A 41,005-nucleotide genomic window follows, 5' to 3' on the forward strand; every position below is an offset into this window, starting at 1 on the left:
TCGCTTCCAGTCGATCTGTTTCTGCGTGATAAATCACCAACTCATCTTTGGCGACATCAACACCCACGATCGGCTTTGCGACAGAAACCGGCATTGCCATTGAAAATCCTCCGGGCTAAGGTTTGAACACTTGAAGGGTTCACCCAGAGGCGCAGGCTTGTTCCTATCGTCGGTCTAGGCCAGATGCATTCTTTATCGGCGCTTGGGTGAAAGGAGGAGGGGTGAAATCTCCCACGGTCTGTACTGCGGCTAACAGTCAGAATCGAGCTTTGTCCCTCCTCCTCCCTTCAAGTCCTACCATACAAGCGAGCTTGCTCGCGATAACGCCGGATCAGTCGGCATTGATGTTGACTGTTCGACCGCTATCGCGAGCGAGCTCGCTCCCACAGTTGATTTGAGGGGTTTGAGAATTCTGTTTGATCCGTGCGGTGGTTCTGGGGTTTGATTGAGCCTTTCCCATGGATGAAAGGATCTTGTCATGAGCTACCGCACGCTAGGCCATTCCGGGTTGCAAGTCTCGACGTTGACCCTGGGCACGATGATGTTCGGCGAACAGACCAGCACCGAGGATTCGCTGCGGATCATCGACAAGGCCTGGGACCAGGGCATCAATTTCATCGACACCGCGGACGTCTACACCAACGGTCGCTCCGAGGAAATCGTCGGCGAGGCGATCGCCCGTCACCGCCATGAATGGGTGCTGGCCACCAAGGTCGGCTTCGGCCCGCCGGACGGCGTGCCCAACCGCAGCGGCCTGAGCCGCAAGCACCTGTTCAATGGCATCGAAGCCAGCCTGACGCGCCTGGGCACCGATTACCTGGACATCTACTACCTGCACCGCGAAGACCACAACACCCCGCTGCACGTCACCGTGTCGGCCATCGGCGACTTGATTCGCCAGGGCAAGATCCGCTATTGGGGCCTGTCGAACTACCGTGGCTGGCGCATCGCCGAGGTAATCCGGATCGCCGACAGCCTGGGCATCGACCGCCCAGTGATCAGCCAACCGCTGTACAACATCGTCAACCGCCAGGCGGAAACCGAGCAGATCACCGCCGCGCAGAATTACGGCCTCGGCGTGGTGCCGTTCAGCCCGCTGGCCCGCGGCGTGCTCAGCGGCAAGTACGCGCCGGATGTGGCACCAGACGCCAACAGCCGTGCCGGACGCCAGGACAAACGCATCCTGGAAACCGAATGGCGGGTCGAGTCCCTGCGCATTGCCCAGCAGATCCTGCAATACACCCAGGGCCGGGGCGTGGGCATCGTCGAGTTCGCCATCGCCTGGGTGCTGAACAACAGCGCCGTGACCTCGGCCATCGTCGGGCCGCGCACCGAGGAACAGTGGGATTCCTACATAAAGGCGCAGGCAGTGAAGATCAGCGCGGAAGATGAAGCCTTCATCGATTCACTGGTGACGCCGGGGCATGCGTCGACACCGGGGTTCAATGATGTGAGTCATTTCGTGCCGGGGCGAGTGCCGCGTACGTCATAAGATCGTTGAAGTGCACCCTCTGCGGCGAGGGGATTTATCCCCGCTGGGCTGCGAAGCAGCCCCCTGGGCCTGGCACCACGAAATCTCAGGTTTCACGAACGGGGGCTTCGCCCCCAGCGGGGATAAATCCCCTCGCCACAAAGGGTGCTAGTTGCTCCCCTCAAGAGAATAAAAGTGTCCAAAGGCATCGCTCTATCGGTCTCGGCCTCTGCGCTGTTCGCCGTCATGTACTACTACACCTCATTGCTCTCACCCCTGAGCGGCGTGGAGATCTTCGGTTGGCGCATGCTGCTGACGATGCCATGCATGACCGCCTTCCTGCTGGTGACGCGGGACTGGCACCTGGTCACGGCGCTGATCCAACGCCTGGTCGCCACACCAAGGCTATTGATCGCGGCAATCGTCTCTTCGGCCCTGATGGGCGCGCAGCTGTGGCTGTTCATGTGGGCGCCGCTCAATGGCTACAGCCTGGACGTGTCACTGGGGTACTTCCTGCTGCCGCTGTCGATGGTCCTGACCGGGCGCATCGTCTATGGCGAGCGCCTGTCCTACCTGCAGAAAGTCGCCGTGTTCTTCGCCACCCTTGGCGTGTTCAACGAGTTGTACCGGGTGGGTGGTTTTTCCTGGGCAACCTTGCTGGTGGTGATCGGCTACCCGATCTATTTCATCCTGCGCAAACGCATCAAGACCGACAACCTCGGCGGACTCTGGCTGGACATGACCCTGATGCTGCCCGTGGCGCTGTGGTTCGTGCAAAGCGGTGAACAGGGTTTCCACGTATTCGATCAATACCCGCGGCTGTCGCTGCTGATCCCGTTGCTCGGGGTGATCAGTGTCAGCGCGCTGGTGTCTTATATCGTCGCCAGCCGGCTGCTGCCGTTCAGCCTGTTCGGCTTGTTGAGTTACGTCGAGCCGGTCTTGCTGCTGGGCGTTGCGCTGCTGTTGGGCGAAAGCATCAAGGCCGGTGAATGGCTGACCTACATCCCCATCTGGATGGCCGTGGCGGTGTTGGTGTTCGAAGGCTTCAAGCACCTGGTGCGGCAGCGGCGCAGGGCTTGAGGCCAACATCAACCCCTGTGGGAGCGAGCTTGCTCGCGATGGCGTCGGATCAGCCAATATTGATGCAAGCCGACCCACCGCTATCGCGAGCAAGCTCGCTCCCACAGGGGGTTGCGTCGTTCAATAAAAAGCCCGCCTGGCAACACTGCCAGGCGGACTTTTTTGCACTCAGGTGTCACTCGGTCGCCAGCACACCACGACGCACCTGGTCGCGCTCGATGGACTCGAACAGCGCCTTGAAGTTGCCTTCGCCAAAGCCGTCGTCGCCCTTGCGCTGGATGAATTCGAAGAACACCGGCCCCATCAGGGTTTCCGAGAAGATCTGCAGCAGCAGGCGCTTATCACCCTGCTCGGAAGCACCATCGAGCAAAATGCCCCGCGATTGCAGTTCATCCACCGGTTCGCCGTGGTTCGGCAGGCGGCCTTCGAGCATTTCGTAGTAGGTGTCCGGCGGCGCGGTCATGAAGCGCATGCCGATGCTCTTCAAGTGGTCCCAGGTCTTGATCAGGTCATCTGTGAGGAAGGCCACGTGCTGGATGCCTTCGCCGTTGAACTGCATCAGGAACTCTTCGATTTGCCCTGCGCCTTTGGACGACTCTTCGTTCAACGGGATGCGGATCATGCCATCCGGGGCGGTCATGGCCTTGGAGGTCAGGCCGGTGTATTCGCCCTTGATGTCGAAGTAACGGATCTCGCGGAAGTTGAACAACTTCTCGTAGAAGCCGGCCCAGTAGGCCATGCGCCCGCGGTACACGTTGTGGGTCAGGTGATCGATGATTTTCAGGCCCGCGCCCATCGGGTTGCGGTCCACACCTTCGAGGAACACGAAATCGATGTCATAGATCGAGCTGCCTTCGCCAAAACGGTCGATCAGGTACAGCGGCGCACCGCCGATGCCCTTGATGGCCGGCAGGTTCAGCTCCATCGGGCCGGTCTCGATGTGGATCGGCTGGGCGCCGAGTTCCAGGGCGCGCTTGTAGGCCAGTTGCGAATCCTTGACCCGGAACGCCATGCCGCACACCGACGGGCCGTGCTCGGCGGCAAAGTACGAGGCCACGCTGTGGGGTTCGTTGTTGAGGATCAGGTTGATCGCGCCCTGGCGATACAGGTGCACATCCTTGGAACGGTGGGTGGCCACTTTGGTGAAGCCCATGATCTCGAAGATCGGCTCCAGGGTGTTGGGGGTCGGGGATGCGAATTCAATGAATTCGAAGCCCATCAGGCCCATGGGGTTTTCGTATAGATCTGCCATGTCGGCACCTCATCATTCTGGTCAATTAACAAAAAACGTTAGTTGCAGGCCATGCTGAGGACACGGGGCGGCGCGCAGGAAATGCCACGAACGCTGCGGGCGAGGAAATCGCCGTAGATCAGTTGAAACCCAAGTATCTTCATTGTCGACCCAAGGCTCTTGCGGGCGAGGCTTCTGCTGCCAGAAGACGTTATTCTTATATGCGTAAATCGATTCTACACAGCGTAACCGGATTTGTCCGCCTTCTGAATCAAATCGCCTTTTCCTCCGACCGCGCAAGGGGTTTGTTGCACAGGAAAATACCCACCAGGATCACGCCCCCGCCGACGCACATCAAGGCCGTAAGCCGTTCGTCCAGCAGCAGCGCCCCCAGCAGCACCGCCGTCAGCGGGTTGAGCGCGATGAATACGCCAGAGCGGGTCGCGCCGATCCGGCGAATGCCGTCATACCAGGCGATATAGGCCAGGGCCGAGCCCAGCACGCCGAGGTACAACAGGCTCAGCCATTGCTCCATATCCAGTGCACGCAGGGCGTCGAGCCGAACCTCGCCCGCCACCGCGCAGGTCAGCCACAACATCAGCGTGCCCAGCAGAATCGACCAGGTCACGGTCTGCAAGGGGCCGAGGCTGTCATTGAGTTTTTTCGAAAACAGCGAATAGATGCCCCAGCCCAGCACGCAGCCAAAAATCAACAGGTCGCCGATCCAGCCCTGCGTCGCGCCTTGTAGCAAGGACGGATCACGACTGACAATCACCAACCCCGCCCCGCCGATGCACAGCACGATGCCCGCCACTTTCAGGCGGCTGAGCCGCTCCTTGAACAACCACCAGGATGCCAGCCCGATCACCGCCGGGTTCAAGGCCACGATCAGCGAAGCCCGCGATGCATTGATGTACTGCAAACCATAGAAGAAGCACAGGTTGTAGAAAAAGATGCCGAAGAACCCCAGCGCCGCCAATTGCAGCCCCTGCTTCACAGTGGGCCTGGCCAGCGGGATCCCGGCCAGGGCGAGAAACGCCAGCAGCGCGAGACTCGCCAGCAGGAACCGCAGGCTGGCGGCAAACATCGGCGCCAGGGCATCGGCAAGGATCCGGCCGGCCACGAAGGTCCCGCCCCAGATCATGGTGACCATGGCGAGCTTCAGGTAGACCGGCAGGTCCGACGGGATCGGGACGGTTTGTTCGAGGGTTTTCATGGTGCACCGAAACCTGTAAGTGAAGTCACTCACAAAACCTGTGGCGAGGGGATTTATCCCCGCTGGGCTGCGCAGCGGCCCCAAACCTGACGACTCGGTGTGTCTGGAGTTCGAGGGGGCCGCTTCGCGCCCCAACGGGGATAAATCCCCTCGCCACAAAGTTCTGTATTGCTTTCTGATTCGAATCAGATGCCTCATCATCAGGCTCATGCTTTGTCATCGTAAAATGAGCGATCACTCATGACCCTCACTCAACTCGAAATCTTCTCCCTGGTCGCCGAGCTGCGGGGTTTCACCGCCGCGGCCACGCGCCTGGGCATTGGCCAGTCCGCGGTGTCCCACGCCATCAAATCCCTGGAACAAGAGTTGGGCGTGGAATTGCTCAGGCGCCATCAGTCGGTGGTGGAGCTCAGCGACATTGGCCAGCAGCTACTGCTGCGGGCCCGGGCCATGCTCGGGCTGGCCAACACCTTGCGTCAGGAAGCCGCCGATGCCCGGGGCATGCGCCGAGGCACCTTGCGTATCGGCTCGTTCGGGCCGACGTCATCGATGAAACTGCTACCCGGGATCCTGCGGCGCTATCGAGCCTTGCATCCCGGGATCGAAGTGCACATCGACGAAGGGCCCGACAGGCAGGTCATCCAATGGCTGGACGAACGGCGGATCGACGTCGGTTTCGTGGTGCTGCCCGAGGAGCGTTTCGATACGTTCGCGTTGCTGGAAGATCAGATGGTCGCCCTGCTGCCCGCCTCACATCCCCTCGCCGCCCAGGCCAGCCTGAGCCTCAAGGACCTGTGCAACGACCCCTTCGTGCACACCGAGGCCGGATCGTCGGAGCTGGTCACGCGCCTGTTCAATGCCGCCCGGCTGACACCGAACGTGCGTTTTCGTTGTACGCAGTTGCTCAGCACCCTGGATGTCGTCGGGCGTGGCGAGGCAGTGAGCGTGGTGTCCGAAGGGTCGTTGCCGGACGATGGAAATCCCGGTTACGTCGCCCGGCCCCTGTCGCCGCGGGTGCCGCGCCAGATCGGCCTGGCGGTATTGGACAGCCGCCAGGCCTCGCCCGCCACCCTGGCGTTCATCGAACTGGCCCGACAGTCATGAGCCTGTGCTAGGGGCAGAGCTTGCTCGCGATGGCGGTGGGTCAGCTTGCAACAATTACGGGCATGTTCACAGACAGGCAAGTCACCGACAGGCCATCTATCATGGTCGGCATCCAACGCTCCCCTCCTCCCCCTTTTCCTCAGGTTGTGCCGATGCCCTTGACCGCCACCCGCTCGCACACCCGTTCCCGTCGCTATCTGGTCACCCTGCTTTGCGGCCTGGTGCCGATCCTGTCGGGGCTGGCCATTTTGTACATGCAGGCCGAACGGACGCTGGCGCAACACACCCGGCAGACCGCCGAGGAGTCGGTCAGGCAGATCGAACTGATGCTCGACAACACCGTGTTGGCGGCCCGTGAACTATTGCCCCTGGCCGGCCAACCCTGCGAAGCGGTGGAGCTGGCCTTGCGCGAACAGGTGACGCGCCGGCCCTTTGTCCGCTCGACCAACCTGATCTGGGACAACAACCTCTATTGCAGCTCGCTGTTCGGGGCCTTCGAGGAACGCGTCAACCCGAACGACTATCACCAAGGCACGCTGTGGCTCCTGGACGGCAACCCGGTCACGCCGGACACCGCGTTGCTGATCTACCGGCTCAATGAGGGCCGGCAAGGCGCCTTGGCCACCCTTGACGGGTATCACCTGGCCAACGTCCTGCGCCTGATCGGTCGCCAGACCCGGCTGCGGCTGCAAGTCGGGCCGAATTGGCTGGCGGCGGACGGCAAGGTCCGGTCAGCGCCCTTGCCCGGGTCGCCTGTGGCCCAGACCGAACTGGGTTCAGCGCGCTACGCCTTCAATATAGAAGCCGGCTTCGACGAGGGTGAAACCTGGCGCTACATGGCCAGGGAATATCCGCCGCTGTTCAGCTTGCTGATCTTCTTCGGCGTTGTGGCCGGGACGCTCGGACACTGGCTGCAAAAGCGCGCCTCGTCTCCCAGCCGTGAATTGCAACGGGCGCTGGAAGCCGGCGAGTTCGAGCCCTACCTGCAACCGGTGGTGCACAGCGACAGCAAACGCTGGGCCGGCGTCGAGGTGCTGATGCGCTGGAACCATCCCAAGGAAGGCTTGGTCCGCCCGGATCTGTTCATTCCCTTCGCCGAACACAGTGGCGTGATCGTGCCAATGACCCGCGCGCTGATGCAGCAAACCATGCACCTGCTGGTGCCGCTTGCGCCTCGACTCGAAGCGCCGTTTCATGTCGGCATCAACATCACTGCCCGCCACTGCCGGGATCTGGCGCTGGTGGACGATTGTCGCGAGTTTCTCAATGCCTTCGCGCCGGGCGCGATGACCCTGGTGCTGGAGTTGACCGAGCGCGAGCTGATCGAACCGACACCCGTGACCCGCCAACTGTTCGACCAACTGAGGGATTTGGGTGTCAAGATCGCCCTCGACGATTTCGGCACCGGGCATTCCAGCCTGGCGTACTTGCGCCAGTTCAATGTGGACTTCCTGAAGATCGACCAGAGTTTCGTCGCGATGATCGGTGCCGACGCCCTGTCGCGCCACCTCCTCGATAGCATCATCGAACTGTCGGGCAAGTTGGACCTGGATATGGTTGCCGAGGGCGTCGAAACCGTCGAACAAAGCGACTACCTGAGCGCCCATGGGGTGAACTTTCTACAAGGCTATCTATTTGGCCGACCGATGAGCGGGCAGGCGTTCGTTGAGACCTTGACCGGCACTAATGGCAGTTAACTGCCGTCGATCTATTGACGATGTCCTGCCAATTGATAAAAGCGTTTGCTGTTGTTACATAACGAAAAAGTTACGATTTACACTTTCTGGATTAACTACTACAATTTTTCTACCTGTGCCACATAACAGGAGAGAGTCATTAACACCGAGTCGCTTCAAGGCGCTTGGCTTATAGCTTTGTTTGCGGTTGGTATCAGCCAAATATTTTGATTGGAGTAATCATTTTGTCCAGACTCGCTGAATTTCGTGCAGCCGAAAAGGCCCTTCAAGAACAGCTCAAGCAGCTGGAATCGCTGAAGAACGATGCCGGGCTCAAGAAGGAAATCGAATTCGAGGAAAAGCTCCAGGGACTGATGAAAACCTACGGCAAGAGCCTGCGCGACATCGTCGCGATCCTCGATCCGAACCCGTCCAAGGCGAGCCTGCAATCGACCAAGCCCACCAAGACACGCCGTGCGCGAGTGGTGAAGGTTTACCAGAACCCGCACACCGGCGAGTTGATCGAAACCAAGGGCGGCAATCACCGCGGCCTGAAAGCCTGGAAAGAACAGTACGGTGCAGCGACCGTCGATTCCTGGCTGCGTGGTTGACAGTGCTTGGCTGACAACCCCCAAGACACAAAAAAGCCCTGAACACTCAGGGCTTTTTATGGGCTGGACTTTAGGATTAAACCCATTGGCGTACTACGCTAAAGGTCTCATAGTTTCAAACTGTTTCGCACCAACTGTATTTCATCCTGGCTTTCAACAAACACCTGCGCCTGCCCTGCATAGGACAGCACATAAGCCTTGCCCTCATTTAGTGCCGCGACGAGTGCCTGAGACAATACATGTCGTCCGTTTTGCGTGATCGTGCAAGTGGTTTCCAATGCAGTTACGCCGCCCAACATGGAGGCATGGACCTTAGTGCATACACTTTGGTAACCACCTTGGAAAAAATCCTTCTGGATTGACTTGCGCATTTCCAGCAATACGCCTTGCAAGTTGACCTGATGATCGGGCTCGACGGGGGTGGTGGTCAGTTCCATGACCATCACGGCGTTGCCTGCCGGATCACTTTTGGTTGCCCGTTGGCGCAGGGTTCCGGGTGGTGCCGAGGCCGACGCGTCTGCCGGCAGCGGTTCGACAATCCAGCCCTGGGGCCACTGGATCTGCGGTTCGGCGGCCTGGACACCACCGACACCCGCAACACTGGCAAACAGCAGGACAAACAGCGAAAGGAACGGTCGAATCATTGCGAGGCCACTCAAGGACGAATCGTAAAGTCTGAAGCCCGGGGCAGCACCAGGCAATAGCCACGTGCGGTTTGGCGACACCGCGCCCCTTGCGTATCATGGGCGCGCCTGCAAGGAAGCCGTCTGACGCAAGCCCAGGAACCGTCGCGACCACGCTTGCGACGCCGTTTGCCCCACTTATTTTCCGGAGGGCCCATGAGCCTGCACGAACTCAATACTTTCCCTGGCGTTACCGCACAACCTGACGCCGCCACGGCCAGGTTCGTCTTCAACCACACCATGCTGCGGGTCAAGGACATCACCAAGTCCCTGGATTTCTACACCCGCGTGCTGGGTTTCTCGCTGGTGGAAAAACGCGACTTCCCGGAAGCCGAATTCAGCCTGTATTTCCTGGCGCTGGTGGACAAGAACCAGATCCCGGCGGACGCGGCGGCGCGCACCGAATGGATGAAATCGATCCCTGGCATCCTGGAACTGACCCACAACCACGGCACCGAAAACGACCCGGCGTTCGCCTACCATAACGGCAACACCGACCCACGGGGTTTCGGCCACATCTGCATCTCGGTACCGGACGTCGTCGCAGCCTGCGAGCGCTTCGAAGCACTGGGCTGCGACTTCCAGAAACGCCTGAGCGATGGCCGCATGAAAAGCCTGGCCTTCATCAAGGACCCGGATGGCTACTGGGTCGAAATCATCCAGCCCGCGCCGCTGTAAGCTCTACTGACGCCCATTGTGGGAGCGAGCTTGCTCGCGATGAGGGCAGCACATTCAGCATTGATGCAAGCTGATCCACCGCCATCGCGAGCAAGCTCGTTCCCACAGAATGATGGGCGATAAAAAACCCCATGAGCCAAGGCTCATGGGGTTTTGCTTTTGCTGCGATCGACCGCTCAGGCCGGCGCGGAAGTGCGGATCAGGTGGTCGAAGGCGCTCAGCGAAGCCTTGGCACCCTCGCCCACGGCGATCACGATCTGCTTGTACGGCACAGTGGTCACGTCACCGGCGGCGAACACGCCTGGGATCGAGGTTTCACCACGGGCATCGACGATAATCTCCCCCCTCGGCGACAGCTCGACGGTACCTTTGAGCCAATCGGTGTTGGGCAACAGCCCGATCTGCACGAAGATCCCTTCCAGCTCCACGTCCCGCACTTCACCGCTCGGACGGTCCTTGTAGCGCAAGCCATTGACCTTCTGACCGTCCCCCGTCACTTCGGTGGTCTGAGCGTTAGTCACCACTGTCACGTTCGGCAGGCTGTGCAGTTTGCGCTGCAACACCGCGTCGGCACGCAGTTGCACATCGAACTCCAGCAACGTGACGTGGGCCACGATACCCGCCAGGTCGATGGCTGCCTCAACGCCGGAGTTACCGCCGCCGATCACCGCCACGCGCTTGCCTTTGAACAGCGGGCCGTCGCAGTGCGGGCAATACGCCACGCCCTTGTTGCGATATTGCTGCTCGCCCGGCACGTTCATTTCGCGCCAGCGGGCGCCGGTCGCCAGGATCACGGTCTTGGCCTTGAGGCTCGCACCGCTGGCGAACTTGATTTCATGCAGGCTGCCGTCCTTGCCCGGCAGCAAGGCGTCGGCACGCTGAAGGTTCATGATGTCCACGTCGTACTGCTTGACGTGTTCTTCCAGGGCAACAGCCAGTTTCGGCCCTTCGGTTTCCTGGACCGAGATGAAGTTCTCGATGGCCATGGTGTCGAGCACCTGGCCGCCGAAACGTTCGGCCGCCACACCGGTGCGGATGCCTTTACGGGCCGCGTAGATCGCCGCCGAAGCGCCAGCCGGGCCGCCGCCGACCACCAGCACATCGAAGGCATCCTTGGCACTGATTTTCTCAGCCTGGCGTTCGATGCCGCCGGTGTCGATCTTGGCGAGAATCTCTTCCAGGCCCATGCGGCCCTGGCCGAAGTTCACGCCGTTCAGGTAAATGCTGGGCACGGCCATGATCTGGCGCTCATCGACTTCGGCCTGGAACAGCGCGCCGTCGATGGCGACGTGGCGAATGTTCGGGTTCAGCACCGCCATCAGGTTCAGCGCCTGGACCACGTCCGGGCAGTTCTGGCACGACAGCGAGAAATAAGTCTCGAAGTTGAACTCGCCTTCAAGGGCGCGGATCTGTTCGATGACCTCGACACTGGCCTTCGATGGGTGGCCGCCGACTTGCAACAGGGCCAACACCAGCGAAGTGAATTCGTGGCCCATGGGAATGCCGGCAAAACGCAGGCTGATATCGGCTCCCGGGCGGTTCAACGAGAACGACGGCTTGCGCCCATCGGTGCCGTTGTCGAGCAAGGTAATCTGGTGGGAAAGACTGGCAACTTCTTGGAGTAACGCGAGCATTTCCTGGGATTTCGCACCGTCGTCGAGGGAAGCGACGATCTCGATCGGCTGGGTGACCCGTTCCAGGTATGACTTCAACTGAGCTTTAAGATTGGCGTCCAACATACGGGCGATTTCCATTTTGTGAATTCAGAAAAAAACAACGCCCGAGCGAATCTCGCCCGGGCGTTTTTTGGGGCGAAGCGGCTTACTTGATTAAGAGCGGATCGCCCTCGGATGACTCATAGACTTAGATCTTGCCGACCAGGTCCAGGGACGGAGCCAGGGTGGCTTCGCCTTCTTTCCACTTGGCTGGGCAGACTTCGCCCGGGTGAGCGGCAACATACTGAGCGGCCTTGACCTTGCGCAGCAGCTCGGAAGCGTCGCGGCCTACACCACCGTCGTTGATCTCGACGATCTTGATCTGGCCTTCCGGGTTGATCACGAAAGTACCGCGGTCAGCCAGGCCGACTTCTTCGATCAGCACGTCGAAGTTGCGGGAGATGACGTGAGTCGGGTCACCGATCATGGTGTACTGGATCTTGCCGATGGCTGGCGAAGTGTTGTGCCAGGCGGCGTGGGCGAAGTGAGTGTCGGTGGAGACGCTGTAGATCTCGACGCCCAGTTTCTTGAATTCGGCGTAGTTGTCAGCCAAGTCTTCCAGCTCGGTTGGGCAAACGAAAGTGAAGTCGGCTGGGTAGAAGAACACGACAGACCATTTGCCTTTCAGGTCGGCATCCGACACTTGGACGAATTCGCCGTTTTTGAAGGCGGTAGCGTTGAACGGTTTAACTTGGCTGTTGATGATAGGCATCGATGTTTCTCCATCAGGGTTGAGAAGTTGATGGAGGGAATCTTAACCACTCATCCCCCGGCTGGCTCATTGGCAAACCTGATGTGAATGATTGGTTTTGGCTATCAGGAATCTATATAGATAGAAAAAATCTGTAGGCGCTGGTGGAGGCTGCGATCTTTCGTTTGGGACTCAAGTGTCTGGGGAAAGATCGCAGCCTCGTTTCACTCGTCAGCTCCTACGTTTCTACGCTACGGCTCGGGCCGCGTCAGGCGACGGGCGTACGCATTGTCACGAACTCTTCGGCGGCGGTCGGGTGCACGCCGATAGTCTCGTCGAAGTCGCGCTTGGTGGCACCGGCCTTGAGGGCGATGGCCAAGCCTTGGACGATTTCACCGGCATCCGGGCCGACCATGTGGCAACCCAGGACCTTGTCGGTCCGGGCATCCACCACCAGTTTCATCAGCGTGCGCTCCTGGCAGTCGGTCAAGCTCAGCTTCATCGGCCGGAAACGGCTTTCGAAAATCTCGACCTCATGCCCCTCTTCCTTGGCCTGCTCCTCGGTCAGGCCCACCGTGCCGATGTTCGGCAGGCTGAACACGGCGGTGGGGATCATCCGGTAATCCACCAGTCGATATTGCTCGGGCTTGAACAGACGCCGCGCCACCGCCATGCCTTCGGCCAGGGCAACGGGGGTGAGCTGGACACGACCGATCACGTCGCCAATGGCCAGGATCGACGGTTCGGTGGTCTCGTATTTTTCGTTGACCTTGACAAAACCCTTCTCGTCCACCGCGACGGTGGTGTTCTCCAGGCCGAGATTGTCGAGCATCGGCCGCCGGCCGGTGGCGTAGAACACACAATCAGTGATCAACGTTTTGCCATCCTTGAGCTCGACCCTCAGGCTGCCGTCGTCCAGTTTTTCGATGGACTTGATGTCAGCGTTGAATTGCAGGTCCAGGCCACGACGGGTCAGCTCTTCGGCCAGGTGCTTGCGCACCGCACCGTCGAAACCGCGCAGGAACAGTTCGCCGCGATACAGCAACGACGTCTGCGCCCCCATGCCGTGGAAGATCCCGGCGAACTCCACCGCAATGTAGCCACCGCCCACCACGATGACGCGCTTGGGCAGTTCCTTGAGAAAGAACGCCTCGTTGGAGCTGATGGCGTGCTCGCGCCCCGGAATGTCCGGGATCACCGGCCAGCCGCCGGTGGCGATCAGGATATGCCTGGCGGTGTGACGCTGGCCGTTGATCTCGACCTCATGGGGCCCGGTCAGCCTGGCGTGACCTTCGTGCAGCGTGACGCCGCTGTTGACCAGCAGGTTGCGGTAGATGCCGTTGAGGCGATTGATTTCCTGGTCCTTGTTGGCGATCAGCGTGGCCCAGTCGAAACTTGCCTCGCCCGCCGTCCAGCCGTAGGCCGACGCTTGCTCGAAGTCCTCGGCGTAATGCGCGCCGTAGACCAGCAGTTTTTTCGGCACGCAGCCCACGTTGACACAGGTCCCGCCCAGGTAACGGCTTTCCGCCACCGCCACCTTCGCCCCAAAACCGGCGGCGAAGCGCGCAGCCCGCACACCACCGGAACCGGCGCCAATCACATACAAGTCAAAATCGTAGGCCATTTTCTATCTCCTTCGGCAGGTCATCAGCATACCTGCTGTTTTCACCTGAGGCAGCGTTGCGGTTGGTTATGGGGGCGGAAAACGAAAAAGCCAGCCGGACTGCGCGACCGCTTTCTTGTGGCAGAGTGACGACCCAAGGCCTGCCTCACCCACTTGTGGCGAGGGGATTTATCCCCGCTGGACTGCGCAGCAGTCCTAAAGCCTGCAACTGCGGTGTATCAGGCTGATCGCATCCGGATGTTGGGGCTGCTGCGCAGCCCAGCGGGGATAAATCCCCTCGCCACAGGGTTCTGTGTGCCTATCGGGCTTGGACTGCCCGGTGGTTTTCCAAAAAAAAACGCCCCGAACCAGTCGGGGCGTTTTTCAAGGCGCGGCGGCTATCAGTAAGCCTTGCCGGTCTTGTAGAAGTTCTCGAAGCAGAAGTTGGTCGCGTCGATGTAGCCTTCGGCGCCACCGCAGTCGAAACGCTTGCCCTTGAACTTGTAGGCCATGACGCAGCCGTTCTGGGCCTGTTTCATCAGGGCGTCGGTGATCTGGATTTCGCCGCCCTTGCCTGGCTCGGTCTGTTCGATCAGGTCGAAGATGTCCGGGGTCAGGATGTAGCGACCGATGATCGCCAGGTTCGACGGTGCGTCTTCAGGCTTTGGTTTTTCAACCATGCTGTGAACACGGTAGATGTCGTCGCGGATCATTTCGCCGGCAATCACGCCGTACTTGTTGGTTTCCTGCGGATCGACTTCCTGGATCGCCACGATGGAGCAGCGGAACTGCTTGTACAACTTGACCATCTGGGTCAGGACGCCGTCGCCTTCGAGGTTGACGCACAGGTCGTCCGCCAGGACCACGGCGAACGGTTCGTCGCCGATCAGTGGGCGGCCGGTCAGGATCGCGTGGCCCAGGCCTTTCATTTCGGTCTGGCGGGTGTAGGAGAACGAGCACTCATCCAGCAGTTTGCGGATGCCGACCAGGTATTTTTCCTTGTCGGTGCCTTTGATCTGGTTTTCCAGCTCGTAGCTGATGTCGAAATGGTCTTCCAGCGCGCGTTTACCACGGCCAGTCACGATGGAGATTTCAGTCAGGCCCGCATCGAGGGCTTCTTCGACGCCGTACTGGATCAGTGGCTTGTTCACCACCGGCAGCATTTCTTTGGGCATGGCTTTAGTCGCTGGCAGGAAGCGAGTACCGTAACCGGCTGCTGGGAACAAGCATTTCTTGATCATATAAGTCCTTGAAAAGGCGGTGTGTACGAGTTTCGGCGCAGTCTAATCAGGCGACGGGCACCTTACAATGCCCGCACTGGCCAACCGGTGCCATCATAGAGAAATAAAAAACGGCGGATAGTTCAATCGCCTTTCGTTTCGATGGCGGCAGCGGTCCACTGTACGCCAGTGGGCGCTGTTTGCGAGCATTTGACGTATCATGGCGTCCTTGATCACGCCAATTGAGGCAGTTAGATGTCGGCAAGAAACGCAAACGGTTATTCGGTCAGCCAGGGCAAGGACGGCCAGTGGTGGATTATCAACTACCACGGCGAGCAGGTCGCCGGTCCCTTGCCCAGCAAGGCCATGGCAGTGGAAGTGGCTGCGGTATTCCAGGACGAACGCGCTGCCCCCGCGACGAAAGAGCGCGAAAGCGCCCCCGCACGCAGCCCCCGCCGCAAGAAATAACCAGACCGGCCTCCAGTAGATGCCACCCGGGCATCGAACGAGGCTGGTTTAGCTGTACCGCAATGGCCATTCGCTATAATCTCGCCGTTGCCCTTCCCTCCTCGATGACGATCTCATGAAGACACTTCTGGCGCTGTTTACAGTCCTGGCCCTGGCGGGCTGTGCCTCGGCCGAAAAAACCTATCTCGATAATGGCGAGCAGGGCTTGGCCATCGACTGCTCGGGCGAGGCCAATTCCTGGGCGACTTGCTATGAAAAGGCCGATGCGTCCTGTGCCGGCACCGGCTACCGGATCGTCGGCACCGACGGCACGCCCCAGGCCAAGGAAAGCGAGAAGACCCTGGGCGTCGACGTCGGCAACTTCAGCAGCCGCAGTGTCGTGGTGGTCTGTAAATAAGCGAGTGTCCAGTATTGGCGATACAGGACACTAGATGTGAATCTCGGCGGTCTTGATGCCCAGCCCGCGTATGGTCTCGATCAGGTCATCGAGTTGGCTGAAGGACTCGACTTCGTCCTGCTCATCCACCAGGAAAAAACTGCGCCCTGCGCTTTTCTTGAAGAACACGACCCATTCGCCCGGGTTCGCCGGGTTCTGAATCACGTGGGTGGCATAAATAAGGCCTTCTGCATGGCGCTCGCGCACCTGCTCGCGTTTCATCGACTGACTCCATGAATGACAATGCCGCCAACGTTGACCGTGGCGGCATTTTTTGTCGAGGGCGCCAGTCTATCCGATGGCCGCCCGCTCGTCAGGCGCTGACGGTGTTCAGCCGGAAATACAGGCGTTGGCCGCATCCTGCACGTCGCCCGGACGCACCGGCACGTTGGACATGCTTTCGTGCAGCTTGATGCTGCTGCCACTGGAACGCTCGTCGATGTCGAACACCGCCGCCGGCAGGGTCGACAATTTGCCGGGGACGATCAGCCGCACGCCGTTCTTGTGCGGCTCCATTTGCAGCGAGCCACGGCTGCTGGCCAGCTTGTCGGCAACACACTTGGCATATTCGTGTGGTTTCTTTCCGGAGATGACGCTCATGGTGGGAGGCGTCTGGTTGATGTCCGATACCGATGCACATCCACTCATGGCCAATGCCAACACCCACACGCTGCGCTTCATATGTTTCCTCCAATAAAGATCCTCCGACAGTGCTGACGCCGTTTTGCTCCGGTGCCGCACCGCTTTTTTTTCCCGCTACCTGCGATAAATGAACAAAGCCTGGAGCGCGGGCCGGATATTAACACTCGAGGCTGATAAACTGCGCCTCATTGCCCCTTGCTATCGTTTTGATTTTGTAGAAAAAGCCCTTCTGGAGGCGCCCATGAAATTCATTCACCAGCGCGAGCACCTGAACGAAGACGACATTGTCGTCATCGAATGCTCCCAAATGTGCAACATCCGTTTGATGAACGACGCCAACTTCCGCAGCTTCAAGAACGGTGGCCGGCACACCTATCACGGTGGCGCGTTCGACACTTTCCCGGCCAGGATCACGGCGCCGAGCACCGGTTTCTGGAACATCACCATCGACACCGTCAACCGCCGTGCAATCAGCGTCACGCGCAAGCCGACCCTGACCCACAAGATCAAAATCATCCGGCGGTCCAGCTCGAAACTGAGCTGAGCATCGCCCTTTCAAGAAAGGCAAAACCGTGGCCCAGACGACCAAATACGTCATCAAGTACAAGCTCAATGGCGAACGCCGCTTCGAATTCGCGCAGCTGGAAACCGGCACCGAGGAAGAAGCCCGGGCCGCGTTGCAAAAGCTGCATGGCGAAACCGACGATGTGATCAGCGACGTCAGTGTCAGTAAAGCGCTGTAACCACCTCGTCGGCGTTGATCGTTCCCACGCTCTGCGTGGTAATGCATCCCGTGACGCTCTGCGTCACCTTGCAGAAGCGGAACGCGGAGCGTCCCTGGCGGCATTCCCACGCGGAGCGTGAGGAACGATCTTCCACCGTCCCCGCGACCCGATCGTTCCCCTCCTCCGCGCCGAATGAAACATTGACCGCAAGTCCCGGAGTGCCCCGCAACGAAGCCCACGCCAGACTGACCAATCCTTCCCACTAAGGTTTGTGCTCATGTCCACTTCCCTGCAAGCCCCCTCGCTGATCCCGCCCATGGACGACCTTGACTGGTCTGCCGTGGAGGGCAGCCTCGAGCAGGACGGCAGCGCAGTCCTGCGCAACCTGCTCACCGCCAGGCAATGCCAGAGACTCAGCAGCTTGTATGCCCAGCCCGGGCTTTTTCGTTCGAGGGTGATCATGGCCCGCCATGGATTCGGGCGCGGCGAGTATCAGTATTTTCGTTACCCGCTGCCTGACCTCGTCCAGCAACTGCGTCAGTCGTTGTATCCGCTGCTGGTACCGCTGGCCAACCGCTGGAACGCGTGCATGGGCCTCGAGGTGCGCTATCCCGACCGGCATGCCGATTTCATCCAGCGCTGCCATGCCGCCGGGCAGCAACGCCCGACGCCATTGTTGCTGCAATACGGCCCCCAGGACTACAACTGCCTGCACCAGGATCTGTACGGCGAGCAGGTGTTCCCGCTGCAGGTCGCGATCCTGTTGTCGGAACCGGGCCAGGACTTTACCGGCGGCGAGTTTGTCCTCACTGAACAGCGCCCGCGCATGCAGTCGCGACCCCAGGTCATCGATCTGAAACAGGGCGACGCCGTGGTATTTGCCGTGCACCAGCGGCCGGTCGAAGGCGTTCGCGGTTACTATCGGGTGAACATGCGCCATGGCGTCAGCCGCGTGCACAGCGGCAGGCGGCACACCTTGGGAATCATTTTTCATGATGCGCAGTAGTAATGACACACCGATCACATTGGACCTGTTCGCCGACCAGGCGCCCACCACGTCCGGCCAGATCGAACAGATTGGCCAACAATCCTTCGTACTGCGTGGGTTCGCCTTGCCCTGGCTCGACCGTTTGCTGCCGACGTTGGAAAGCGTCCTGCAGGCTGCGCCGTTCCGGCAGATGGTCACGCCCGGCGGCTTTACCATGTCGGTGGCCTTGAGCAGTTGTGGCGCGCTGGGCTGGACCACCGACCGCAGCGGCTATCGCTACACCGCCCATGACCCGCAGACCGGCCACCCCTGGCCCGACATGCCGGCGGTGTTTCGCGAATTGGCCCAGGCCGCCGCCCGGCAGGCGCAGTTCGAGCATTTCGAACCCGACAGCTGCCTGATCAACCGCTACGTGCCCGGCGCGCGGATGTCGCTGCACCAGGACAAGGACGAACGCTCCCTCGCCGCGCCCATCGTCTCGATCTCCCTGGGCTTGCCAGCGGTGTTCCAGTTCGGCGGCTTCGAGCGCAGCGACAAGAGCCTGCGCATCCCGTTGCTCCATGGTGACATCGTGGTCTGGGGCGGCGTGGACCGGTTGCGTTACCACGGCGTGCTGCCGCTCAAGGAAGGACAACACCCGCGCCTGGGCACCCAGCGGATCAACCTGACGTTTCGCACCGCCGGATGAAAGTACAGAATTCAACCGCAAGACCCGGAGTGTCGTCACTTGGATGGCTCGCTACTGTAGGCAAAACGGGCCAATGGAATAACGACCATGAACAGCACTTCAAACAATCTTGCCCCTGAACTGGATCCCCGCTGGGCCGCCGTGCTCGCCCGGGATCCACGCGCCGATGGGCAATTCGTCTATGGCGTGAAAACCACCGGCATCTATTGCCACCCCAGCAGCCTGTCGCGCCTGCCCAACCCGCGCAACGTCGAATTCTTCGACACGCCGGAACAGGCCCAGGCCGCCGGCTACCGGCCCAGCAAGCGCGTGGCCCGGGACCAGACCCAGATCGCCGCCCAACAAGCGGCCCGCGTCGCGGCGGCCTGCCGGCAAATCGAGGCGGCCGAGCAACTGCCAGGCCTGAATGAACTGGCAGCAAGCGCCGGCTTGAGCCCCTTCCATTTTCATCGGGTCTTCAAGGCTGTCACCGGCCTGACGCCCAAGGGTTACGCCGCCGCCCATCGTTCACGCAAGGTGCGCGAACGCCTGGCCGATGGCGGCACGATCACCGAGGCGCTGTACGACGCCGGTTTCAACTCCAACAGCCGCTTCTATGAAGCCGCCGACAAAGTGTTGGGCATGAAGCCTACGGACTACCGCGCCGCCGGGCAGAACACCGACATCCGTTTCGCCGTCGGCCAATGCTCCCTCGGGGCGATCCTGGTGGCGCAAAGCGAGCGTGGCGTGTGCGCGATCCTGCTGGGAGACGACCCCGACGCGCTGGTGCGGGACCTGCAGGACAAATTCCGCCGGGCCAACCTCATTGGCGCCGACCGCGAGTTCGAGCAATTGATCGCCCAGGTGGTGGGCTTCATCGAAGCACCGGCCCTAGGCTTGGACCTGCCCCTGGACCTGCGCGGCACCGCCTTCCAGGAGCGGGTCTGGCAAGCCTTGCGGGACATTCCCGCAGGCAGCACCGCCAGCTATGCCGAGATCGCCCAGCGCATCGGCATGCCCAAGGCCGTGCGCGCCGTGGCCCAGGCCTGCGGCGCCAACAGCCTGGCGGTGGCGATCCCTTGCCACCGGGTGGTGCGCAGCGACGGCAACCTGTCGGGCTATCGCTGGGGCGTGGAGCGCAAGCGTCAGTTGCTGGCGCTGGAGCGCTCGGCCGGGGACTGAACGCCGATGTAGATCGCCACCGAGTCGGGGCTGCCGTAGACCTCGAAATCGGTGGTGAAGCGGCGCAGCGTCTGTGGGTTATCGGCGAAGTAGGCCCAGATCAGGCCCCAGGTCTGGACTACGCAATCGGGCATCGGCCCTTTGGCCGAAAACACCAGGTAATCCCCGCCCTCGATGTCCACGGCGGGGTAGCCTGCGCTGGTCGCATCCACCTGCACCCCGGCCGTCACGTCGAAGTGGCCGGTGGCGTCGGACTCGTAATTGGAATACACCCCGTAGACGAACGACTCCGACTGCCTGGCCGGGATCGTGTCGAACAGCCCTTCGGTGAAGAACCGCTGCCACATCGGGCCGATCCTGGCCGTGTCGGGCTGCTGCTCGTCGGTGTTGCGGGTACGCACCTGCAAACCGGCCACGGTGAAGGGTTCGACGGTCTTGAGTTTCACGTCCATGGGTCAGGCTCCTTGATAACTGAAGCCCGCATGGTAACCCTCCCGCCGTCGGGATCAAGTTGCGGCGCACGATTGAAAAACTCGACTGGCCCTCGCCGACCCACACCTGCTAAAAACGCTGTTTCCTTCTGCCGTCGGAGATCCCGCCCATGAGCCAGTGGCCAGACACTCGCATTCTTGACCTGCTCGGTATCGAGCTGCCCATCATTCAGGGGCCGCTGGCCGGGGTGACCGGGCCGGCCATGGTGGTCGCGACCTGCAATGCCGGCGGGCTGGGTTCGATGCCGGCGGCGATGCTCGATGTCGAACAACTGCGCCAGGCGCTGACGACCATCGGCGAGCAAACCGACAAGCCGTTCAACGTGAATTTTTTCTGTCACCAGCCCCCGGCCTTCGACGAACAGCGGGCCGAAACCTGGAAGCAACGGCTCAAGCCGTACTATCAGGAACTGGGCGTCGACTTCGACGCACCGACCCCGGTGTCCAACCGCACCCCCTTCGATGATGCCGCCTGCCGGGTGTTGGAGGAGATGCGTCCCAAGGTGGTCAGTTTCCACTTTGGCCTGCCGGAAAAATCCTTGCTGGACCGGGTAAAGGCCACCGGGGCGAAAATTCTTTCGTCGGCCACCACCGTCGAGGAAGCCATCTGGCTCGAACAGCACGGTTGCGACGCGATCATCGCCATGGGCTATGAGGCCGGGGGGCATCGCGGGATGTTCCTCAGCGACGACCTCAACACCCAGGTCGGTCTGTTTGCCTTGCTGCCGCAGGTAGTGGATGCGGTGAAGGTACCGGTGATCGCCACCGGCGGCATTGGCGATGCCCGCGGAATTGTCGCGGCATTCGCCCTGGGCGCCTCGGCGGTGCAACTGGGCAGCGCCTACCTGTTCACCCCCGAAGCGAAAATCAGCGCGTCCCATCATCGGGCGTTGCGCACGGCCAAGGAAAGCCAGACCGCCGTCACCAACCTGTTCACCGGGCGCCCGGCCCGGGGCATCGTCAACCGGGTGATGCGCGAAGTGGGGCCGATGAGCCCGCTCGCGCCGGCATTCCCCTTGGCGGGCGGCGCGTTGATGCCGTTGCGCGCCAAGGGCGAAGCGGACTTCAGCAACCTCTGGGCCGGCCAGGCGTTTCCCCTGGGCCGCGAGCTGTCGAGCGCCGAACTGACCCGGCGGTTGGCTGAAGAGGCGTTGGCCCGATTCGACAACTGGGGGCGGTCCTGACAGTCGTCATCGCCTGTCAGGCCGCCATCGCGAGCAAGCTCGCTCCCACAGAGATAGGGGCAACCGGCAAATCTGGACACACCACCGGACCTGTGGGAGCAAGCTTGAACCACAGGGTTGCGAGGTGAACATAAATCTCGCAATCACCTCCGCCCCCTGTGGGAGCGAGCTTGCTCGCGATGGGGCCAGCCCTCGCCCACTTGTTGCCCAGGCAAAATGTCACGTTCCGTTTGTCGGCCATTCGCTATATATTTCTGTATATAGCGAACCTGCCCTCGGAGCCTCACCTATGCACCTCACCCGCTTCGCGCCGTTGCTGTTGATCCCGTTCCTGAGTATTGGCACCGTCCAGGCCGCCGAGGTGCAGGTGGCGGTCGCCGCCAATTTCACCGCACCGATCCAGGCCATTGCCGCCGATTTCGAAAAAGACACCGGGCATAAACTGGTAGCGGCGTACGGTGCCACCGGGCAGTTCTACACGCAGATCAAGAACGGCGCGCCCTTCGAGGTTTTCCTCGCCGCCGACGACACCACCCCGGCCAGGCTGGAAAGCGAAGGCGACACCGTCAAGGGCTCGCGCTTCACCTACGCGGTCGGCACCCTGGCGCTGTGGTCGGCCAAGGACGGTTATGTCGACAACCAGGGCCAGGTCCTCAAGCGCAACGATTTCCAACACCTGTCCATCGCCAACCCGAAAACCGCACCCTATGGCTTGGCCGCGACCCAGGTGCTGGACAAGCTGGGCTTGACCGAGCAGGTCAAAAGCAAGCTCGTCGAAGGCCAGAACATCACCCAGGCCTACCAGTTCGTCTCCACCGGTAACGCTGAATTGGGCTTCGTCGCCTTGTCCCAGGTGTACAAGGACGGCAAAGTGACGAGCGGCTCGGCGTGGATCGTCCCGGCTGAACTGCATGACCCGATCAAACAAGACGCGGTGATCCTCACCAAGGGCCGGGACAACCCCGCCGCCGTAGCCCTGGTGGATTACCTCAAGGGCCCGAAAGCCGCCGCCATCATCCAAGCCTACGGTTACCAACGCTAAATGCCCCTGACCAGCGCCGACTACGCCGCCATCTGGCTGACCCTGAAACTGGCGTCCTTGACCACGGTGATCCTGCTGCTCATCGGCACGCCCATCGCGCTGTGGCTATCACGCACGCGCTCCTGGTTGCGCGGGCCGGTGGGGGCGGTGGTGGCGTTGCCGTTGGTGCTGCCGCCCACGGTGATTGGCTTTTACCTGCTGCTGGCATTGGGGCCGAACGGCTGGATCGGCCAACTCACCCAAGCCCTCGGGCTGGGCACCCTCACCTTCAGCTTTACCGGGCTGGTGATCGGCTCGGTGATCTATTCCATGCCGTTTGTGGTGCAACCGTTGCAAAACGCCTTCGCTGCCATCGGCAGTCGTCCCCTGGAAGTTGCCGCCACGCTGCGAGCCGGGCCCTGGGATACGTTTTTCAGCGTCATCCTGCCCCTGGCCCGTCCCGGTTTCATCACCGCGGCGATTCTGGGTTTCGCCCACACCGTCGGCGAATTCGGCGTGGTGCTGATGATCGGCGGCAACATCCCGGAGAAAACCCGGGTGGTGTCGGTGCAGATCTACGACCATGTCGAAGCCCTGGAATATGCCCAGGCCCACTGGCTGGCGGCGGCGATGCTGGTGTTTTCTTTCCTGGTACTGCTGGTGCTGTACTCCAGCCGCCGAACCCGTGCCGGTTGGAGCTGATCGATGATCAACGCGCGCTTGCAACTCGACCACGGGGCTTTTTCCCTGGACCTGGATGTGCAACTGCCGGGCCGTGGCGTGACGGCCCTGTATGGGCCTTCCGGCTCCGGCAAGACCACCTGCCTGCGCTGCATTGCCGGGTTGGAGCGGCCGGCCCGGGGCTTTATCGAGGTCAACGGCCAAGTGTGGCAGGACAGCGCGCACGGCGTGTTCGTGCCGCCCCACAAGCGGCCGGTGGGGTATGTGTTCCAGGAGGCGAGCCTGTTCGCCCATCTGTCGGTGCGGGCCAACCTGGCGTTCGGCCTCAAGCGCATCGCGCCGGCGCAACGGCGGGTGGACATGGACCAGGCCACCGATCTGCTGGGTATCGGGCACTTGCTCGATCGCCAACCGCACAACCTCTCCGGCGGCGAGCGCCAACGGGTGGGCATCGCCCGAGCCTTGCTCACCAGCCCGCGGCTGCTGCTGATGGATGAGCCGCTGGCGGCCCTGGATACCCGGCGCAAAAACGAAATCCTGCCTTATCTGCAACGACTCCACGATGAGCTGGACATCCCGGTGCTGTATGTCAGCCATTCCCAGGACGAAGTGGCGCGCCTGGCCGATCACATCGTGCTGCTCGACGCTGGCCGCGCGCAGGCCAGCGGCCCCCTCGGCGAAACCCTGGCCCGGCTCGACCTGCCATTGGCCCTGGGGGATGACGCCGGGGTGGTGATCGAAGGCAAGGTCAGCGGCTATGACCCGGCGTACCAATTGCTGACCCTGAACCTGCCCGACAGTCAACTGAACGTACGCGTGGCCCACACGTCCCTGGCCCTCGGCCAGCCGCTGCGCTTCAAGGTCCAGGCCCGGGACGTCAGCCTCAGCCTGGCGAACGATGCCCAGACCAGCATCCTCAATCGCCTGCCGGTCACCGTGGTCGGCGAACAGGCCGCCGACAACGCCGCCCATGTGCTGGTCCGCCTGGAGGCCGCCGGCACGCCGCTGCTGGCACGCATCACCCGCTATTCCCGCGACCAGTTGAAACTGCAGCCGGGGCTGGTGTTATGGGCGCAGATCAAGGCGGTGGCAGTGTTGGCGTAGTTCCCTTGTGGGAGCGAGCTTGCTCGCGATGACGGCGACACATCCAACATTGATGCAAGCTGATTCACCGCTATCGCGAGCAAGCTCGCTCCCACAAGGGTTGCGGGCAGCCGCAGAATCTTGGCACGACCGCAACGGGCTGCGGTCAATCGATCACAGGCCACCGGATTCGCTGCCAAGGACTTTCTTCATGCCCGACACCCTGCCGCCGGATGCACTGCCGGCCGACCTGCATTACGTCGACGACACCGCCCCCGGCATCACCCGCAAGAAATTGCGTGGCAAGTTCTGTTATTTCGACCCGCAGGGCCAGCGCATCACCGACGCGGCCGAGATCCAGCGTATCAATGCCCTGGCGGTGCCGCCGGCCTATACCGATGTCTGGATCTGCACCGACCCCCGAGGTCATCTCCAGGCCACCGGGCGCGATGCCCGCGGGCGCAAGCAGTACCGCTACCACGCGCGCTGGCGTGAGGTGCGCGATGCGGACAAGTATTCGCGGATGCTGGAATTCGGACGTGCCCTGCCGCGCTTGCGCAAACGCCTGGAGGACATCCTGGCCAAACCCGGGTTCAGCCGCGACAAGGTCATGGCCACCGTTATCACCCTGCTCGACCTCACCCTGATCCGAGTGGGCAACACCCAATACGCTCGCGACAATCGCTCCTATGGCTTGACGACCCTGCGCAACAAGCATGTCGAAGTCAACGGCAGCGCTATCGCCTTCCAGTTCCGCGGCAAAAGCGGCATCGAGCACCAGATCACCGTGAAGGACCGGCGCCTGGCGCGGATCATCAAGCGCTGCCAGGAGATCCCCGGACAAAACCTCTTCCAGTACCTGGACGAGAACGGTGAGCGTCACTCCGTCAGTTCTTCGGATGTCAACGCCTACCTCAAGTCCCTCACCGGTGCCGATTTCACTGCCAAGGATTACCGTACCTGGGCCGGCAGCGCCGCGGCGCTGGCCGGGCTGCGGATGCTGTCCTGGGAAACCGAGAGCGAGGCGAAAAAACATGTCGTCGAGATGGTCAGGCAGGTTGCCCGGCAACTGGGCAACACGCCGACCGTCTGTCGCAAGTGCTACATTCATCCTGCGGTGGTGGAGGCTTTTTTGCTCGGTGCCCTGAGGCAATTACCCAAGCCCCGCCTGCGCAAAGGCCTCAGCGAAGAGGACGCCGCACTGGCGATATTTTTGCAGCGCATGGCCGAAGCGGCCCAAGCGTGCTGAACAGGAAAGGGACGTGGATGGGGCCGTCCGCGCCCAACCGGAGATGAGGAACATCCGAAGGCCTGCGAACTCCCAACTGTACGGCACAGCCGATCCGCAGGTACTTCAAAGGGTGAAATCGACAGGAGTTGCAGATGTCCGAACACATTGTCCATTTCCATTGCCAGATCGATCAGGGCACCACGGAACGCTTCCGGGACAATTGCCTGGAAGCCCTTGAAAAAGGCGCCGACTCGCTGATGCTCAACCTCTCCACCGTCGGCGGCAGCACCAACTTCGGTTTTACGCTCTATACCTTCATCAAGTCCCTTCCCGTTCCGGTGCGAGCCGTAAACGCCGGCAACATCGAGTCGATGGGCATCGTCATGTTTCTCGCCGCCAGCGACCGCACCACCACACCCCACTCGCGCTTTCTGATCCACCCGATGAACTGGTACTTCGGCCAGAAATCGGTGGACCATTCCCGCTTGCGCGAATACCTCTCCAGCCTTGACAACGACGTGGCGCGGTATGTGGAGATCTACGTCAAGGAAACCGCCGGCGCTGCCACTCAACTGGATATCTTCAAGTGCCTGTGTGCCGAGGAACGGGTGATCCCAGCGGAAAACTCCCTGGCCTTTGGCATCGCGCACCGGGTCGAGCAGGTGGTTTTTCCAACGGACGCCAAGCATTGGAAAGTCAGCGGCGGCGAGGACTGAAGGGAAGCCAACCGGCGGCTGACCACTCGTCGCCAGCAAGCGGTTTTTTTTAAACTTCACTCGGCCATTTTCTTTCACAAATAATGCGAGGCACGTTGCTCGCTCAAACAATGAGGATTATCGAAATGGCCAGTAGCGGAAACAAAAACCCAGGCAACTTCGCCAATGATCGTGAAAAAGCATCCGAAGCCGGCAAGAAAGGCGGACAGGCGTCGGGCGGCAACGTTGCCAACGACCGGCAAAAAGGCATGGGAGCCGGTAACAAAGGTAGCGAACGCAGCCAAGGAGGCGGCAGAAAATCGTAACCACCCAAATCGTTGGGGCGCAGAGGTACTGCGCCCCGGCGCTGTCCGCTCTCGCCCTCGCTACAAATACGAAATTCCATATATTCGATTGTCCGCATATACTCCGGCTCAGCCCAACCTTGCGCTTATCGGAGCCGATCAATGAAAGTCCTCTTCATGTGCACAGCCAACAGTTGCCGCAGCATTCTCAGCGAAGCGATGTTCAACCATCTGGCCCCGGCCGGATTCCAGGCCATCAGCGCCGGCAGTTTCCCCAAGGGCCACGTGCTCCCGCGCACCCTGAGCACCTTGCAAGAAGCCGGTATCAGCGTAAAAGGCTTGCGCAGCAAGGGTAACGACGCGTTCGAGGGCAGCCCGCCGGACATCGTCATCACTGTGTGCGACAGCGCCGCTCGCGATGCTTGCCCGGTGTACTTCGGTCCGGCCATCAAGGCCCACTGGGGCCTGGTCGATCCATCGACCGTCAGAGGCAGCGATGATCAGATCGGCCAAGCCTTCCATGCCGCCCTGGATCGTATCGAAACCCGCTGCCGAGCCTTCTTCGCCCTGCCCTTCGACCAACTGGACGCCCAGGCCCTGAAAGCCGAGCTGGACCGCATCGGCACTCTCTGACCGCTCAACCGGCGTTGTACGCCTGCTTCACCGTCTCGATCCAGCTTGGGTCCAGGCGCGACTGTTCGGTGTCCAGGCCCAGCGCCTGCATGTTCGCCAGGTGCGCGTCGGCTTCACGCGTGAGGGAGCCCTGGGCACTGGAGTTGGCGTCCAGCTGATGCATCTGGGCCAGTCCCAGGTGATAAAAGCGCAGCAGCTTCATGGCGGTGGGGTCCTGGGCCTGCACACCGGCCTTCACTTGGTGCATCACGTTGGTGATTTTCATCAGGCTGCGCTTGAGCTGCCAGCCGTATACCGCGGCGGCCATCCACGGCTGCGACCAGAAATACCGGCGCATCAGCACAGCCATCGCCAACACCGCGACAATCACCCCGCCGAGGTTGAAGCGAAAGTTATCACCTCCCGGCGTACCCAACAGCATCACGGCCAGGCTGGACAACAGCATCGCCAGGGCCAGGAACACCACCGCGATGATCAGGGTGCTGCGGCGGGTCTGCCTGCGGTAGGTGTCGCCATCCCACGGTTTGATCTCGAACATCGCGGCGCAATTTCCTTGTACGGCATCAAAAGAGTCACGCATTATCGCCTGCCCGGTCGATTTAGCTATGCTGGGGCTCATTTTGTATGGCCGCCGACTCGCCGGGCCCGGATCGAAGTCCATGGCGATAGCGCAAGGATCGTGCGATCTTTCGGCGTGGACGTTTTTTTTCAAGATGCCGTCGTTGTGTGCATGGCATCGTTTTCAAGGAAAGCTGAATGACTCAAAGACATGTAATCAACGCCTCGGTAAGCCCCAAGGGCAGCCTGGAGACCTTGTCCCAGCGCGAAGTCCAGCAACTGAGCGAAGCCGGCTCCGGCAGTATCTACACCCTCTTTCGCCAGTGCGCCCTGGCCATCCTCAATACCGGCGCCCATGTCGATAACGCCAAGACCATCCTGGAAGCCTACAAGGACTTCGAGATCCGCATTCACCAGCAGGACCGGGGCGTACGCCTGGAGCTGCTGAACGCGCCAGCCGATGCGTTCGTCGACGGCGAAATGATCGCCAGCACCCGGGAAATGCTCTTCAGTGCCCTGCGCGACATCGTCTACACCGAGAACGAACTGGACAGCCAGCGCATCGACCTCAGCTCGTCCCAAGGCATCAGCGACTACGTGTTCCACCTGCTGCGCAACGCCCGCACCCTGCGCCCTGGCGTGGAGCCGAAAATCGTCGTGTGCTGGGGCGGTCACTCGATCAACACCGAAGAATACAAATACACCAAGAAAGTCGGCCACGAACTGGGCCTGCGCAGCCTGGACATCTGCACCGGCTGCGGCCCGGGGGTGATGAAAGGCCCGATGAAAGGCGCCACCATCGCCCACGCCAAGCAGCGCATCCATGGCGGTCGCTACCTGGGCCTGACGGAGCCGGGGATCATCGCCGCCGAAGCGCCGAACCCGATCGTCAATGAGCTGGTGATCCTGCCGGACATCGAAAAACGCCTGGAAGCCTTCGTGCGCGTCGGCCATGGCATCATCATCTTCCCGGGCGGTGCCGGTACGGCGGAAGAGTTCCTGTACCTGCTGGGCATCCTGATGCACCCGGCCAACCAGGACCTGCCCTTCCCCGTCGTGCTCACAGGGCCGAAAAGCGCCGCGCCGTACCTCGACCAGTTGCATGCGTTTGTCGGTGCAACCTTGGGCGAGGCCGCGCAGAAGCACTACCAGATCATCATCGACGACCCGGCCGAAGTGGCTCGGCAGATGACCCAGGGGCTCAAGGAGGTCAAGCAGTTCCGCCGCGAGCGCAACGACGCCTTCCACTTCAACTGGCTGCTGAAGATCGACGAAGGCTTCCAGCGCCCGTTCGACCCGACCCACGCCAACATGGCCAGCCTGGGCCTGAGCCGCGACCTGCCCGCCCACGAACTGGCCGCCAACCTGCGCCGGGCGTTCTCGGGGATCGTGGCCGGTAACGTCAAGGACAAGGGCATCCGCCTGATCGAAGAGCACGGTCCTTACGAGATCCACGGCGACGCCGCCATCATGGAACCTCTCGACCGCCTGCTCCAGGCCTTCGTCGCCCAGCACCGCATGAAACTGCCGGGCGGCGCGGCGTATGTGCCGTGTTATCGCGTGGTGACCTGACCACAACGCCCCAGCGCCGGTGTGGGAGCGGGCTTGCTCGCGAAGGCGTCAGATCAGTGGATATTGATGTTGGCTGATACACCGCATTCGCGAGCAAGCCCGCTCCCACAGGGGGTTTGCTGTGGTCACAAAATCGGAGTCAACCGCATCAACCCGCCCGCACCCACCTCGACACCCAGGCTGCGGTAATCCTTGATCTGCGGATGAAGGGTAACCACGGGGTGCGTGTGCGTTGCCGTCACCACCATCACATCGGCCCCGGCGGCCTCGCCTGCCCGAATACCGGCCTCGGCGTCTTCAAACACCAGACACTCCCGGGGCGTCACCTGCAGGCGTTCGGCCGCCAGTCGATAGCAGGCGGGGTTGGGCTTGCCGTCGCTCACGTCCTCGGCGGTGACCATCACTGCCGGGCTCGGGATCCCCGCCGCTTCCATACGCCGCAAGGCCAATGCCATCGGCGCCGAGGTGACGATTGCCCATCGCTCTGGCGGCAGGCTATGCAGAAACGCAGCCGCCCCCTTCACTGGCTCCACGCCTTCCACGTCTTCGATTTCCTCGCGGGTGATCCGCTCGGCCTCGGCCTGGGCATCCACCCCTGGCAGATGCTGGCGAGCGATGGTGTCGACGGCGCGCATGCCGTGGATCGTCGGCAGGAACGTCGCCACATCCACGCCGTGGCGCAGGGCCCAGCGGGTCCAGATCCGCTCGGCGGCGGCGATGGAGGTGAGCAAGGTGCCGTCCATGTCGAACAGGAAGGCGCGGTAGGCGATGTGGGTGGTAAGACTGGCAGGCATCGGATCCTCGGTGGCGGCGTGGCGGGTGACGGCCACTGTAACATCGCCAGGCTCCCACAGGGTTTGGTGGTGGGTTGATTACACCAACCGCTCAATCGGCTGATGCTGCCAGACCAGCTTGTAGTACAGCGTCTGCAACAACAGCATGCTCAAGTAAGCCACCGGGAACGCCATCCACACCCCTTGCAACCCGAAGTGCGCGTCCAGCAGATACGCGGCCGGCACTTGCACGGCGACGATGCAGAAAATCGAGATGGCGACCGGCACCAGCACCGTGCCACTGGCGCGCATGATGCCGCCGACGATCGCCTGGAAACCGAACACCAGCAAGCTCCAGAGCATGATATGCAGCAAGTGTTCGGCCTGGACCCGCGCCGCCGGATCCGTGATGAACAGCCCCAGCAGCCAGTGGGACAACAGATAGCCCAGGAGCACCAGCCCACCGGTGAGCCAGAGGTTGAATGCCAGCCCCGTGCGCAGGATCGGCCCCAGGCGCTCCAGGCGGCCGGCACCAATGGCCTGGGCGCCGAGGATCGAAGCAGTGATGGCAATCGACAGCGCCGGAAACTGCACGTAGTTGACGATCTGCGTCACCGCGCCGTAGGCCGCCGTGGCCTGGGAGCCGTGGCGATTGACCAGCGCCAGGATCACCAACTCCGACAACGAGATCACCACCATCTGCAACCCGGTGGGCAGGCCGATTCGCAGGACCTTGCCGAGGATGTCCCGGTCCAGGCGCATCGCCGCGAACAATGCACGGTCCGGCGCCAAGGCATGCTCGCGGCGACTCAGGCGCCATGCCAGCATCAGCATCGCCGATGTCGTCCCCGCCAGCCCCGCCCATGCCGCGCTCTGGATGCCCATCTGCGGCAACCCCAGCCAGCCGCGAATCAACGCTGGCGTGAGCAGCAGCCCGACACTGGTGGACACCAGCAGCGCCAACATCGGTGACACCGTATCGCTCACCCCGCGCAGCAGTTGGGTGAACAGCACGAATACCAGTAGCATCGGCAGGATCCACAGCATGACCCGGGCATAGGAAACGGCGTCCTCCAGCACATCGGCCGGCGTGCCCAGCCCTTGCAACGCCTGCCGCGCAAAGACACTGCCAAGCACCGCCGCCACCAGGCCAATGATCGCCCCCAGCAACAAGGTCGAACCGGCAATCGCCTTCACTGTGCCGGTTTCGCCGGCCCCGTAGGCCTGCCCGATCAACACCCCCGCCCCCGCGCCCAGGCCGATCACCAAAGCGATAAAGAAAAATACAATGGGAAACATGCCCGACACCGACGCCAATGCCTGGGTGCCGAGCATCTGGCCGATGTAGATGCTGTTGAACGTGCCGGACATGGACTGCAGGAAGTTGGACAGGACCATGGGGATCAGGAACAGGAGATAGGTTTTCCAGAGGGGCTGGGTCGGCATGGGGACTCTGATGGCAGGTTCGAAAATCCGATGCGGGGTAATTTAGCTCAATCCATGGATTCTGTTTCAGAAGATGTCCGTTTTCGGGGCGAGGGCGCTTGACTGCGCTGTGGGAGCTGCCGAAGGCTGCGATCTTTTGATCTTCCACTGGATATTCAACGGGCCTTGGAAAGATCGCAGCCTCGCTTCGCTCGGCAGCTCCTACAGCGCAGTCCACCGGGGGCAAGCGCCCTAGCCCGGGGATCTCCACAGGTCAGGCCATCTCGACAATTTCCCAATCTCGTCTATTCTTAGATATCACCGCGCCATCATTTTTGTCGAAACCGGACGACTGGTCCTCAAGACCGTGCCGGCTTTGCAGATAACCAGTTATTCGCAAATAACCTGTCAGCAACACTGTTCAAGGACCGAACCATGACGTCGTATTCTCACGGTCATTCCCTTACCCAATCACAACCACGCATTCTCTGGAGTACCGTGCTGGTGGCCATTGCCGCGAGCATTGGCGTGCTGGCGCTCAATGGCGCGAGTGGGCAAAACATCGGTTTGAGTGTGGCGATCGTGGTCTTGGGCGTCGGTGCTGGCGTATGGGGTGCGCGTTCGCAACGCCAGCAGTTCGACAGCGCCCTCGCCGCCGCCATGGCCCGCCACGACCAGCAAGGCAGCGAGCACCTGGCCCATAAAACCAACGCACAACTCAACGACGTCATCCTCGGTGCCATGCCGATCTGGGCCAAGCAGGTCGAAAGCTCCCGGCAGCAGACCGAGACCGCGATCGTCTCCCTGACCAGCCGCTTCACCGGCATTTCGTCACGCCTGGAAGACACCGTGCAAGCCTCGCAACTGGCCGCTGGTGAACTGGCCGGCAGCAGCAGTGGCGGCGCCATGCAAGTGCTGGCCCAAAGCGAGGGTGAACTGGTCAAGGTCATCGATTCCCTGAAGGCCACCCAGGCCAGCCGCGACGAAACCCTGGCCCAGGTACGCAACCTGACGGCCTATACCGGCGAGCTGCGGACCATGGCCGCCGACGTCGCGGCGATTGCCGCGCAGACCAATCTGCTGGCCCTCAACGCCGCCATCGAAGCCGCCCGTGCCGGCGAGGCCGGGCGTGGGTTTGCGGTGGTGGCCGACGCCGTGCGCAGCCTCTCGAGCAAGTCCAGCGAGACCGGCCAGCAGATGTCGGCCAAGGTCGACATCATCAACACCGCCATCACCCAACTGGTGCATGCCGCTTCCAGCGGCGCGGACCAGGACAGCCATTCGGTCAGTGCCTCCGAGCAAAGCATCCAGCAGGTGCTGGAGCGCTTCAAGAGTGTCACCGGCCGACTGGCCGACTCGGCCGACATGCTGCAACGGGAAAGCTTCGGCATTCGCGATGAACTCACCGAGGTGCTGGTCAGCCTGCAGTTCCAGGATCGAGTCAGCCAGATCCTCAGCCACGTGCGCGACAACATGGAGGACCTGCATGTGCATCTGCAGCAGGCCAGTCAGTCGCCCGACCAGGCCGTCTCCATCGATGCCCGCCAATGGCTGGCGCGCATGGAAACCACCTACGCCACCGACGAGCAACGCCGCAATCACCACGGCGACTCGAGCGCGCAACAGAGTTCACAGGAAATTACCTTCTTTTAGGAGAGCCGCTCATGGCTAAAAGTGTATTGGTTGTCGACGACTCCGCGAGCGTTCGGCAGGTGGTCGGCATCGCGTTGAAAAGTGCCGGCTATGACGTGATCGAAGCCAGCGATGGCAAGGACGCGCTGGGCAAGCTCAACGGCCAGAAAGTGCACCTGATCATCAGTGACGTGAACATGCCCAACATGGACGGCATCACCTTCGTCAAGGAGGTCAAGAAGCTGGCCAGCTACAAGTTCACGCCGATCATCATGCTCACCACCGAATCCCAGGAATCGAAGAAACAGGAAGGCCAGGCCGCCGGGGCCAAGGCCTGGGTGGTCAAGCCGTTCCAGCCGGCGCAGATGCTGGCGGCGGTATCCAAGCTGATTCTTCCTTGATAGTCGGAGGCTCCCATGCCGCTGCACCACGAAACACAGGATGACACCACCCAGGTGCACATCGACGGCGAGCTGACGATCTACACCGCGGCCGAGCTGGCCGCGCAGTGGCTGCCGCACCTGGGGGCAACGCCACGAATGGCCCTTGATCTGTCGCAGATCACCGAGATGGACGGCGCCGGCCTGCAACTGCTGCTGATGGTGCAGCGCGAGGCCTCCCGGGCCGGGACCCAATTGACCCTCACCGGCCAAAGCCAGGCCGTCACGGAGACACTTGCCCTGTGCAACCTGGTTGCCTAGGACGTTGGACACGACAAAGGAAATGAGCGTGAGCATCAATCTGGATCAGGCACAACAGACCTTCATCGTCGAGGCACGGGAACAGTTGCAGGCGATGGAAGAGTCGCTGCTGCAACTGGAAACCGACCCCGGCGACGATGACGCCATCGGCGCGATCTTCCGGGCGGCCCACACGATCAAGGGTTCGGCCGGCCTGTTCGGCCTGGAACCGATCGTCAGCTTCACCCACATCGTCGAAGACGTGCTCGACCGCCTGCGCAACGGCAGCGTCGAGGTGGACGCCGGCCTGATTGCGGTGTTGCTCAAGTCCAGTGACCACATGCTGGAACTGATCAACGTAGCCGCCAACCAGGGCGGATCGCTGCCGCCGCCGGCCCTGCAACGGGAAGTGGAGCTGTGCCAGATTCTGCAGGAATACCAGGCGCCCTCGCCGGCCGCGGCCCCAACGCCGGCGCAGGAAACCGAAACCCGCGAACCCGGCGAAACGCGCCTCTGGCACCTTTCCCTGCGTTTCGGCCAGGACGTGTTCCGCAATGGCATGGACCCGCTGTCGTTCCTGCGCTACCTGCAAACCCTGGGTGAAATCGTCGACCTCACCACCCTGACCGACGCCCTGCCCGCCGCCGATGCCTGGGACGCCGAGTCCTGCTACCTGGGCTTCGACATCGCGTTTCGCTCGGCCGCCAGCCACGGGGCGATCAACGAAGTGTTCGATTTCGTCCGGGAAGACTGCGAGATCGAGATCGTTGCCCAGGATGACGACATCGCGCCCCCGACCAACACCGGCCTGGTGACCACATCACCGGAACCGGCCGAGGAAACCACCGCGCTGGTCGCCACCGGCGAGTTGCTGTCCGACCAGCGCAAGACGCCGCGCATGCCCGCCCAGATCGCCACCGACAAACAAGCGGTGACCAGCGACAGCAAGGCCAAGGACGGCACCTACGTACGGGTCAACGCCGACAAGCTCGACGAGTTGATCAACCTGGTGGGCGAACTGGTCATAGCCAGCGCCGGCGCCAGCCTGCTGGCCCGCACCTGCCACAACGACCCGTTGCAGGAAGCCACCTCGTCGGTCTCCGGGCTGGTGGAAGAAATCCTCGACGGCGCCCTGCGCCTGCGCATGATCCCCATTGGCGAAACCTTCAACCGCTTCCGTCGGGTGGTGCGCGATGTCAGCCAGGAACTGGGCAAGGACATCGACCTGATCATCAGCGGCGCGGAGACCGAGCTGGACAAGACCGTGGTGGAAAAAATCGGCGACCCGCTCATGCACCTGCTGCGCAACGCCATGGACCACGGCATTGAAACCGCCGAGGCCCGGCTGGCGGCCGGCAAACCGGCCAAGGGGCATTTGCACCTCAACGCGTATCACGACTCCGGCAGCATCGTGCTGGAAATCGCCGACGATGGCGCTGGCCTGAACCGTGACCGGATCCTGGAAAAAGCCCAGGAACGCGGCCTGGTGCAACCGGGTGCCAGCCCCACCGACCAGGAAATCTACAACCTGATTTTCGAACCCGGCTTTTCCACCGCCCAGGCCGTGACCAACCTTTCGGGGCGTGGCGTGGGCATGGATGTGGTCAAGCGCAACATCACACTGCTGCGCGGCACCGTCGACCTGGACAGCCAGCCCGGCAAGGGCACCGTGGTGCGCATCCGCCTGCCGCTGACCCTGGCGATCATCAACGGCTTCCTGGTGGGCATCGGTCAGTCGACCTATGTCATACCGCTGGACATGGTTCAGGAATGCATCGAGTTGAGCGAAGACGATGGGCTCGCCAGCCGCGAGCAAGGCTACCTCGACCTGCGCGGCGAGGTGCTGCCGCTGGTCTACCTGCGCGATCACTTCAGCCACGAAGGTCCGGCCGCGCGTCGGCAGAACGTGGTGGTGGTGCGCTACGCCGAACTCAAGGCCGGGTTGGTGGTGGATGACTTGCTGGGTGAATTCCAGACCGTGATCAAACCGCTGGGCAAGCTGTTTGGCGCCCTTCGCGGCATCAGTGGCTCGACCATCCTGGGCAGTGGCGCCGTGGCGTTGATTCTCGACGTACCGGCGCTGCTCATCCAGATCGCCCAGACAGAAAACCGCTACACCCCGACTCAATTACAACAAGCCAACGCTCGCTGACGCTTTAGCAATTCCATGGAGAGGTACTTCCCAATGAAATGGTTCTACGATCTTAGAATCGCCACCAAACTGATCACTTCATTTCTTGTGGTGCTGGCCCTCACCGCCGTCATGGGGGTGTTCGCGATCATCCAACTGGGCGAGGTGAACAGCACCACCGTCGATATCCGGGAAAACTGGATGCCGTCCATGCGTGCGGCCTCGGGCATGCGTTTCTACGGGGCAAACTATCGCCTCAAGGAAAACCGCCACATTACCGCCGATTCCGAGCAGGAACGCCTCGTCGTCGAACAAGAAGCGGAAGAAGCCAGGAAGGGTTTTGAAACCCGCATGGCGACCTATGAAAAGCTGCTCTCCAGCACGGAAGATCGCCAGCTGTTCGAAACCACCCGCAATGACTGGGTCGCGTACCTCGCCGTCAGCAAGGACCTGCTTGCACTGTCTCGGCAAAACCTGACCGAGCAAGCCCACGCACTGCTCAAGGGCGAATCCAAGCGTCAATTCGATCTGGTGGTCAACGACCTGCAAAAACTGGTGGAACTCAATGACGCCGGCGCTGGCGCCGCCAGCGAGCGTGGCGCAGCGCTGTTTGAAAAATCGCGCCTGTCGATCATCGTCGCGCTGATTGCCGCCCTGCTGGCGGGCCTGGGCCTGGCGCTGTTCATCTCGCGCATCATCTCCCGCCCCTTGAAACAGGCCGCGACCGTCGCCGAGCAATTGGCCGAAGGCAACCTGAACGCAAAAATCGAAGGCGGCTCCAAAGACGAAACCGGCATGGTGCTCAACGCCATGCAGAACATGATCGGCAAGCTCTCGCACATCATTGGCGAAGTGCGTAACGCCGCGGACAACCTGGCCAGCGCCTCGGAAGAAGTCAGCGCCACCGCGCAATCGATGAGCCAGGCCACCAGCGAGCAGGCGGCCAGTGTCGAGGAAACCAGTGCGTCCATCGAGCAGATGAGCGCCAGCATCAACCAGAACACCGAGAACGCCAAGGTCACCGATGGCATGGCCAGCAAAGCCGCCAAGGAAGCCACCGACGGCGGCGAATCGGTGCAGCAGACCGTGGTGGCGATGAAGAAAATCGCCCAGCGCATCAGCATCATCGACGACATCGCCTACCAGACCAACCTGCTGGCGCTCAACGCCGCCATCGAGGCAGCCCGCGCCGGTGAACACGGCAAAGGCTTCGCCGTGGTCGCCGCCGAAGTGCGCAAACTGGCCGAACGCAGCCAGGTGGCCGCCCAGGAAATCGGCGAGCTGTCCTCCAGCAGCGTCGATATGGCGGAAAAGGCTGGGAACCTGCTCAACGAGATGGTCCCCTCGATCAACAAGACCTCGGACCTGGTGCAGGAAATCAGCGCCGCCTCCGAAGAACAGGCCGCCGGTGTGGCGCAGATCAACACCGCCATGACCCAGCTCAACCAGGTGACCCAGCAGAACGCCTCCAGCAGCGAAGAGCTGGCCGCCACCGCCGAGGAAATGAGCAGCCAGGCCGAACAGCTGCAACAGGCCATGAGCTTCTTCACCCTGGACACACCGCCCAAGTCTGCTGTGCAAGTTGCCAGGGTCGACAACACCCCAGGCTCCTCCGGCCGCAAACCGACGCGGGCACCGGCACCGATCATGCCCAAGGCGTTTGCCTACAACATGGCCAGCGCTCCGGACGAATCGGAATTCACTCGGTTCTGATGGCCCGGTTCCACTGGCTTGCTTAAAGGAGAAAAAGCAATGGGCGCCATCGCGACCACACGTCAAACCGCCCTCGCGGTCGAGGAAGAAGCGCAATACCTGACGTTTATGCTCGGCACGGAGATGTTCGCCATCGGCATCCTGTGCATCAAGGAAATCATCGAATACGGCAACCTGACCGTGGTGCCGATGATGCCGACCTTCGTGCGCGGGGTGATCAACCTGCGGGGCGCGGTCGTGCCGGTCGTCGACCTGTCGGCCCGTTTCGGCCGGCCGAATTCGGCGATCAGCCGGCGCTCGTGCGTGGTGATCATCGAGGCGTCCAGCGCCGACGGCCAGGCCCAGGACATTGGCCTGCTGGTGGACACGGTGTCGGCGGTGCTGGAAATCCCGGCCTCGCAGATCGAGCCGCCACCGAGCTTCGGCGCGAAGATCCGGGCCGATTTCATCAGCGGCATGGCCAAGGTCGATGGCAAGTTCGTCATCGTACTGGAGGTGGACCGCGTGTTGTCCATCGACGAAATGTCCCAACTCGCCGAAGCCAGCCCGAACGCGCTGGAAGTGGATGCCCCGTGAACACCGACACCTGCAAGGAACGCCCCGCGAACGCGCTGGTGCTCAGTGACCGAGAGTTTGGCCAGTTCCAGTCCTGGCTGTACCAGGCCGCCGGCATCAGCCTGTCCGAGGCCAAGAAAGCCCTGGTGGCCGGGCGCCTGTTCAAACGCCTCAAGCACTATGGGCTGGACAGCTACGGCGAGTATTTCAAGCTGATCATGAACGGTCAGCGCACCGATGAATTACAAGTGGCGCTGGACCTGCTGACGACCAACGAAACCTACTTTTTCCGCGAGCCCAAGCATTTCGATTTCCTGCGCCAACACGTACTGCCCCACGCAACGCCGGGCAAGACCTTCCGCCTGTGGAGCGCGGCCAGCTCTTCCGGGGAAGAACCCTATAGCCTGGCCATGACCCTGGCCGAAGGGCTGGGCACCACGCCCTGGGAAGTGATCGGTTCGGACATCAGCAGCCAGGTGCTGGCCAAGGCACGCTCCGGGCATTACCCGATGGAACGCGCCCGCACCCTGCCCCAGTCGCTGCTGGTGAAATACTGCCTCAAGGGCACCGGCAGCCAGCAAGGCACGTTCCTCATCGATCGGGCGTTGCGCAACCGGGTCAACTTCATCCAGGTCAACCTCAACGACACCTTGCCGGAGCTGGGGGAGTTCGATGTGATCTTCCTGCGCAACGTCATGATCTATTTCGACCAACCGACCAAAAGCAAAGTGGTCGCCCGCTTGATCCCCCGGCTCAAGCCCGGCGGGTATTTCATCGTCAGCCACTCGGAGAGTCTCAACGGTGTGTCCGATGCGTTGAAACTGGTGGCGCCCTCGATTTACCGCAAACCATGAACGCCGCCATCAGAGCAGTGGCCGAGGAGTACCTGGCGCCAGGGGAGTTTCGCTTCGCCACCTGCCCGACCCGCCTGCGCACGATTCTCGGCTCTTGCGTGGCGATCACGCTGTGGCACCCCGAACGCAGGATCGGCGCCATGTGCCACTTCATGCTGCCCAGTCGAGTGCGTTGCTCCACCGCACTGAACGGCCTCTACGCCGACGAAGCCATCGAACTGTTCATCCGTCAGGCCCGGGCGCACCGCACCGACCCCGAGGACTACCAACTCAAGCTGTTCGGCGGCGGGGAGATGTTCCCCGAGCTGCAACGCCATGTGCCCTACGGCGATGTGGCGCGACTGAACGTCAACGCCGCGCTGGAAATGGCCGCCCTCTATCGCCTCGACCTGATCGCCCAGGACATGGGCAGCACCGGCCACCGCAGCATCATCTTCGACCTGCGCAGCGGCGATGTGTGGGTCAGGCACCAACCCATAAGGACCCGGCACTGACCATGTCAAAAAAGATCAATGTACTGCTGGTGGATGACTCTGCCGTGGTTCGCCAAGTGCTATTGGCGATTCTCAGCGAGACACCGGACATCCACGTCATGGGCGCGGCGTCCGACCCGATTTTCGCCATGGATAAACTGGCCAAGGAGTGGCCCGACGTGATCGTGCTGGACGTGGAAATGCCGCGCATGGACGGCATCACCTTCCTGAAGAAAATCATGAGCGAACGCCCCACGCCGGTGGTGATATGTTCGTCGCTGACGCCCCGGGGCGCGGAAACGACGTTGCAGGCGATGGCTGCCGGCGCGGTGGAAATCATCACCAAGCCCACCACCGGGCTGAAGAATTTTCTGTTGGAGTCGGCGCCCGAATTGGTGTCGGCGATCCGTGCCGCCGCCCAGGTCAACGTGCGCAACCTCGGCAAGCGTCCCGCAGCGACGGCGCTCGCGCCGGCGATCAAACTAAACGCCGACGCCATGCTGCCCGCCGCCAACGGCCATGCCATGGCGCAGACCACCGAACGCATCGTCGCCCTGGGTACCTCCACCGGCGGCACCCAGGCCCTGGAAGCGGTGCTCACCGCCCTGCCACGGGTATGCCCGGGCATCGTCATCGTCCAGCACATGCCGGAGAAGTTCACCGCCTCGTTCGCCGCCCGGCTCAACAGCCTGTGCCAGATCGAAGTGCGCGAAGCCCGTAACAACGACCGCATCCACCCGGGCCTGGCGCTCATCGCCCCAGGTGGCAAACACATGATGGTGACCCGCAGCGGCGCGTTCTATCACGTGCAAGTGGTGGACGGCCCGCTGGTCAACCGCCATCGCCCTTCGGTGGATGTATTGTTTCGCTCAGTCGCCAAATTCGCCGGCCGCAACGCCACCGGCATCATCATGACCGGCATGGGCGACGACGGCGCCCGTGGCCTGAAGGAAATGCTCGACGCCGGCGCCAGCACCGTGGCCCAGGACGAAGCCAGTTGCGTGGTCTTCGGCATGCCCAAGGAAGCGATCAAACTCAATGCGGCGCAACGGGTGATGGGGTTGGAGGAAATCGCGCAGGTGATCTTGCATCGGTAACAACGACCGTCCCTACAGTGGAGCTTGATCAGGTGAACGATCGTTCCTCGCGTTCCGCTTTCTGGAAGGTGACGCAGAGCGTCACGGGATGCATTGCCCACGCAGAGCGTGGGAACGATCCATTGGCGGGG

Annotated in this window: 44 protein-coding genes and 1 pseudogene; 31 read left to right on the forward strand and 14 right to left on the reverse strand. The window is 61.8% G+C overall.

Annotated elements, in window-relative coordinates:
- Positions 1-100 (reverse strand): annotated as a pseudogene (locus tag BM317_RS31315) (IS110 family transposase); the annotation flags it as partial.
- Between the two features lie 378 nt (positions 101-478).
- Between BM317_RS31315 and BM317_RS27230 the strand changes: the two are divergent.
- Both BM317_RS27230 and rarD read left to right on the forward strand, forming a co-directional pair.
- Positions 479-1,492 (forward strand): aldo/keto reductase, encoded by a 1,014-nt coding sequence (locus BM317_RS27230; RefSeq protein WP_092172021.1) that lies wholly within the window; start codon positions 479-481, stop codon positions 1,490-1,492.
- A 174-nt stretch (positions 1,493-1,666) separates the two neighbouring features.
- A complete protein-coding gene (rarD, locus tag BM317_RS27235) occupies positions 1,667-2,551 on the forward strand; it encodes an EamA family transporter RarD (RefSeq protein WP_092172024.1) in 885 nt (294 codons plus the stop codon).
- A 175-nt stretch (positions 2,552-2,726) separates the two neighbouring features.
- On the opposite strand, the gene hppD is transcribed toward rarD, so the two are convergent.
- Positions 2,727-3,803, reverse strand: a complete 1,077-nt coding sequence (hppD, locus tag BM317_RS27240; RefSeq protein ID WP_092476936.1) for a 4-hydroxyphenylpyruvate dioxygenase — start codon at positions 3,801-3,803, stop codon at positions 2,727-2,729.
- Between the two features lie 250 nt (positions 3,804-4,053).
- The gene (locus tag BM317_RS27245) at positions 4,054-4,998 is read right to left on the reverse strand and encodes a DMT family transporter (RefSeq protein WP_092172029.1); all 945 of its coding nucleotides are present in this window, start codon (positions 4,996-4,998) and stop codon (positions 4,054-4,056) included.
- Positions 4,999-5,238: 240 nt separating this feature from the next.
- Between BM317_RS27245 and BM317_RS27250 the strand changes: the two genes are divergently transcribed.
- The 3 genes from BM317_RS27250 (at position 5,239) to BM317_RS27260 (ending at position 8,389) form a co-directional block, all read left to right on the forward strand.
- Positions 5,239-6,102 (forward strand): LysR family transcriptional regulator, encoded by an 864-nt coding sequence (locus tag BM317_RS27250; RefSeq protein ID WP_092172032.1) that lies wholly within the window; start codon positions 5,239-5,241, stop codon positions 6,100-6,102.
- Between the two features lie 152 nt (positions 6,103-6,254).
- The gene (locus BM317_RS27255; protein ID WP_092476938.1) at positions 6,255-7,799 is read left to right on the forward strand and encodes an EAL domain-containing protein; all 1,545 of its coding nucleotides are present in this window, start codon (positions 6,255-6,257) and stop codon (positions 7,797-7,799) included.
- 224 nt (positions 7,800-8,023) lie between these two features.
- Positions 8,024-8,389 carry a histone-like nucleoid-structuring protein, MvaT/MvaU family gene (locus BM317_RS27260; RefSeq protein WP_058544518.1) on the forward strand — a complete coding sequence of 122 codons (366 nt, stop codon included), beginning with the start codon at positions 8,024-8,026 and terminating at the stop codon, positions 8,387-8,389.
- A gap of 107 nt (positions 8,390-8,496) precedes the next feature.
- Here BM317_RS27260 and BM317_RS27265 read toward each other — a convergent pair whose 3' ends face one another.
- A complete protein-coding gene (locus BM317_RS27265) occupies positions 8,497-9,033 on the reverse strand; it encodes a DUF4946 domain-containing protein (protein ID WP_092172039.1) in 537 nt (178 codons plus the stop codon).
- Positions 9,034-9,228: 195 nt separating this feature from the next.
- Between BM317_RS27265 and gloA the strand changes: the two genes are divergently transcribed.
- Positions 9,229-9,750, forward strand: coding sequence for a lactoylglutathione lyase (gene gloA / locus BM317_RS27270; RefSeq protein ID WP_060741672.1), 522 nt, complete (start codon positions 9,229-9,231; stop codon positions 9,748-9,750).
- Between the two features lie 176 nt (positions 9,751-9,926).
- On the opposite strand, the gene ahpF is transcribed toward gloA, so the two are convergent.
- The 4 genes from ahpF to galU form a co-directional block, all read right to left on the reverse strand.
- Positions 9,927-11,489 carry an alkyl hydroperoxide reductase subunit F gene (gene ahpF / locus BM317_RS27275; RefSeq protein WP_092476939.1) on the reverse strand — a complete coding sequence of 521 codons (1,563 nt, stop codon included), beginning with the start codon at positions 11,487-11,489 and terminating at the stop codon, positions 9,927-9,929.
- A 124-nt stretch (positions 11,490-11,613) separates the two neighbouring features.
- A complete protein-coding gene (gene ahpC, locus BM317_RS27280) occupies positions 11,614-12,177 on the reverse strand; it encodes an alkyl hydroperoxide reductase subunit C (protein WP_047227636.1) in 564 nt (187 codons plus the stop codon).
- Positions 12,178-12,424: 247 nt separating this feature from the next.
- Positions 12,425-13,780, reverse strand: a complete 1,356-nt coding sequence (gene gorA, locus BM317_RS27285) for a glutathione-disulfide reductase (protein WP_092172044.1) — start codon at positions 13,778-13,780, stop codon at positions 12,425-12,427.
- 380 nt (positions 13,781-14,160) lie between these two features.
- Positions 14,161-15,000, reverse strand: coding sequence for a UTP--glucose-1-phosphate uridylyltransferase GalU (gene galU, locus BM317_RS27290; RefSeq protein WP_003182953.1), 840 nt, complete (start codon positions 14,998-15,000; stop codon positions 14,161-14,163).
- 234 nt (positions 15,001-15,234) lie between these two features.
- On the opposite strand from galU, the gene BM317_RS27295 reads away from it, so the two are divergent.
- Positions 15,235-15,447 (forward strand): hypothetical protein, encoded by a 213-nt coding sequence (locus BM317_RS27295; RefSeq protein ID WP_060741669.1) that lies wholly within the window; start codon positions 15,235-15,237, stop codon positions 15,445-15,447.
- A 115-nt stretch (positions 15,448-15,562) separates the two neighbouring features.
- Positions 15,563-15,844 (forward strand): hypothetical protein, encoded by a 282-nt coding sequence (locus tag BM317_RS27300; protein ID WP_053122949.1) that lies wholly within the window; start codon positions 15,563-15,565, stop codon positions 15,842-15,844.
- A gap of 30 nt (positions 15,845-15,874) precedes the next feature.
- Here the strand turns inward: BM317_RS27300 and BM317_RS27305 are convergent, their stop codons facing one another.
- Positions 15,875-16,105, reverse strand: a complete 231-nt coding sequence (locus BM317_RS27305; RefSeq protein WP_072411518.1) for a hypothetical protein — start codon at positions 16,103-16,105, stop codon at positions 15,875-15,877.
- A gap of 108 nt (positions 16,106-16,213) precedes the next feature.
- The gene (locus tag BM317_RS27310) at positions 16,214-16,564 is read right to left on the reverse strand and encodes a hypothetical protein (protein ID WP_053122953.1); all 351 of its coding nucleotides are present in this window, start codon (positions 16,562-16,564) and stop codon (positions 16,214-16,216) included.
- A gap of 202 nt (positions 16,565-16,766) precedes the next feature.
- Here BM317_RS27310 and BM317_RS27315 point away from each other — a divergent pair, with 202 nt between their 5' ends.
- From BM317_RS27315 to ada, 5 genes are all read left to right on the forward strand, one after another.
- The gene (locus BM317_RS27315) at positions 16,767-17,069 is read left to right on the forward strand and encodes a DUF1883 domain-containing protein (protein ID WP_003182962.1); all 303 of its coding nucleotides are present in this window, start codon (positions 16,767-16,769) and stop codon (positions 17,067-17,069) included.
- A 28-nt stretch (positions 17,070-17,097) separates the two neighbouring features.
- Positions 17,098-17,268 carry a hypothetical protein gene (locus tag BM317_RS30780; RefSeq protein ID WP_092172049.1) on the forward strand — a complete coding sequence of 57 codons (171 nt, stop codon included), beginning with the start codon at positions 17,098-17,100 and terminating at the stop codon, positions 17,266-17,268.
- 259 nt (positions 17,269-17,527) lie between these two features.
- The gene (locus tag BM317_RS27325; RefSeq protein WP_092476941.1) at positions 17,528-18,256 is read left to right on the forward strand and encodes a 2OG-Fe(II) oxygenase; all 729 of its coding nucleotides are present in this window, start codon (positions 17,528-17,530) and stop codon (positions 18,254-18,256) included.
- Entirely contained in the window at positions 18,243-18,926 is a 684-nt protein-coding gene (gene alkB, locus BM317_RS27330; RefSeq protein ID WP_092476943.1) for a DNA oxidative demethylase AlkB, read from the forward strand. Before BM317_RS27325 ends, alkB begins: the two co-directional genes overlap by 14 nt.
- Before the next feature lie 87 nt (positions 18,927-19,013).
- Positions 19,014-20,087: a bifunctional DNA-binding transcriptional regulator/O6-methylguanine-DNA methyltransferase Ada gene (gene ada, locus BM317_RS27335; protein WP_092476944.1), complete on the forward strand. Its 1,074-nt coding sequence runs from the start codon at positions 19,014-19,016 to the stop codon at positions 20,085-20,087.
- Here the strand turns inward: ada and BM317_RS27340 are convergent.
- Positions 20,051-20,539 (reverse strand): GyrI-like domain-containing protein, encoded by a 489-nt coding sequence (locus BM317_RS27340; RefSeq protein WP_060741664.1) that lies wholly within the window; start codon positions 20,537-20,539, stop codon positions 20,051-20,053. The genes ada and BM317_RS27340 overlap by 37 nt on opposite strands.
- A 149-nt stretch (positions 20,540-20,688) precedes the next feature.
- On the opposite strand from BM317_RS27340, the gene BM317_RS27345 reads away from it, so the two are divergent.
- The 8 genes from BM317_RS27345 (at position 20,689) to BM317_RS27385 (ending at position 27,411) form a co-directional block, all read left to right on the forward strand.
- Positions 20,689-21,762: an NAD(P)H-dependent flavin oxidoreductase gene (locus tag BM317_RS27345; RefSeq protein ID WP_092172055.1), complete on the forward strand. Its 1,074-nt coding sequence runs from the start codon at positions 20,689-20,691 to the stop codon at positions 21,760-21,762.
- 289 nt (positions 21,763-22,051) lie between these two features.
- Positions 22,052-22,804: a molybdate ABC transporter substrate-binding protein gene (gene modA, locus BM317_RS27355; protein ID WP_092476948.1), complete on the forward strand. Its 753-nt coding sequence runs from the start codon at positions 22,052-22,054 to the stop codon at positions 22,802-22,804.
- Positions 22,805-23,485 carry a molybdate ABC transporter permease subunit gene (gene modB, locus BM317_RS27360; protein ID WP_092167319.1) on the forward strand — a complete coding sequence of 227 codons (681 nt, stop codon included), beginning with the start codon at positions 22,805-22,807 and terminating at the stop codon, positions 23,483-23,485.
- A 3-nt stretch (positions 23,486-23,488) separates the two neighbouring features.
- Positions 23,489-24,568 (forward strand): molybdenum ABC transporter ATP-binding protein, encoded by a 1,080-nt coding sequence (gene modC, locus BM317_RS27365; RefSeq protein WP_092476949.1) that lies wholly within the window; start codon positions 23,489-23,491, stop codon positions 24,566-24,568.
- 190 nt (positions 24,569-24,758) lie between these two features.
- The gene (locus tag BM317_RS27370) at positions 24,759-25,796 is read left to right on the forward strand and encodes a DNA topoisomerase IB (protein WP_092167315.1); all 1,038 of its coding nucleotides are present in this window, start codon (positions 24,759-24,761) and stop codon (positions 25,794-25,796) included.
- Between the two features lie 134 nt (positions 25,797-25,930).
- The gene (locus BM317_RS27375; RefSeq protein WP_092167312.1) at positions 25,931-26,494 is read left to right on the forward strand and encodes an ATP-dependent Clp protease proteolytic subunit; all 564 of its coding nucleotides are present in this window, start codon (positions 25,931-25,933) and stop codon (positions 26,492-26,494) included.
- 125 nt (positions 26,495-26,619) lie between these two features.
- Complete coding sequence (locus BM317_RS27380; RefSeq protein WP_060741657.1) at positions 26,620-26,799, forward strand: con-10 family general stress protein; 180 nt, start codon at positions 26,620-26,622, stop codon at positions 26,797-26,799.
- A gap of 141 nt (positions 26,800-26,940) precedes the next feature.
- A complete protein-coding gene (locus BM317_RS27385; protein WP_092167309.1) occupies positions 26,941-27,411 on the forward strand; it encodes an arsenate reductase ArsC in 471 nt (156 codons plus the stop codon).
- A 4-nt stretch (positions 27,412-27,415) separates the two neighbouring features.
- Here the strand turns inward: BM317_RS27385 and BM317_RS27390 are convergent, their stop codons facing one another.
- A complete protein-coding gene (locus tag BM317_RS27390; RefSeq protein ID WP_092476951.1) occupies positions 27,416-27,949 on the reverse strand; it encodes a DUF3087 family protein in 534 nt (177 codons plus the stop codon).
- A gap of 218 nt (positions 27,950-28,167) precedes the next feature.
- On the opposite strand from BM317_RS27390, the gene ppnN reads away from it, so the two are divergent.
- Complete coding sequence (gene ppnN / locus BM317_RS27395; protein ID WP_025213122.1) at positions 28,168-29,541, forward strand: nucleotide 5'-monophosphate nucleosidase PpnN; 1,374 nt, start codon at positions 28,168-28,170, stop codon at positions 29,539-29,541.
- 125 nt (positions 29,542-29,666) lie between these two features.
- Here the strand turns inward: ppnN and BM317_RS27400 are convergent, their stop codons facing one another.
- Together BM317_RS27400 and BM317_RS27405 are read right to left on the reverse strand one after the other, a co-directional pair.
- Complete coding sequence (locus BM317_RS27400) at positions 29,667-30,335, reverse strand: HAD-IA family hydrolase (protein ID WP_092476954.1); 669 nt, start codon at positions 30,333-30,335, stop codon at positions 29,667-29,669.
- Between the two features lie 78 nt (positions 30,336-30,413).
- Positions 30,414-31,760: an MATE family efflux transporter gene (locus BM317_RS27405; protein WP_092167304.1), complete on the reverse strand. Its 1,347-nt coding sequence runs from the start codon at positions 31,758-31,760 to the stop codon at positions 30,414-30,416.
- A gap of 414 nt (positions 31,761-32,174) precedes the next feature.
- Here BM317_RS27405 and BM317_RS27410 point away from each other — a divergent pair, with 414 nt between their 5' ends.
- Genes BM317_RS27410 through BM317_RS27450 form a run of 9 tightly spaced genes read left to right on the forward strand, consistent with a single transcriptional unit; the run spans position 32,175 to position 40,874 of the window.
- Positions 32,175-33,392, forward strand: coding sequence for a methyl-accepting chemotaxis protein (locus tag BM317_RS27410; RefSeq protein ID WP_092476952.1), 1,218 nt, complete (start codon positions 32,175-32,177; stop codon positions 33,390-33,392).
- Between the two features lie 11 nt (positions 33,393-33,403).
- Positions 33,404-33,772, forward strand: a complete 369-nt coding sequence (locus BM317_RS27415; RefSeq protein ID WP_003203044.1) for a response regulator — start codon at positions 33,404-33,406, stop codon at positions 33,770-33,772.
- Between the two features lie 15 nt (positions 33,773-33,787).
- A complete protein-coding gene (locus BM317_RS27420; protein WP_092167299.1) occupies positions 33,788-34,072 on the forward strand; it encodes an STAS domain-containing protein in 285 nt (94 codons plus the stop codon).
- 28 nt (positions 34,073-34,100) lie between these two features.
- Positions 34,101-36,203, forward strand: a complete 2,103-nt coding sequence (locus tag BM317_RS27425) for a chemotaxis protein CheA (protein WP_092167333.1) — start codon at positions 34,101-34,103, stop codon at positions 36,201-36,203.
- Between the two features lie 33 nt (positions 36,204-36,236).
- Positions 36,237-37,895: a methyl-accepting chemotaxis protein gene (locus tag BM317_RS27430; RefSeq protein ID WP_092167296.1), complete on the forward strand. Its 1,659-nt coding sequence runs from the start codon at positions 36,237-36,239 to the stop codon at positions 37,893-37,895.
- Positions 37,896-37,934: 39 nt separating this feature from the next.
- Positions 37,935-38,471: a chemotaxis protein CheW gene (locus BM317_RS27435; RefSeq protein WP_060741651.1), complete on the forward strand. Its 537-nt coding sequence runs from the start codon at positions 37,935-37,937 to the stop codon at positions 38,469-38,471.
- A complete protein-coding gene (locus BM317_RS27440; RefSeq protein WP_256574274.1) occupies positions 38,468-39,304 on the forward strand; it encodes a CheR family methyltransferase in 837 nt (278 codons plus the stop codon). Before BM317_RS27435 ends, BM317_RS27440 begins: the two co-directional genes overlap by 4 nt.
- Positions 39,301-39,798 carry a chemoreceptor glutamine deamidase CheD gene (gene cheD, locus BM317_RS27445; protein ID WP_092167294.1) on the forward strand — a complete coding sequence of 166 codons (498 nt, stop codon included), beginning with the start codon at positions 39,301-39,303 and terminating at the stop codon, positions 39,796-39,798. The genes BM317_RS27440 and cheD overlap by 4 nt, the downstream gene beginning before the upstream one ends.
- Before the next feature lie 2 nt (positions 39,799-39,800).
- A complete protein-coding gene (locus tag BM317_RS27450; RefSeq protein ID WP_092167292.1) occupies positions 39,801-40,874 on the forward strand; it encodes a protein-glutamate methylesterase/protein-glutamine glutaminase in 1,074 nt (357 codons plus the stop codon).
- Positions 40,875-41,005 lie beyond the last annotated feature (131 nt).

It is taken from the genome of Pseudomonas sp. NFACC24-1 (genome assembly GCF_900115235.1).
Classification (GTDB): Bacteria; Pseudomonadota; Gammaproteobacteria; order Pseudomonadales; family Pseudomonadaceae; genus Aquipseudomonas; species Aquipseudomonas fluorescens_AA.

Coding starts and splice junctions, on each gene's coding strand:
- BM317_RS27230 (WP_092172021.1), top strand. CDS start 479: ATGAGCTACCGCACGCTAGGCCATTCCGGGTTGCAAGTCTCGACGTTG.
- hppD (WP_092476936.1), bottom strand. CDS start 3,803: ATGGCAGATCTATACGAAAACCCCATGGGCCTGATGGGCTTCGAATTC.
- BM317_RS27245 (WP_092172029.1), bottom strand. CDS start 4,998: ATGAAAACCCTCGAACAAACCGTCCCGATCCCGTCGGACCTGCCGGTC.
- BM317_RS27250 (WP_092172032.1), top strand. CDS start 5,239: ATGACCCTCACTCAACTCGAAATCTTCTCCCTGGTCGCCGAGCTGCGG.
- BM317_RS27255 (WP_092476938.1), top strand. CDS start 6,255: ATGCCCTTGACCGCCACCCGCTCGCACACCCGTTCCCGTCGCTATCTG.
- BM317_RS27265 (WP_092172039.1), bottom strand. CDS start 9,033: ATGATTCGACCGTTCCTTTCGCTGTTTGTCCTGCTGTTTGCCAGTGTT.
- gloA (WP_060741672.1), top strand. CDS start 9,229: ATGAGCCTGCACGAACTCAATACTTTCCCTGGCGTTACCGCACAACCT.
- ahpF (WP_092476939.1), bottom strand. CDS start 11,489: ATGTTGGACGCCAATCTTAAAGCTCAGTTGAAGTCATACCTGGAACGG.
- ahpC (WP_047227636.1), bottom strand. CDS start 12,177: ATGCCTATCATCAACAGCCAAGTTAAACCGTTCAACGCTACCGCCTTC.
- gorA (WP_092172044.1), bottom strand. CDS start 13,780: ATGGCCTACGATTTTGACTTGTATGTGATTGGCGCCGGTTCCGGTGGT.
- galU (WP_003182953.1), bottom strand. CDS start 15,000: ATGATCAAGAAATGCTTGTTCCCAGCAGCCGGTTACGGTACTCGCTTC.
- BM317_RS27295 (WP_060741669.1), top strand. CDS start 15,235: ATGTCGGCAAGAAACGCAAACGGTTATTCGGTCAGCCAGGGCAAGGAC.
- BM317_RS27300 (WP_053122949.1), top strand. CDS start 15,563: ATGAAGACACTTCTGGCGCTGTTTACAGTCCTGGCCCTGGCGGGCTGT.
- BM317_RS27305 (WP_072411518.1), bottom strand. CDS start 16,105: ATGAAACGCGAGCAGGTGCGCGAGCGCCATGCAGAAGGCCTTATTTAT.
- BM317_RS27310 (WP_053122953.1), bottom strand. CDS start 16,564: ATGAAGCGCAGCGTGTGGGTGTTGGCATTGGCCATGAGTGGATGTGCA.
- BM317_RS27315 (WP_003182962.1), top strand. CDS start 16,767: ATGAAATTCATTCACCAGCGCGAGCACCTGAACGAAGACGACATTGTC.
- BM317_RS27325 (WP_092476941.1), top strand. CDS start 17,528: ATGTCCACTTCCCTGCAAGCCCCCTCGCTGATCCCGCCCATGGACGAC.
- alkB (WP_092476943.1), top strand. CDS start 18,243: ATGATGCGCAGTAGTAATGACACACCGATCACATTGGACCTGTTCGCC.
- ada (WP_092476944.1), top strand. CDS start 19,014: ATGAACAGCACTTCAAACAATCTTGCCCCTGAACTGGATCCCCGCTGG.
- BM317_RS27340 (WP_060741664.1), bottom strand. CDS start 20,539: ATGGACGTGAAACTCAAGACCGTCGAACCCTTCACCGTGGCCGGTTTG.
- BM317_RS27345 (WP_092172055.1), top strand. CDS start 20,689: ATGAGCCAGTGGCCAGACACTCGCATTCTTGACCTGCTCGGTATCGAG.
- modA (WP_092476948.1), top strand. CDS start 22,052: ATGCACCTCACCCGCTTCGCGCCGTTGCTGTTGATCCCGTTCCTGAGT.
- modB (WP_092167319.1), top strand. CDS start 22,805: ATGCCCCTGACCAGCGCCGACTACGCCGCCATCTGGCTGACCCTGAAA.
- modC (WP_092476949.1), top strand. CDS start 23,489: ATGATCAACGCGCGCTTGCAACTCGACCACGGGGCTTTTTCCCTGGAC.
- BM317_RS27370 (WP_092167315.1), top strand. CDS start 24,759: ATGCCCGACACCCTGCCGCCGGATGCACTGCCGGCCGACCTGCATTAC.
- BM317_RS27375 (WP_092167312.1), top strand. CDS start 25,931: ATGTCCGAACACATTGTCCATTTCCATTGCCAGATCGATCAGGGCACC.
- BM317_RS27380 (WP_060741657.1), top strand. CDS start 26,620: ATGGCCAGTAGCGGAAACAAAAACCCAGGCAACTTCGCCAATGATCGT.
- BM317_RS27385 (WP_092167309.1), top strand. CDS start 26,941: ATGAAAGTCCTCTTCATGTGCACAGCCAACAGTTGCCGCAGCATTCTC.
- BM317_RS27390 (WP_092476951.1), bottom strand. CDS start 27,949: ATGTTCGAGATCAAACCGTGGGATGGCGACACCTACCGCAGGCAGACC.
- ppnN (WP_025213122.1), top strand. CDS start 28,168: ATGACTCAAAGACATGTAATCAACGCCTCGGTAAGCCCCAAGGGCAGC.
- BM317_RS27400 (WP_092476954.1), bottom strand. CDS start 30,335: ATGCCTGCCAGTCTTACCACCCACATCGCCTACCGCGCCTTCCTGTTC.
- BM317_RS27405 (WP_092167304.1), bottom strand. CDS start 31,760: ATGCCGACCCAGCCCCTCTGGAAAACCTATCTCCTGTTCCTGATCCCC.
- BM317_RS27410 (WP_092476952.1), top strand. CDS start 32,175: ATGACGTCGTATTCTCACGGTCATTCCCTTACCCAATCACAACCACGC.
- BM317_RS27415 (WP_003203044.1), top strand. CDS start 33,404: ATGGCTAAAAGTGTATTGGTTGTCGACGACTCCGCGAGCGTTCGGCAG.
- BM317_RS27420 (WP_092167299.1), top strand. CDS start 33,788: ATGCCGCTGCACCACGAAACACAGGATGACACCACCCAGGTGCACATC.
- BM317_RS27430 (WP_092167296.1), top strand. CDS start 36,237: ATGAAATGGTTCTACGATCTTAGAATCGCCACCAAACTGATCACTTCA.
- BM317_RS27435 (WP_060741651.1), top strand. CDS start 37,935: ATGGGCGCCATCGCGACCACACGTCAAACCGCCCTCGCGGTCGAGGAA.
- cheD (WP_092167294.1), top strand. CDS start 39,301: ATGAACGCCGCCATCAGAGCAGTGGCCGAGGAGTACCTGGCGCCAGGG.
- BM317_RS27450 (WP_092167292.1), top strand. CDS start 39,801: ATGTCAAAAAAGATCAATGTACTGCTGGTGGATGACTCTGCCGTGGTT.